The organism is Pseudoalteromonas sp. XMcav11-Q, from assembly GCF_040104525.1.
Taxonomy (GTDB): Bacteria; Pseudomonadota; Gammaproteobacteria; order Enterobacterales; family Alteromonadaceae; genus Pseudoalteromonas.
The window spans coordinates 173014-230684 of record NZ_JBECOX010000006.1; the positions used below are offsets into that span (position 1 = coordinate 173014).

Consider the following 57671-nt stretch of genomic DNA (forward strand, 5'->3'; position numbering starts at 1 on the left):
GCGACAACTATCAAGTGCTGTACTATGCAACCAACAGCAAACACTCAGACGGCAAAGTAACAAAAGATGAGTGCACGCCATTGGTATTCAAAAACAACCAACTGGTTGGCTTTGGCGACAACGCACTAAAGCAAATTCAGTAAGACTTTATCGCACCAAGGATGGTGAATAATGCGGATATGCTTTAGCCCCCGCATATGGCTTTAGATATTTATAACACTTTAATAAAAACCGTACTTTGCTGTTTTTGTGCAACGGCAAGTGCGCTATCGGCCATTTTTATCAGCTCACTAAGCTCACTACTACAGTGATTTTCAATATGAACTGCACCAATGCTAACGCTCACATGCGCACATATCGGTGAAGCAATATGGGGGATTTTTAACGCATTAACCGAGTCGTGCAGCGCTTCTGCTATCTCATTAATTACGTCGATATTATGCTGAGTTAGTACCAACGCAAAACGAGTACCATCAAAACGGCCAATAAATAAAGAACGTCGGGTAGCGCCTTCTTCTAGCGCTTTGGCGACCTTAAATAAACAATCATCACCGTGCATGTAGCCATAATGCTCATTAAACGTTTTAAAATAGTCCACCTCAACCAGCATAACGGTAAACGCACTGCCATCAGCTTTTGCGCTTTCTAATGCTGATTTCATCGCTTCATCTAGATATCTACGATTGGGCAACTCCGTTAAACCATCGATAGAGGCTAGCTTTTCTAGCAGGTCATTTTTCTTTTTTATTGCTAAATGGTTTTTGATTCTGGCTTTTACAATCAAAGGGTTAAAGGGTTTAGTAATATAATCCACAGCCCCTAACTCCAAACCTCGTGCTTCATCTTTAAAGCTCACACTACCAGAGATCACGACAACGGGAATACCGTAAGTGCTCGCATCCTTTTTTAGGCACTCTAAAACAGAAAATCCAGCGCCGTCAGCCATTAACACATCTAAAATAATAAGGTCTGGTTTACTTGCTTTTAGTTCATCAATACATAACTTAGTGTCTGTGCTATGGGATAACCGATGGCCGTCACCTAATGTATTGCTTAGGACCATCTTATTTATTGGGTCATCATCAATAATAAAAATGTGCTCAGCTTGCTGCATCTTATGACGCTACCTTTTTAGCTCGATAAAGCACACCACCTGTGAAAGTGCATTTGTTAACACATCCAAGTCAGTGCGATTTGTTATTGTTGTGATCGTTTTGCTTTGCGTTTCAAGGTCTTTTGCAACTTTCGCTAGTCGCTTAAAGCCCAGACCTGCAGCAGCGCCCTTAATTCCGTGTGCTAACTCAAATAATGCTGAACCTTGCTCTATTTCAGCAACCTGTTCTAGGTAATCATGGCAAAGTTTAGCAAATTTATCTAACATTGTTTGCAAAAACGTTTCATTTTGCATCATTTGTGATAAAGCAAACTCATAATCAAAAAAGGCTTCTTCTGTTTTATCTGACTGGAAAATATTACTTGCCAATGCCTTGCACGCCTGTGTGCTATTGATCGGCTTTACCAAATAATCATTCATGCCAACGGCTGTGGCTTTCGCCCGCTCTTCTTTACTTGCATTGGCGGTCAAGGCGATAACGGGCAGCTCAGTTTCAGACCATACGGCTCTGATCTGCTTGGTCGCTTGATAGCCATCAATGTTTGGCATATGGATATCCATCAGGATGATATCTGGTTGCAGTGAGCGGCAAACTTCCTCAATATGTTCCGCGCTTTGTAGCCCTACGGTAGAAATACCATTCTGCTTCAACATATTTTCAGTAATATCCAAATTTAAGTTGTTATCGTCGACCACCAAGCAAAGCGCACCAGCAACTTGCATACACACGTTGTCGACGGTTTGCGTCATATGGGCAAACTCAGCAAGCCAAGTATAAGCTGATTGGTAAAACACACTTTGATTAAGCGCAATATGGTTACTTTGCTCAGGGAATACCCCTTCACAATGTAGTAGTAATGCGGTATTTTCTGGTAGCGCATAAGTGGGGTCAAGCGAGGTTTCCGGCGGAATAACAACAATAGACTTGTCGAGCTGAGCATGCATCGCGTGCAATCGCTCAACAGATAAAGATTCCGCAAGACCAGCAAAATAGCTTGGTAAGCTATGTGCTTCGGTGGTGAGACAGTAAACTTCTTTGTGACTATCCACAACTGGACAAGCGCCTTTATCTAGCACCAATTCAAAGAAAAAGCAGCTTCCTTCGTTCGGGGTTGAGTTAACCGCAATATCGCCACCTAAGAGTGCAACTTCTTGCTTCACAATCGCAAGCCCCAAACCAATGCCTTCGTGACGACGTGTGAAGCTTTCATCACCTTGGGTAAATGCATCAAAAAGGTGTTCAATTTCTTGCGATTTGATCCCAACTCCAGTGTCCCAAACAGCAAACTTTATGGTTTGTTTTGCAGCTCTATCATTAACTAACGCCACCTTCAAACCAACCTTCCCTTGATTGGTATACTTTACCGCATTGCCAAGCAGGTTTACCAAGATTTGCTTTACCTTATCTTCATCACTGTACAGGTAAGGCCAAACTTGAGGGGCGACTTGTAACTCAAATTCCAAACCTTTTTGTATACATAAAGGCTTAATTAGTGATTCTATCGTGGTAAATACATGACAGGTTTGAAATGTCTCGTATTGAATTGTACCTTGGTGGCTTTCAACTTTGGCAAACTCTAAAATACTGTTGAGCATGGTAAGCAGCTCATTTGCAGCCCCAGAAAGCTGCTGCAGTTTTTTATTTTGAACTCGAGTCAGCGTCTCACTTTTGATCATATCCGCCAGACCTAATATGGCATTTATCGGCGTTCTAATTTCATGGCTGATATTCGCGATAAAGCGACTTTTGGCAAGCGTTGCGCGCTCAGCATCTTGCTTCGCTAACAACAAACCGGTTATATTTTGAATATGGATAACGTAATACTTAGGGCGCTTATTTTTATCCCAAACTAACGAAATACTCAATTGTAACCAGCGGTGCTTACCCGACTGTGAAATCAAGTGTTCAACGACTTTCTTTTGCTCTTTTAATAGCCCAGCTAAGACAGGCTTTAGCTCTTGCCAGTTTTGTTCGTCAAACAAGCGTTCCAGCTGCTTTTCTCCCGTATTCTTATCAAGTGACAAGTAACGTTTGGCAGCCTTGTTCATCTCCAAAATTTTACCGCTGATCGCAGCCAAAATGACGCCATTAGGTGCAAACTCAGTCGCAGCCCTAAAGTTTTCTTCAGAGTCTCTTAGGGCATTATATGCCTCTTGTGCGGCAGTAATATCTCTCGCAACCCCCAAACAACCGATGAGCTTTCCAGTTTCTGATTTTAATGGCGTGATTGTCAAAAAGTAGGTATTTGCTCCAAGGACAAAGTTCGTTGCCACTTGTTCTTGCGAGCGCTCCATCGCCACTTCTTGTTCAAGTAATATGGTTAATCCAGATGTCACTTCAGGTTGTGTTTTCGCAACCAAATCCGACTTATCAACCCCCATAAACTCTTCAAACGCGCGATTACAGCCTATGAATGAACCGTCGATATTTTTGAAATAGATAATATCGGGCACAGAGTCAAGCACTGCATTTAGCAAAGCAGCTTGACGCTCTTTTGCCTCAAAACTTTGCTTTAATGCCTGTTGTTTACGCTTAATTTCGTCGTCTAGTTCTTGATTATGTTGCTTAAGGGCATGCATTAAGCGCGATTTTTGCTCCACCACCTGTTTGATTTGTATAAACCAAGGTTGCCATTCTGAGGGGATGGGATAGTTTAAAGTGGCTTGTGGTGTATGCTCTTGCAAAGATAGATAATTCACAAAATGCTTTAGAGGTCGGACAAATATTTGTCCGCTTAACCATACAATAGTCACAAAGGTAAAAAGAATAAAAAACAGTAATAGTGCAAGTTCGAGCAAGATCTCCCGCTGTAGCGGAGCGGCAAACTGCTCATAGCTTTCATGATAGTTTAAACTAATAGGCTCTTTGGCGGGTTTTGCAATAAAGTGCAGTCCGTACTGCCAAGGTGCTGATGAGTTTACAAGCCCATCGTGGTCGTGATCATAGCGTTCCCCCGCGATAATCTCATCACTTTGGTTTTTAAATTCCATCGTACCGTCTAAGGAGCCGATGTTTAACAACCACCTATCAATAATATCGCTATCATAGATCATCAATACATGAGCGTTATCCACCGTTGATAGTTTCTTGCCGAGCGCAAACATTTGTCTATCGAAAAACTTCACGGGTGGACCAACGACTATATTGCCCAAGCTAAAGTCGGGTTCGAACTTACCTTGAACTAACCGGGTGATGAAATGGCTGCTTGACGCATCTCGACGCTTAACATACGCAAAACCATCATCTTCTATGTATGCGACCGCATACAATCCACCTTGCAATGCGAGTGCGGCATCAAAAGCGGTATTAAGCGATAATACGGTTTGCCATCGTTTAGTGGCAAAAAGCGCTTCACTGACTTGCCCACGACCAACAATCTCTCCACCATTGTTTGGTAACGCATGATAATAATGTTCAGGGTGTTGCTCTATATCTTCTAACCACTCTGGTGGCTTTTGAAAAGAAATGGGCTGCGCTAGGTTAACGGCGATACTATCAAGAACGACATGTGCAGCATAAAACTCTTGTTTCAGCTGCTGAGAAACATATTCATACTGACCAAAACGTACTTTGTACTGGCGTTCGAGTTTAATTTGATAGAGATGGTAAGCTAAGACGAGGACAAGTAGGATGGGTATTATTACCGCCACTAAAATTCCCTTTCGGTAACTTTTTAGTGGTAAAAATTCTTTTGTCGCATCCATTTACTGGCTCGTTCCCGTTTGCACACAGTGTTAGCAAAAGAGTAACGAGCCAGTCGGCTCAAGGCAAGTTATAAATTTTCTTCAGCAAAACTTGCCAAGCGGCTTCGTACTACACCGTTTAAGTTAATGGTAGCGCTACCTTCAAAGTCTTTAAAGCGCTCGACAATATAGGTTAACCCTGATGTCACAGGGGTGAGATAATTACTATCAATTTGGGCGAGGTTTCCCGTACAAATCAATTTAGTCCCTTCACCGCAGCGAGTGATGATGGTTTTTAACTGTGATGCCGTTAAGTTTTGGCTCTCATCTAAAATAACGACCGCATTTTGAATACTTCGGCCACGCATAAAATTCACCGATTTGAACTGAATGTTCGCCTTTTCCATAATATAGTTTCGGCTAGTCACTGGGCTTTCATCGTGTTTGTGAAGCACTTCTAAGGTATCTGTGATTGCCGCAAGCCAAGGGGCCATTTTCTCTTCTTCCGTGCCGGGTAAAAAGCCGATGCTTTCTGCAATTTCAGGCGTATTTCGCGTCACAATTACCTTATCGTAAATTCCTTTTTCGATGATCATTTCAAGCGCACTGGCAAGCGCCAATAAGGTTTTTCCGCACCCCGCAGGTCCTGTTAATATCACCAGCTCAATGTCAGTATCAAGTAATGCATCCAGCGCCATACCTTGGTTGATATTCTTCGGTTTCACTCCCCATGCTTGACGGTGCATCAAACGTTCAACGCCTAAGTCTTTTAATCGAATGTGCTCAGAGTCGTAACCCACAACCCGAGCCGCGAAGTGATTAGTATCGTCTATCAGATACTCATTACAGAACACATCAGGTACGAGTGATTTTGGCACATCATGAACCGTGTATCGCCCTTCCTGCTGCGTTTGACACTCACCAACATTTTGCCAAAAATCACCTTCAACCTTTTTAAAACCACTGGTTAACAGCGCAATGTCGTCAATCAGCTGGTCGGTACGATAGTCTTCAACATACTTGAGTCCAGCGCCTTTCGCTTTCAGTCTCATATTGATGTCTTTGGTAACCAGCACCACTTTTTTGTCGCTGTACTGAGTTTGCAAATGTACCGCACAATTAATAATGCGGTGATCATTTTCGTTGCCGGGTAACCCGGAGATGGAATCAGGAAACAGGTGATCGTTTACAATAATCAACTTACCTGAACAAGGCGTTCGGTGACTTTCTATCCTCAATGTTGGTAGCGCTACCCCCTCTAGCATTTGCTCTGGTGTTGCATCGCGAAGCACATCATCTAACCCACGAATGGCAACTCTTGCGTCTCGGCTCACGTCACTCTTTCGATCTTTAATGTGATCGAGCTCTTCAAGGACAGTCATGGGAATCACAACATCGTGTTCTTGGAAGGAAAGGTAAGCGAGTGGTTCATGGAGAAGTACGTTGGTATCGAGCACGTACACTTTATGGTCTTTGTCTTGTTTTACCATAGCGCATTCCTGTTGTTTACAGATTATTATGCTATACCCAATACACAACACTGCGGTTAATTATGTTCTGGGTATAGTTCAAGTTTAGTCTATTTGTCGCAAAAGTCGCTTTTATGACAGTAGAAAATCCAACTTGCATATTTATAAAAAACAACTAGTTAGCGATTGCCATGCCAACTAAATAGAAAAGGCGTCAGTGCCTGATAAATAAAGGCTTGAGTCACTGTTGTGTATTGAACAAACCGACATGAATAGGTAACATAGCCGCCTTTTTTCTGCATAGACGAGATAACCATGAATTTTTCCTTAGGTCAGCGCTGGATCAGTGATACGGAATCAGATTTGGGATTAGGTACAATAGTGGCACTTGAGGGGCGTCAAGTGACTATTTTATTTCCCGCTAGCGGAGAAAACCGTGTTTACTCAGTACAGGAAGCGCCTGTAACTCGAGTTGTATTCAACCCAGGCGATGTGATCCGCCATGTTGAAGAGTGGGAACTACGTGTTGACAGCGTGGAAGAGCAAGATGGACTATTTTGCTATCATGGTACTCGAGTTGATAATGAAGAAGAGACTTCATTCAAAGAGACCTTTCTTGATCACTTCCTCAAATTCAATAAACCTCAAGATCGTCTATTTGCAGGCCAAATCGACCGTTTTGATCGCTACACACTGCGCTATCAAACTTGGCAACACCAGTTTGATAAAGAACAATCTCACCTTAAAGGATTGATAGGTCAGCGCGCTAGCCTGATTCCACACCAGCTCTATATTGCCGATGAAGTCGGTAAGCGCTTTGCACCTCGCGTACTTCTATCTGATGAAGTGGGCCTAGGTAAAACCATTGAAGCAGGCATGATTTTACACCAGCAAATTCTCTCTGGTCGTGCCAACCGCGTGTTGATTGTGGTTCCAGAAAACTTACAACACCAATGGTTAGTTGAGATGCTACGCCGCTTTAACCTACACTTCTCTATTTTTGACGAAGAGCGTTGTAGCGAAGCTTATGCAGATGCACCGAATGTATTCGAAACAGAACAACTAGTACTGGTTAGCCTAGAGTTTATTACCAAAAAGCGCCGCTGGTTTGAACAAGCCACACTCGCTGATTGGGATCTACTGATTGTTGATGAAGCACACCATCTGACGGTCACAAAGGAAAAGCCAAGCACTGAATATCAACGTATTGCTGAGCTTTCTCAGGACATTCCTGGACTTATCTTGTTGACTGCAACACCTGACCAACTGGGTCACCGCAGTCACTTTGCGCGTTTACAGCTACTCGATCCAGACCGCTTCTACGACTACGACGTGTTCGTTGAAGAAGAAAGTCATTATAAAGAAGTCGCAGAAGCCGCGAACAACTTACTGCAAGACAAAAAGTTAGATGCAAAAGAAGAACAAACACTTTGTACACTGCTAAAAGAAACCGATATTTCTGAGCTACTTGCAGAGGCACAAAGTGGCGATAGCGACGCCAAAGCTGAAATCTTGTCTATGTTACTAGACCGTCATGGTACTGGCCGTATTCTATTTAGAAATAGCCGCAGTGGCATTGATGGCTACCCAAGTCGTTTGCTACATCAATACCCAGTACCTTTACCAAAGCAATACAAAACAGCAATGTCGGTAATGGGTAACATTGGTGGTATTCAAAGTCCTGAATTTAACGCGATGCGTGCTTTGTTCCCTGAAAAAATCTTCCAAGAGTTTGAAGGTGAAGGAAGCAGCTGGGCGCAGTTTGACCCGCGCGTCGAGTGGTTGATTGCTAAATTAAAAGAGTTAAAGCACGAAAAAGTACTGCTTATTTGTGCCAAAGCGGAAACCGCAATTAGCCTTGAACAAGTATTACGTGAGCGCGAAGCGATTAAAGCGGCGGTGTTCCACGAAGGCATGTCTATCATCGAGCGCGACCGCGCAGCAGCGTTTTTTGCTGATGAATATGATAGCGCGCAAGTTTTGCTCTGCTCTGAAATTGGCTCTGAAGGTCGTAACTTCCAGTTCTCACATCATTTGGTGCTATTTGATCTACCGCTTAACCCTGACTTACTTGAGCAACGTATTGGTCGTCTTGACCGCATTGGTCAAAAGCACGACATCAATATTCACGTGCCTTACTTTGAAAGTACCGCACAAGAAGTATTACTACGTTGGTATCACGAGGGCTTAGATGCGTTTGAAACCACCAGCACCACGGGGCAAATGCTGTATAAGTCTTTCTCTGATGATTTGTTAGCGCTGATCGCTGAGCACAACTGTGACGAAGACGAATTAGATCCTCTATTGGAGCAAGCCGCAAAAGAAAACGCACAGCTGCGCACAAAGATGGAGCAAGGTCGAGACCGCCTACTTGAGCTTCACTCAAGTGGTCAAGGTAAAACAGATAATATCGTTGCTGAACTTGAAGCTCTTGATAACGACGTAATTTTGCCTGCGTTTATGATTAATGTGTTTGATACTTTTGGTGTTAACCAAGAAGACAAAGGCGAGAATACGATTATTCTCAAACCAACCGAGCACATGCTAAATCCTTCTTTCCCTTGTTTGAAAGACGATGGCATCACAGTGACTTTTGACCGTAACACCTCACTGTCACAAGAAGACGCGCATTTCATCAGCTGGGATCACCCCATGGTCAGCGGCGTAATGGATATGATCTGTAACGATGACTTTGGTTGTGCGTCGGTAGCACTGCTTAAAAACAACAAGTTACCTGTCGGTACTTTCTTTGTTGAAATGATCTTCGTTGCAGAAGCTTCTGCGCCTAAGTCTCTCCAGGTAGGCCGCTTTTTACCGCCAACACCAATTCGTGTTCTAATGGATAAAGGTGGCAATGACTTAGCCCAAAACGTGGCGTTTGATGCATTCAATCAACAGCTTTCTGCCGTTGGCAGACAAACCGGCAGTAAGCTAGTTAATGCGCTACAAAGTGCTATTCACCCGCTTATTACTCAAGCTGGCGATATTGCACAAGCTCAACTTGAAAGCATTCAAGCCAACGCGATGGATAAAATGCAAAAGCAATTAGGTGATGAGCAAGGTCGTTTACAAGCACTTAAGGCTATCAATCCGAACATCCGTGATGAAGAAGTTCAAGTATTTGATAAACAAAGGGCTGAGCTGAGCACACACATTGAAAAAGCGCAGCTTAAGTTGGATGCGATTCGTTTAATTGTGGTTGCAAACCAGTAAACCTCCTATACCGAAAGAGAGCTGCGGCTCTCTTTCTCGCTACCGCTCACTTAGCAACTCATATATAATACCCGGCTTCGTTCTGTTCATGCTGAGGCAGCTGGTGTTACTAAATTACGCTCCCCCCCTTTCTCCCTATCTTGATATTTTGTACCAAGATGAAGATATGCTGGTGATCAACAAACCAAGCGGGTTACTCACCGTACCTGGTAAAGATCCAAAGCATTGGGACAGCGCTATCGCCAGAGTGAATTTTGTCTACCCTACGGCAAGAATTGTGCATCGCCTTGATATGGCAACATCCGGCGTGCTGTGCCTTGCTATGAATAAAGCAGCGCATCGCCATCTGAGCATTCAATTTCAAGACCGCTTAACCCGCAAACACTACATCGCCCGAGTTCATGGTAAATTACAACAGCAAACGGGTTCTGTTGATTTACCGCTGGTGTGTGATTGGCCTAACCGCCCAAAGCAAATGGTTTGTCATGAGACCGGAAAACCTTCATTAACGTATTTTGAAGTCATGGAATATGAAGCACAAGCAACACGCGTAAAGCTAACCCCCATCACAGGACGTTCTCATCAACTCAGAGTACATATGCTTTCGCTTGGGCACGTTATCCTAGGTGATAGGCTATACGCTACGGGAGAGGCGTTAGCGGCGGCTTCACGTCTACAGTTGCATGCAGAGATGCTGCAAATTTCGCATCCAACAACTGCTGAGATGATGGCCTTTACCGCACCGGTTCCTTTCTAAGTAACCTGTTTACTCTGTTAGTTAGAAACGGTCCAGAAACTGTGGCCTTCGAAAAATTAAGCAAATTTAGCGTTGCCAGCAAACGCTCAGATTAACGTTTGCTTAGTCACTAAACAAAGCGAGTAAAAAGCACGCGGTTAACACATAAATTGCATTACTATGGTTTCGTGATCGGCAGATGTTTTATATACTGTAATTGTTCCCTAGCTCGTAGGACAGCTGATTAAGTCCCTGAGCCGATAAATTTCGTTTAGGATAGCAGTTTGTTTACTATTGAGCATGCTCGGCATGTACCGAGAAGCCTACGGTAGGCTGTTGCTCTCCGCCTTGAACCTCAGGGTTCAAGGGCTGACATCGGCATCCGCGAAGCCGGGGAACAACCTTTCCCACTCTACGCATGTCATCGCCTCAAAGCTAACTCGCTTTTACATATACTCAATAAACCACATGTTCAACTTCATACTAAAAACAGCTACACGGTTAACGTCGTAAAGCAAAAGAAATTGCGAGATAACGCTAGAAAAGAGTCGCGAGATAAACTCGCTGCTACGAAAGATTATTGTAAGCTAAGCGCATATCTCAGTGTTTTTTAATTACTATGAGTTAGTACCAACTCACTACAAAACATCTTTATATGAAAGGAAAAACCATTAAAAACTTTCATTTTTATTGATAACCTTTTGTTCTATTCCATAGTCAAAGAATATTTTAGCCAAATCAACAAAACCTCTATAGTAGCGCGTTATTTTCATATATTTCGAAAGGTATTCTGATGTCTTTTGCTGTTATCGCCGCGTTTGCGGTTTTTATTGCCATACTTTTCGGTCTTTATCGCTTTCAACAGCGCTCCGAAACCCTGTCACGAACGGTATTACTAGGCTTAGTTGCGGGTAGCCTATTTGGACTCGCCTTACAATTTGTTTTCTCAGGTGATTTAACCACCAAACAGACCGTACTAGATTGGGTTGCGATTGTTGGTAGCGGCTATGTCAATCTTCTCAAAATGGTGATTATGCCATTGGTCTTAGTTTCTATGATTGCCGCGGTCGTAAAATTAGATAATCAAGGCTCTCTTGGAAAGATCTCGTTTGTCACCATCGCAATTTTAGTTTTTACCACGGCCATTGCAGCGCTCATTGGTATTTTTATCACTCAAGCATTTGGTTTAAGCGCACAAGGCTTAGTTGAAGGTGCACGCGAAACGGCCAGAATAGCGGTACTTGAAGAACGTGCAACAACCGTTGCCGATTTAACCATTCCACAAATGCTGCTTAGCTTTGTACCAACCAATCCGTTTGCTGACTTGACTGGCGAGCGCTCGACCTCGATTATCGCAGTGGTGATTTTTGGTGTGTTAACTGGTATTGCTGCTCGTAGAGCCATCATGGAAGAGTCAGATTTAAGTAGTCCAATAAAAAATGCAGTTGAAGGCGCACAGGCAGTTGTGTTGAGATTAGTACGTATGATCATCGCCCTTACACCTTATGGTGTAGCTGGTTTGATGGCCAAAGTGATCGCCACATCAAGCATGGCTGACATTATTAGCTTACTCGGTTTTATTATTGCCTCTTACGTTGCCATTTTACTGATGTTTGTGGTGCATGGCTTACTAGTTACTTTGGTTGGTGAAAACCCAAAGCATTTCTTCCAAAAAATTTGGCCTGTTTTAACTTTTGCTTTCACCTCTAGAAGCTCCGCGGCAACCATCCCATTGAATGTTGAAGCGCAGATCCACAAGCTTAATGTTCCCCCTGCGATTGCAAACCTTTCTGCATCGTTTGGTGCGACAATCGGACAAAATGGCTGCGCTGGCATTTATCCTGCAATGCTTGCTGTAATGGTTGCGCCGACTGTAGGAATTGACCCGTTCGCACTCGACTTTATTGTCTCATTAGTGGCTATGGTTGCAATTAGTTCGTTTGGTATTGCGGGTGTTGGAGGTGGTGCCACTTTCGCGGCGTTGGTGGTACTGCCTGCGATGGGACTACCAGTGACAATTGCAGCGCTGCTTATTTCTATTGAGCCACTAATTGATATGGCAAGAACGGCACTCAATGTATCGGGCTCAATGACCGCAGGTACAGTGACAAGTCGCTTGTTAAAGCAAAAGCATACCAACGAAGCTATTTAGTGCTATAACAGCTTAAGGGCCAGCTAGTTATTCTGGCCCTTCACTTCTAATCGATCACGAGCTTTGCAGTGCCAAGCCAAAAGGACAGCAAGGACTTCATTGAATCAACCAGCTCATGATATTGAGACGGTTTGGTCATATAAGAATTTGCCCCAAGCAAGTAACACTGTTTTATATCTAGCTCAGAATCCGATGTACTGAACATAATAACCGGAATATGCTTAAGGTTTGCAGCCCCGCGCATCTCAGCCAATACATCTTTACCGCTTTTTCGTGGCATATTTAAATCAAGAATAATAAGGCTAGGTAATAGCTCAGTGCTATTGAGTTTCTCAATCAACTCAACGCCATCACTTACGAATTGTAACTTAGCCTCCATCACGCCGTTGTCTTCAAATGCATCACGGATTAATTCTTGGTCGTCGAAATCATCATCCGCAACCAAGATATAGTTTACAGAGTGAAGCTGTTTAATTAAATCATGATGATGAACCATACACACTCTCCTTAAACTCGCATTAACCTCGAGTTTGTATGCTGATATCAGAACCGCATCAATGGTTCTACAGCTAAGTTAACTCTCTTGCGCCGAAATCGGCAAGCTAAAATAGAAAGTAGAGCCTCTCCCTACTTCCGTTTCGACCCATATGCGACCATGGTGTCTTTCGACGATTTTTTTACAAATAGCAAGTCCAAGTCCTGTACCGGCATATGCGCTACGACCATGTAATCTTTCAAAAAGATTGAAGATCTGCTCACTAAATTCAGGATCAAAACCAATCCCGTTATCCTTAACGGCAACGATCAGTTCATTTGCTTTACGTTCGCTGCTAATCGAGACCCGCGGCGTTCTTTCTGGCGCACTAAATTTAATCCCATTATTGATTAAGTTTAGCAGCACGCGTTGCAACTGCCTACGGTCTCCAAAAACATCACCAAGCCCTGTGGTATCCACTTGAGCGTTTGACTCTTTAATCACTAACTCAAGATCCAGTAAGGTTTCAGCTAACGCATTATCGCCATCAAATGATTTAAATGACTCACCTTTACGGTCAATCCGTGAAAAACTTAGTAGCCCTTTGATCAACTTTTGCATTCGCTCCGCAGAATCCATCATACGCTTAAGGTAGGACGCATGTCTTTCATTTAGTCCCTCTGCAGAGCATTGGATCCGATCACCGAACATTTGGATTTTTCTAAGCGGCTCTTGTAGATCATGGGATGCTAAAAAGGCAAAACGCTCCAGCTCTTGATTCGACTCATGTGCTTTTTCAAGTGCTATCGTCAGTAATTGCTCAGCAGTACGACGCGAAGTGATCTCATTTTCCAACGCCTCGGTACGCTTGGTAACTTTTTGCTCTAGAATTGCGTTAAGCTTTTTATATCGCTCAGATTTAGCCAGCACATAATTAACCAACGTATTACGAAACTTCAATGCACAACTTACTTCAGCTTCCGTCCAAGGGTGAGATTTGCACTTAACATTCTCGACCCACAACTTAAACGAACTACGCGGCATTAAACGGTGACTACCATCATCCAAAAACTCAATGGATTTTTCAGGCTTCCCTCCCCAGTTTTTGGTTTGAATAACTTCCTTTCTAAACCACATAATAAAGTGATTAGCATCCGCAGAAAGTGGCATCAATAGCACGCCACTCGCCGTTTTCGCAAATGTTTTAAATGTTTCGTTAAGTTCACCTAAGCTATGACAATAAAAAATGGAGTCATCACCAAGTTGATGCTCCGCAAGCCAGCGGTAGATACTCTCAATATCCGCCTTTGCAGGAGTTTGCCCGTAGCACTCCAAATCACTTTCAACACGCCACGCAACACCGCTGGATTTCATCATTTCTTGCAATGCCGCGGATTCATAGCGCAGGCCATCTACAAAAAAGATCTCTTTTGCCATACGCTCAGTAACAGACGAGCTCAATGTCAGGGCTTTGGCTTCTGCCATTGCTTCTAAAGACGAAATTTTAAGAGAAATTAAGTAAGATAGCATCAGCCCCATATACTGAGCGACTTCACGGATGTTAAATGGCACTACGTGCTTTTCGTAGTGGTGGCAGGCAATCAGCCCCCAAAGCTTACCAGCAACGATAATGCTGATAGACATGGTTGCCTGAACGCCCATATTGCGTAAATATTGGCAGTGAATTGGCGAAACACTACGTAAAATACAGGCACTTAAGTCAATTGGCTTATCTTGCGGATAAAGCAGTGAATTTTCACTGTCAACATCAGCAAGCAAACGAATAGGGTTTCTTAAATATAGCGCTCTTGCTTGCTTTGGAATGTCAGACTCAGGAAAATGTTGGTTTAAAAAGGAATTAAGATCATTACGCTTCGATTCTGCGACCACCTCACCATTATACTCGTGATCAAATTTATACAGCATCACCCTGTCAAATTGCGTTAACTCTCTAATTTCTTCCACAGCCATCTCGAACGAGGCTTGTAAAGATTGAGAGTCAACCATACTAGACAGTGAGTGCTTCATAAGGTGTTGCATTGAATGATTGATTTCAACGTCTTGCGCCGTGTTTTGCTCAAGCTCTAAAATGAGACCAGCTTCGTTTTGACTTGCAACTACAGAAAGTTCAACCCACTTTGCATCCTTGGTTTTTATGGTGGCCGTCATCGGATTCAAACGATGGATTTCAGAGGAGTTAGCATTACTGGCTAACAACTCAAAAAAAGGAGACTCAAAAATCGTTTCAGCATGAGTATTGACTAAAGCGCTAGGCTCAAGCCCTACAAGTTCGGCAAAATTTTCGCTAAAGTAGCGTAGTGTTAATGTGTTGGTGTCGAATAGCAATAAATAGCCATGCGGCTGAATTGAACCTGGAATATGAATTGGCTCTTTATGACAATTGTCTAGTGTTGCTTCGAACTTCTCCACCTTTTATACATCCTCTCCTTTTACCTAGCTTTACCATCCTATCACGGATCCCCACCTAGCATGCAAGCTGTTCAGAGTAGATATGCGTTCAGTTCACAAAGCGATAAAATGCGATTAGACTTACACAATCACGAAGTAAAAAGTAAGTGTATTATGACAACCACAGTAAAGTGTCCAACCTGCCAACAGGCTGTTGAATGGTCGGATAAAAGTCCATTTCGTCCGTTCTGCTCAAAACGCTGTCAATTAATTGATTTAGGTGATTGGTCTGACGAATCAAATACGATTTCTACACCGATGAAAAGTGGTGAACTTACGCCTCAAGATGCGGAAAGTTTGATTGAAGATATAGAAGCGATGCTGGCAAAAAACAACGAAAACTTTTTTAAAGAATAAATCTATAGGCCGAGTATCTCGGCCTTTACTCACTCATAACTACTTGCTTAGAAAAGCAAAAACCAAGCACAGTAAAATCACTAGTCACCTTGTTCTACTTGCTCTTCTTCCGTCTTTGACTCTGAACTTCTCACTTCATTTTGGTAAGTTTTAGCAATATGCCCTGCTCCTTCCAAAATATCACTTAATTGGATCCGACAAATTTCCGACAATTTAATTAAGGTACCTAAGCGAAATGAGCTTGTTCCGTTAAGATAGTCGTCTAGTGTGGTGAGACCTATTCCGAGCTTCTGGCTAATGGTTTTTTTAGTATAGCCTTTACGCTTTTTGAGTTCTTTTAGCAGTTCTCGGATCCTAAGTGTCACCTCGTATTCTTCAGGTGTCTGCATGTCTCCCTCAGTGATACCTAGTAACAAACAGCCAACAACAAAGAATACCCTTAGTTACTCAGAAGAAAGCAAAAGTTATTGGAAAGTTTGTGCGCGTAAATTAAGAATTTTTCAATTCGACACTATTTCAAAGAGTTGTCCGCAGACTTGCTAGATGTACTCTTAATCGAAAAATATCACAACGCAAACATGTTATCAACATGTAACTTAAACCAGTACAAACCGTTGTAATATTTTATACACTGATTCCAAGGAGTCAGTTCTCTACATCAATCTGGAATACAAGCTCTCATTTTATAGGAAGGTGACAAAGGCTTGAAAATGATAAGGTCCTTACTGGGAAGGTAAGGACTAAGTTAGAAAGACTTAATTTGCTTTTTTATGGCCTTTGTGGCTACGACGTGACTTAAGTGCTTGGAGCTTATCGCGCTGCTCTTCATTCAATACATGGAATACTTTGTGACGAGTTTCCATTGAAAGTAGCGCCCACGCTTGTTTTTTATCTTGGCCTTTTTCCAGTAAAAGTTGCGCTTGAACCTTATCAAAGGCTGGGGCTGCCATAAGTGCTTTCATTTCTTCACGATAAGTTGAATGTGCTTCTTTCCCGCTTTCTTTTAGCGCTTTTTTTGCAGTTTTGTAATCCGCATAAATTGTCTTTAGTTGGTCTTGCTGCGCTTCTGTTAGCTCTAATAACTTCTGGCCTTTATCAGATAGTAGCAACCTTGCTGAGTGCTCAAGCTGCCCGCCCATAGGTCCCGCGTTTGCAGTGAAGCTAAAAGTCGATACACCAAGTGCTGTAACTAATGCTAAAGTAGATAGTAATTTCATGGTATTGGCTCCTTGTTCGCCATTGCTTTGTCACTTCCAAATTTAGCAAGCACAAAGAAAAGGAACGTCAGACAGAGGTAAAGTTTTGTCAGTGCTTTGCAAAAAAAAGCAAAGGCAATTTACATAAGGCGTTGAAGTAAGATGTAATATGCTAGAGCCGAACTATTCAGGCCAACGCCAATCAACAATGCTGGACTAAGTATGACAATGAAACATTCCATTTTACTTATTGATGACGACCAAGAACTTTGCAGCCTGTTAAAAGAATACTTTACTGCAGAAGGCTTTGAAGTGGCGATGGCCCACACAGGAACAGAAGGTCTACAGCTGGCATTAAAGCAAAATTTCGACCTGATATTGTTAGACGTAATGCTTCCCGAAATGGATGGTTTTGAAGTACTAAAGGCGTTACGTGTCCAGAAGATGACACCTGTTATTATGCTAACGGCAAAAGGCGATGACTTTGACCGCATCTTTGGTTTGGAGCTAGGTGCTGACGATTATATTCCAAAACCGTTTAACCACCGCGAACTACTCGCACGCGTTAAAGCTATTACCCGACGCGTCGATCATTATAAACAACACAGTCCGGACGATACCTTTACTATCCACCAGCTGCGTTTAGATGTGGCTTCGAGAAGTGCTACTGTTAATGGCGAGGTGCTGTCGCTGACGGGCACCGAATACGAGGTGTTACACTTGCTAGTCAGAACTGCAGGAGAAGTGGTCGACAAGCAGACAATTTCACGACAAGTATTAGGCCGGCCACTCGTGCCTTATGATCGCTCTATCGATATGCATGTCTCTAACGTTCGCAAGAAAATTGCCGCATTAAGTGAACACACTTATATCAAAACGATCCGCGGCGCTGGCTATATTTTTCTAAAGGCGTAATGAATGAAGCGGTACTTACTTGTTAAGGTTTTTGCCTGGTTTTGGCTCACTATCATTGCCACTATGTTGTTGTTGCTTGGGATCAGCATGCTACAACCTGATGTTGTAGAAACTCACCGCATCTCAAAACCCATGCTGCAAAATCTAAAACAATTAGAACAAGCGTTAATACGCGCAAGCGAGCGCCCCAACTTTGAGTTGAATAAGGTTGCCAAACTGCGTAAAAGGAAGGCGCGCAATATCTATTTAAGCCATCGCGATGCCGAAAAAAGCGTTGTCGCCGATCCCAATATAAAAACGCTGAATTTAGATTTACTCAGCTTTACCGAAGATGCCAAACCGGTCGCTATTTTTACCCCAGAGTACAAGGCTTTTGGCCCCCTAGAACTTACACTTCAAGGTGAAAGTTATCGTCTTTATTTAATTTTTGAAAACCATACCCCAAGTGCACTCATCAAATTAAGAACCCTACCGCTTTGGGTAAAAATCGCGGTCGTGCTAGGCGCAAGCTTATTACTGTGTTTTTGGTTTACTCGAGATCTATTGTCGCCAATTAAAGAGCTACAAAAAGCCGCTGCAAAACTTTCCCGTGGAGAATTGTCGAGCAGAGCCGATATAAATACCAAGCGCCAAGACGAGCTCGGTCAACTGGGTCATGATTTTAACTTAATGGCTGATAAATTAGAGTCTTTAGTTAACAATCAAAAACGCTTGCTTGCTGATATATCCCATGAACTACGCTCACCGCTCACCCGCTTACAAATGGCCACAGGCCTCGCTGCAGGCCATGCCACAGCGCAAAGCCAAAGTTATATCGAGCGCATTGAACGTGAAGCTCAGTTAGTTGAAAATATGCTCAGCGATATTTTGCATTTATCTAAGCTCGAAGCGGATCAAGTGCCAATCGATAAGCAGATAATTAAGTTCAATGAGCTGCTCGACCCGATATTGGAAGATGCACTGTTTGAGGCACAACAATTAGGGAAGGACCTTGTCGTCACAGCACTACCCGAGGCAACACTTTATGGCGACCCAATGCTACTTAACCGCGCATTCGAAAACATTATTCGTAACGCAATTAAGTATGCGACTAGCCTTATTAATGTCGATATTGAGAGTGACGGTAATCAGTTGCTATGCACTATCAGTGATGATGGTAAAGGCGTAAGTGAAGACATGCTCGACAAGCTTTGCATTCCATTTTTCAGAGTGTCGAGCGCACGTACGCCAAGCAAAAATCAAATGGGCGGGTTTGGGCTGGGTCTTGCCATTGCGCAGCACGCGTTAAAAGTACATGATGCCCATATCGAATTTAGTAATAATGTTGGTTTGCAAGTCAGCATTCGAATTCCATTACACAGGTAGCCATGTTTTATAGCCAAAGTCAGCAACTTGAATCACACCTTCCGGAAATTGATGAGCACTGGCAAGGCTGCCAAAAAGGCTTTTTTGATACCCCTCATGGTAGGCTATTTTACGCCTACCACATTCCAGAAAGGGCAACGTTCAGCCTGGTGTTGGTTAATGGCCGTATTGAGTCTGCTCATAAATACAGAGAATTGCTGTGGGAGTTTGCGCAAAACAACATAGCGGTATTTACCTATGACCATCCAGGACAAGGCTACTCGCCGCGATTACTTAAAGATAAGCAAATCGGCTATGTTAGACGCTTTGAAGATTATGCTGCAACGCTGCACTGCTTTATGGATCAAATCGTTGCCAAGCAGAACACCTTGCCACTTTTTATATTGGCACATTCAATGGGCGGTGCCATTACCTGCGATTATTTAACATTATTTGCGCCTCATAACATAGAGGGAGTCTATTTATCAGCCCCGATGCTTGGGATCAATACGACTCCCTACCCGACTTGGTTTGCCGAGGGACTTGCGGGCTCAGCTTGTTTATTTGGACTAGGTAAGCATTATGCATTGGGACAGGTGCACTACCACAACAAACCTTTTCAAGATAATGACCTTACTGATTGTCCAATTAGATATGCGCTATTTAGAGGTTTGTACGATCAATTTCCCGAGCTACAACTCGGTGGTGTTAGCTTTGCTTGGTTATACACGGCTCTACATAAATGCCGCTCGTTTCAAGATATTAAGCTAGATCTGCCAATCCGTATCGCGACAGCCAGTGAAGACAGCATTGTTGATAATCAGGCGCAAAGTCAATTTGCCGCGCACAGAGACAATGTGACAGTTACAGAGTTTATCGGGAAACACGAACTACTTTGCGAGCAAGATAATACCCGCAAAGCCGTGCTAGATGATTTTTATGCGTTTACAGCCGAGCTACTTAGCGCTAAAGAAACTGGGTCTTGATGGATAAGCACGTCCATCTCACAATCAAACTCTTCTTTAATGCTAGCAACCACCTCATCCGCAACCTGATGCGCTCGCATTAGCGGCATATCATCATCAAGCTCTAGATGCAGTTGAATAAATTTGATTTTGCCACCTTGTCTGGTACGCAAATCATGTACTCCGTAAACATCCTCATGACTCGACGCGATAAGTATGATCTGTGCTTTTTCTTCGTCTGGCAGCTCTTTATCCATCAAGTGCGCAGCACTTTCCTTGGCAATATCCCAACTGTTATAAAGTAAATACATCGCCACCAAAATACCAAAAATCGGGTCGGCGTAACCTACACCATAAAAGTTAAGCAATACCGCTAGGAGCACCGCGAGGTTTAATAAAATATCGCCCTTATAATGTAACGAGTCGGCCTTAATGGCGATGGACTGCGTGCGTTTAACGACTTGATACTGCACCGCAACCACCAACAAAGTACACACTATCGCAAATAAACTCACCCACACACCAAACAATGAATGTGGAATGTGGGTTGGATTGATAATGCGCTCTACACCATGAAAAGCCAATAAACTCGCAGAGCCCGCGATAAAGGCTGCTTGTCCAAGCCCAGCTAATGCTTCAGCCTTTCCATGACCAAATCGATGATCATCATCCGCAGGACGCAGTGCGTAGCTCAGTACAAAAAAATTCATTAAAGAGGCGCTAATATCAAGCAGTGAATCAGTTAAAGAGCCGAGCATAGCGGCACTACCTGAAGACAGCCAAGCCCAACACTTAGCTGCGATCATCAATCCCACCATTATGATGGTAAAGACACTCGAAAACCTAACCCAAAATTCATAGCTGCGATCCACTGGCACCTCATTTTTTCATGTTATTTAATCTGACGGAAAGCCTAAACCTCTAACTAGTCGTCAAACCACTCGCAAAATGCCACGGCATCGCGATGCTGTTATATTACAGGGTAATGCTTTGAAATGAAAAACAGATTACGGTTGTATAGTTTTTCACAACAGTCGTACTTTAAAAACTGGGTAATACCTTTCACTCTATCAAGCGCAGCACATATAAATATCGACAAGTATCAGCTATACTGCCGGGCAAAATTTAATTGAGGCCTATCATGTTAGATATCGTTTTATACCAACCCGAGATCCCGCCTAATACAGGCAATATTATTCGTTTGTGTGCCAATACAGGATATTCACTACACCTGATAGAGCCGCTAGGATTTGAATGGGATGATAAACGAGTAAGACGTGCTGGCCTTGATTATCATGAATTTAGCGAAGTAGAGCGCCACCCAAACTTTGAAGCATACTTAGCCAAACGAAGTCCAAAGCGAGTGTTTGCCTGCACGACAAAAGGTACCAAGTACCATCATGAAGTAGCCTATGAAGCAGGTGACTGCCTATTGTTTGGCCCTGAAACTCGAGGTTTGCCAGAAGACATTATTTTTTCACTGCCTGAGCCTCAGCGAGTCCGTATTCCAATGCGCCCCGATAGTCGCAGTATGAACCTATCTAATGCTGTTTCCGTTTTTGTCTATGAGTCTTGGCGACAACTTGGGTTTGCTGGCGCAAAGTAAAAATAGCGCCTAGCCTCTGCTGCATAGGAGCAAACTTGAGGCACAAAAAAGGCGCCTTACGACGCCTTGCTAACTTTAATTTACATTAACTATAGGGATTCTTTTAAATTTCTGCGTGGTGCAAAATCGTACCAACAATATCACTGAATTTATTTGCTGGTTTCATTGAATTTACTGCACGTCCACAGGCTTTCATCATATCGATTAGGTCAAAATAACCGACTGGATGCTGAGTCACTTCATCAATAACAAGTAAAAACTCGAAGCCACCTTCTTCCATTGTTTTTAGCACATTGCCAACCACAGTTTGGCTAGTTTGTTTTAAGGTGATTTGACGAAGATCTGATAGTGGGATCATGACATCATTGACGTTTAAATCACGTCTTGTACAACCGCGTCTTTCTGCAATACTCAACACGTAGCGACTGCCAATTCTTGCATTAGAGATCATACCAATAAGCTTTTCTTTACTATCAACGACAAAGCTTGCTCTGCGGTGCGTTTTATCCAGCACTAACGTAGCTTCATCTATGCTACTGTTTTCATCAATATGCTGCATAGGTGCTAAATGTAGATTGTGCATTAGGCAATGTGCTGGCGCTTGCTCTAGGTTGTCAGTGTTACAAGCTGGGAAGTTATTTTCAGCAAGTTCATAATTTGCAACAGGTTGAGTTTTCAATACTGTGTAAGTGTTCATAGATCACCTCTATCTTTAAAATTAATTAAGCACGGAAAAGGACTAAATTAATTTGCGACAGGTGGTGCTCTAATAGACTCACATACTGAGTTTGAATAAGAATAGGTGGGTTGCGATTGCGCTATGATAAAGCTACTAGCAACCACGAAACGATGGGTTGTTGATACAACGCAATCATCTAAATCAGGGCTGGAGTTCGAATTGTCTAGGTCAACAACGATAGGCGCGATTGAAAGCGTGGTATCACATTTAGCAGCATCGGCCGTTGACACTGTCAACAGACTCAACATACAAAATGTAATCATCCAACGAATTAACCGCATAGTATTCTCACTTCTACTGCCCTACTTTGAGTTTATGGGCAGTTTCTTGCGTTTACAAGTATTATTTCTAATCTATTTACTAAGCTTCTAAATATACTAAGGTTAATTTTCATACGCACACTCAGGCACTGTGTGAGCTGAGATGAATTGTTACTAATCTCCTGTTTGTGGCGCGCTGTTTAGCGTTATACTAACGCTGACATTTTTGATATGAGCCTTAAATCAAAAGAATTAAATCATACCAATTTGCTTAATTAAGTGAGCTATTTTGGGGCGAGAAAACCTTGTCGATAACCAGGCGAAAACTTTACTATTTATTTGTTTTAAATGAGAAATTTTTAACGCAGTTAGCGTCAGATTTGCTCCTTCAAATTGAGCAAGTATTAAGACAAGTTGGTATTACAACACGAGGTGTACAGTGCAACTATCACGCGGTATCGAGTACTTTATTGCTGGTTTTTCTTTAATCACCCAAAAAGGATTAAAACGCTTTGTATTTATTCCTTTAACAATCAATGTACTGCTATTTGGTGCATCACTCTTTTTTCTTTATGACTGGCTGACTCAAGGATTTACTTATCTCAACGGATTATTACCAGATTGGCTCAGTTGGCTGGAATGGCTAATGTGGCCAATTGCTATCTTAGTGATACTTTTCAGTTATAGTATGATTTTCACGGTGATAACCAACTTTATTGCTGCGCCTTTCAATGGCTTACTCTCCGAAAAAGTAGAACTTTACCTGACCAACCAACACATCAATGATGATAAGTTAATTGATACCATAAAAGATGTGCCGCGAATGTTGGGTCGAGAATGGACCAAACTCTGCTACTACCTTCCACGTGCACTCGGCTTTTTCATCTTACTTTGGATGCTGCCTATCGTTGGGCAAATTTTATGGATTATGTTTACGTGTTGGATGTACAGCGTGCAATATAATGATTATCCGTTTGATAACCATAAAATTCATTTCAAGCAAATGAAAGATGATTTGAAAAGTAAACAAGGGCTGTCTTATGGCTTTGGCTTTGCGGTGTTTGTATTGACCTCAATCCCATTTGTTAACCTCATCGTGATGCCTGTTGCCGTTTGTGGCGCCACTAAGTTGTGGGTAGAGAACTATCGTCAGCAATATCGTTAAACAAATTGAGGTATGACATCGGACTGTAAAAATTCCATGATTTACTTACGCCTTTTACGCTTTGTTAGAATGAGGCAGGTATGCGCCAAATAATATGGATGATATGGTTGGTGGTTACGCTAACGGGATGCCAGACAACAAAGCAGTTTGATGTCGGTACACGGCCTCAATTTTTAGTCTCGCAACTTCCAGATGGTGAGCTTAAGGAAAAGCTTGCAAGCTGTTTAGATAAACCAATCAAGCGCACACGTTTTTCCATTGGACATCGCGGTGCACCACTTTTCTACCCTGAGCACACCAAAGAATCATACATTGCCGCCGCAAAAATGGGAGCTGGCACGCTCGAATGTGATGTTACTTTTACGAAAGACAAGACTCTCGTTTGCCGCCATGCACAATGTGACCTTCATGCGACAACCGATATCTTGCTACAACCTAAGCTTGCTTGCAAGTGCAGACAACCCTTCACACCAGCGGATCCAGACTCTGGTAAACTTGCGTCTGCTCAATGCTGCACCTCAGACATTACCTTAGCAGAATTCAAGCAACTAAAAGGAAAAATGGATGGTGTGAATACTCAAGCAACCACAGTAGCAGAGTTTGTCAAAGGCACTCCCAATTGGCGTACAGATCTTTATGCCAGTTCTGGAACCTTAATGACCCACAGTGAAAGCATTGCTTTATTTAAGCAACTTGGTGTAAATATGACTCCTGAGTTAAAAACACCAGAAGTGCCAATGCCATTTAATGGGTTAAGCCAAAACCAGCTCGCACAAAAAATGTTAGACGAATATACTGAGCACAATGTCCCCCCATCTCAAGTTTTTCCACAATCCTTTTCTTACCAAGATATTCAGTACTGGATAAAGCATGCACCAGAGTTTGCAAACCATGCCGTATTTCTTGATAGTAGAGAAGCTGGCGAACATTTTGATATTAACAAACCAAGTACTTGGCAACCGTCAATGGAAGACTTAGCCAAAAATAAGGTAAAAATTATCGCCCCACCAATTTGGATGTTAATTAGCGAAGATAAAAACGGCGATATCATTCCGTCGCAGTACGCCCTAGCCGCTAAACGTGCAGGATTAAAGATAGTTGCTTGGTCTTTAGAGCGCTCAGGCCCTTTAACGAGCGGCGGCGGTTGGTATTATCAATCTGTAAAAAACGCAGTTAAGCATGATGGCGATATACTTAGGGTGTTGGACATATTGGCAAAACAAGTTGGCGTAGTTGCTGTATTTAGTGACTGGCCTGCCACCACCAGCTTTTACGCCAGCTGCATGGAAATTGAGTAAATCAGTTGCATTAGACTAAGGCCCATTAGAAAGTCATTAGCACCTATTTAAAAAACTGAAAAATTTAGGTTTGTAAGTCCACAACAAAACCACCAAAATTGATGTAAGTGTTGCTGTGGCGAACCAATAAACTAGCCCTAAAGAGACACCCCACATCGCTGTAACAAAAGCCACCGTAATGAATAAAAGTAAGTATCCGAGTATCCTAAATCGTCGTTGTTGACCCACACCGAGTGCTCCGGCTCTGTTAGAGAGCTTCACCCTATGTCGTGACAAGGATAAATTCAACAATGCAAAGGCTAAGAAAAGTAACACAAACAAAACAACAATTAACTTCATTAGGCCGCCTTAACACTGATGCCTTCTTGTCGGCAACGTACAACCCAAAAAGCTGCTACAAAGCATATAGAGATAAATAACACCGTTAAATCAAATCCAACCATCAGCCAATCACTATTTATCCAACTAAGCCATATATTATGCTCCGTTGTTAGTGCGTTAAGTATAGGTAGTAGCCCATATACCAAAGCAGCACAGCATAACATTCGCTGCCAAAGCCATTTTTTTGAGGCTAATCCACAATAGAGTGTGCATAGACCTAACGTTATAAAAAGTATATGCATTTCCCAAGCTGCTCGGCTTGGAAAGTCTATTGGCAATAACCGATTACCAGCAAAGTAAGACGCTATCGCTATAGGAACCCCAAGGATCATCGCAATATTTATACGCTCTATAATACTCGTCAGGATCTTATTAGTACTAGTCACTGCCTTGCGCTTTTTCAACCATATCATAAGACCAGTAGCAACCATCGCTGCGCCAAATAAACCTGATAAAAAGTAAATCCATCTAAGGTAAATATCAGCAAATAGCCCCTCATGTAAATGCTCTAAGAAATCATAAACACTTGCAGCTCCCCCTGCTTTTCCGAGGGAGGTTTCGAGCATAACTTTATCTTCAATAGCACGATACTCAAGCAACGAGGCGAATTCGACTCCACTTTTCGATTCAAACCAGATCTCAATGTGTTCTTTTTCTGTATTTCTTTCAACGACGCCAACATAACTAACTTTATGTGATTTGAAGCGACGTTTAGCATCAGCCAAAGCAGATTGAACGCTTAACTCTGTGGGGAGCATCTCGATTATTTGCTGTGACTTTTGCTCTATCTGTGATTGCGCATAAAATTGGCGATGATTTTGCTGACCTTCTCCATAGCGCAGGTCAATAACTGGAGACATAGTGATCCCCATCAGCAGCAATAACCCGCTATAGGTGATCATCAAGTGGAACGGTAGTGGTAGCACACTAAAAATATTGTGAATATCTAGCCAAGAACGCAACCCTTTTTGAGCTCGAAACGTAAAGAACTCAGCAAAAATTTTCTTGTGAATAATTAGACCAGTAACTAACCCTATAAGCATTAGCATTGCAGCAATACTGGTTAATATATAGCCTACAAGTTGCGGTACATAATGTAGATTGTAATGCAAACGGTAAAGCGCCTCACCTCCGCTAGTTTGTCTATTACGGATAATCGTTCCCATCACTGGATCGAGGCTGCTTTCGTGCCATTGTTTGGGTGTTTTGCTTTCGGTGTTATCAGGTTCTAACCAAGAGATTTCAATAAATGGATCTCTTGATGTGGGAAAGCTTATGTACCACTGAGATGCATTATCACCATGTATGCTGAGTTGTCTGGTCGCGATATTCGTTATTGCGCTATCCTCAAGTCCTTTCGAAACCATGATTTCAGGTTTCATCCAGCGATCAATTTCGTTTTCAAAATATCCGACACTGCCAGTCACAAAAATGAAGTACAACATCCACGCAAAAACAACGCCGGTCCACGTATGTAGCCAGCTCATAGACTGTCGAAATCTCGCTTTCATTCTCAAATAGCCTTTTCTAGATACATGACTAAAACGCTTAGCAAAACAACTAAAAGCGCAATAAAAAATATTGCTCTAGTAGTGCTTTTAACAGCAAACACAACGATCACAATCAAAGTGTAAATAATAAAACTGGACATCATTCCCGCGACAATACCATCGACTTTATTGTCTGATGGTAAGTACGAAATAAGCATGGCACTCAAGTTAGCGATAACATAACCACCAATCACGCTAAGTAAAACTCGGCAAGTAATATGCGCAGCTGGCGTTGGCTTAAATACAGGTTTCATTAGCATAATAACCAAATGAAAAGAGCTAACTCTTTAAGTTAGCTCTTTTGACAATAACACTAGAACTGATAGGCAACTGTCAGCCTAATATCGCGGCCTGCTTCTTTGATCCCGACAACACCTTCATAACCAGGAATATGACCGTAATCGGCAACACTACCATGGCTGCGGTAAGACTCATCTAATAGATTTTGTATTGAAAGGTCGACTCTCAAAGAGTCGAATGGCTCGTAGCTAACATAAGCATCGACTAACTGGTAGCTTGGTTTGTCAATTGTCTCAAGCTTTTCAACCCAACCTAGCTCAATTGAACGGTGAAATACTTCAATATCATTTAAGCTCGCCACATACTTGTAATTCCAGCCAAGTTTAATCTGATCGTTTAAGTGATAGTTAAAGTTTACGTTCAATGAGTCTCCAACCGCATTACCTAGACCACCGTATTCGTAGGCAGCCAAGTCAATGTTGTCAACTTCGATGCGGTTTGTGGATGTCGCGTCTGTGGGATCTGGCCAATTAAATATCACATTATCCAATTCAACGTTATTATGGTTAAAGCTGACAATTACATCAAAATTGTCCGCTTGATAACCACCAACTAGTTCAAAACCTTCACTCCCCAAATCACCGATATTTTCGTAGAAAACCCCTTCACGCCCTTTAAACTTGTCGAAGACAACACCATTAATTGTGCTAGAGTATACAGATGCTTCAAACATCCAAGCGCCATCATTATATTGAATACCGAGTTCAACATTTTCTACTTCTTCAGGAACCAAGTTTGCATTCGGCGTTAGCTCACCGACTGTGAACGCATCTGCGATTTGTCTGCCTCGCAGCGCTTCCGCATAGCCAAGTGACAACGTCAAGTTATCAGCAAGGTTGTATAGCAATCCAACATTTTTACTAAAACCATCCTGTTTTTTGGCTGAGAACTCACTGGTTGATGTAACTGGTGCACCAGCTGCATCAGTCTCAACAACCCAAACACCATCAACCTTTACCCAGTTTGCTTCTATACCTTGATGATCCAACTCATAGGAATCAAAACGTAGACCGAAACTTAAACGCAGATCAGGAAAAACTTGCCAATGATCTTGGACATAAGCTCCTAACACAGTACCATCTTCGTCAAAAATCCCACCAAAGTCTTCATAGGACTGCGAATGTACCTTATCGTTTTTGTGCTCAATTCCATAAGTAATAGAGTGAGTACCGATATCACTGGTATTGCGAATATCAAAACCTATCGTTTCAATTGACGCATCCCAGGTATATAACTCACGCTTGAATGATGATTTTGTTTGATACACTGTTGTCTCTAAATTCACCTGAGAATTTAAAAACCAGTTGTGGTTAAGCACTAAAGTCTCGCGCTCACCCCAAGATGCAAACAGTGGGTCGCTTTCCAGAGGTGCCCAGTTTGTTTGCTTGCCAAACTCACCGTCCTCTTTTCTTTGCTCGTAGCTAACTGTAATATCTTGAAATTCTGTCAGCTTGGCATTCAGCTTAATAAATCCTAATGTTTGATCTGCTGCGGTTCCTGGAAGCGTATTACCGTCACCATCTTCCATATTTTTGCGGCTAACTGTTACATACGAAGCTAAAATGCCGATTGAATCAGTTGCCTTACCATACAAAGATAGACTCTCTTTATGCCCGTCATTGGTAAAATAACTTACTTTGGCAGTTCCACCGAACCTGTCATTTTCATCCAATAGATCCGCCGCACTTTTCGTTTTAAAACGTATTGCGCCACCAACTGCACCGCTTCCTGCTGTTGCTTCACCAGCACCTGCTTGTACCTCTACACTTTTCAATAACTCAGGTTCAATGGCAACACGACCTATGTGATGAAATAGTGTACTAGTTTGTGGAGCACCATCTACCGTGACATTCACCATTGAGTCTTCCACTCCACGAACAAAGATTTTTTGTGCAATCCCCAGCGATCCACCTACAGTAACAGAGGGGGTATGGCGGAAAATATCTTCTAGGTCATTTGCTTGGTAGTTAGCTAATACTGCAGGTGTAATTTCGGAGTTTGTTGTTGCCCCGACAACGGTAATTCTCTCGACTTTTTTTAGTTCATTTTCTGTATCGGATTGCTCTGCGAGTACGCCAAAGCTAAGGCTAAAGCAAGTAAGAGAAACGGCTGACGCTATAGTAGTTTTTCTAAAGAAATGACTTTTTTGGGATAAAAATGGCATGATTCATGTCTCAAACAACAGTTAAAAGGCTGAATCAGAATTATTACCATTTAGCTTTCTCAAGCAATCACTTTTACAATTGTTACATTTTACGAAACCGGAATTATTACTTGTACAACCAACCCTCCACTGGCTAAATTACGTGCTGACACGCGCGCTCTAACACTTCTCAAGTGTCGCTTAGCAAGTGCTAAACCAAGACCAAAACTATCACTTTGTGCGAGACGAGCATTGTCCACACGGAAAAATGGCTCAAATACTTTCTCAATAAACTCTTCGGGGATCCCAGGCCCCTGATCAAGCACTTCAACTAAATAATCGTTGCTTATTCGCTGTAGTTTTATCTCGACTTTTTTACCTTCAGGCGTAAAGCGTAAGGCATTACGAATGATATTCTCGATTGCTGGACACAGTGCTCTATGGCAACTATTTACAACAACGGCACTTTTTGGCGACTCAAATAACAGCGTTCGATCTGGAAACTCAAACTTGGCGTCATCGATCAACACATCCAAAAGGTCTACTAAATCTACGCTTTCCTTCTGTAACATTGGGTTTTCATTATCTAACCAAGCCAAAGTGAGTGAATCTTCGACCAACTTTCTAATCTGTTGAGATTCACGTGCAATACGTTCTAAGTGTCGTTGGCTATCATTCTCTTCAAAGTTACTAACCGCAATATCTAGTCGAGTTAGCGGAGTTCTAAGTTCATGTGACAGATCAGCGATTAGCTGACGTTGACTTACAATTAGCTCCCCGATCCTTGATGCCATCTGATCGAACGTTGAGGCTAAATGTGAAAACTCGTCATTGCGCTTGCCAAGATACTTTCCAAGTCTTACTTTAAAATTGCCTTTACTAAAAGCATTTGTTGCACTATCCAGCTGTCGCAATGGAATAATGATATGTCGATAAAGAAAGATGGATAATACGGCCAACACTGCCATAGGAATGAGTACCTGAAGCATAAATTTAGTCGTATTCCAGTAGATCCCAGGCCGCATTCGCTCTGGTAACTTTATTAGTAAGCTTGCATTAGAAGACTCGAATGGAAGCTCCATTATTGGATTTGATTCAAAATATAAATGTATTTTCCATTCAATGCTCCGACCAAAGTGATAGCTGCCAACGATATTCTGATCTATTGACTCTCCGGCTAAATGAATAGCGTCAAAACTCGCGATTGATACCCATGTAGATTCTTCTTTCATTAGGTTTTTTATCCAAGCCTCTAGCGCTTCTTGGTTGTTAGCCAAATAGAGTTTTTCAGCTTCAGATTTCCAATTCTTCATTTGGATTCTATCGCTTACTGCTATCATACTCATACTTTCTTCTGTTTTAAGTGTTAATGCATGCAGTAAATAGAAAAAAGCGACCAAACCAGCAGCTAAGATTAAGCTCAATTTCCACAAAATATTTCGTTTCATTTAAAACAATAACCTTTTCCATGCACAGTTTGTAAACGCTCACCATGCCAGTTTGCTTCATTAAGCTTTCTGCGTACTCGACTTAAGTGCATATCTAAACTCCTATCATATGCTCCTAGTTTTTTATTAAGCACAGACAGATATAAATCAGGTTTAGTTATGATTGTATGTGGCCGTGAAGCAAGCTCCCAAAGCAACTTGAACTGGATTGGTGTGAACTCTAATATTTCACCATGGACATAAACGGATTGAGTCTGTGAGTTTAGTGTTAAGCCATCAATGGAAATCTCTGACGGTATAGAGAGTTGAATTATATTTTGGCTTCGCCTAAGGATACTCTCCATTCTCAAGAGCAACTCAGTGGAGTTAAAAGGTTTAGCAATATAGTCATCAGCCCCATGCGCTAAACCTATAATGCGTTCCTCCTCGGCCCCTTTTGCAGACACCATTACAACAGGGATCTGACTCGTTGCTCGCAGCTTTCTCAACAAGGATACGCCATCTAATTTTGGCAACATATTATCCAGAAGGATCAAATCATGCTGCTGCAACTGAGCAACTTGTAGTCCCGACTCACCATCAAAGCACTGCTCAACTTGATATCCTGACTTTTGCAACAAATCTACTAAGTAGGTACCTAAAGTACAGTCATCTTCAATTAGCAAGACCTTGATCTCTCTCACGTCAAACCTTTTAAAATGCAAATGATAACTAGTTTCATTTTTGCATATTAAGCACTGTATTTTGAAAAGTAAATCTCAGTTGTAACCAGATGAATCTATTTTTTGCAAAAAAAAGAAATATAAAGTATCAGAAAGCAAAAAACCTCGCGATTGCGAGGTTTTTTAAAGGATGGTGCCCAGAGGCGGAATCGAACCACCGACACGAGGATTTTCAATCCTCTGCTCTACCGACTGAGCTATCTGGGCAAATTTTTTCTAGTATCTAAGTCCTTAAAAGGATTTTCAATACAACTCCAAACGGCTCTACCGACTGAGCTATCTGGGCAAATCTTTTTTAGTATCTAAATAACTTAATACCTAAGCTATCTAAAAATACAGGCTTTCGCCTAAATAAAGTGGTGCCGACTATCCGAGTCGAACGGATGACCTACTGATTACAAGTCAGTTGCTCTACCAACTGAGCTAAGTCGGCACACTAAATTATTGGTGCCCAGAGGCGGAATCGAACCACCGACACGAGGATTTTCAATCCTCTGCTCTACCGACTGAGCTATCTGGGCAAATCTTTTTTAGTATCTAAATCCTAAAAAACTCAATCAACTGAGCGTTCTAGAAAATACAGGCTGACGCCTAAATTAAATGGTGCCGACTATCCGAGTCGAACGGATGACCTACTGATTACAAGTCAGTTGCTCTACCAACTGAGCTAAGTCGGCACACTAATTCGTGTACCATGCAATTTCTGCATGCACCACATTGCTAATGCAATGATTTTAATTTGGTGCCCAGAGGCGGAATCGAACCACCGACACGAGGATTTTCAATCCTCTGCTCTACCGACTGAGCTATCTGGGCGTGCGGCGTATTAAACGGGTTTTGCGGTTCTAAGTCAACCCTTTTTTTAAATACATTTATCGTTTGCACAGTTTTCAGACAAAGCGGTTAAAATACCGCTTTTTCGATGGAAAAACACTCGACTAGCTATGTTTTACGGTATTTAACGACTTTTATCTTTGAGTAAGGCAAATGACTCTAGACCTATAATAAAGAGAAAGCCAGCTCTTGAGGCTTATATACCTATAAAGGAGTGAAACAAACAAGAAGGTATGTGCTTTTGCTGTTCTGATACCACAGTTAGACGACACTTATTCACTCTTTTTGATTCTCGTCTTTATAGCACGTCTCCTGTTTCACGCCGCGCTTCGTTTTAATGTCGCGAAAGTTTCATTACGAACACCTTATTCATACCAAATTTGAAGCAACCAACGAGACTGTCTTTCAAGAAAACCGAAGCTACAGAGACTTATCTTATCAATCCCCCAAGGACTACCCCCTGATTGTAAAACGAATTTACACGGCAATATAGCAAGGTAACATGTAAGCCATTCGTTTACCGCAGCTCTAGTTCACCTAAATTACCTATACCTCACTTGGCGAGCAATATTGTCTCTGAACTAAAGTTGATATTAGCCTGCGTAATTACCGTCATGGACACTTATCATTTAACAAAAGCATTAAGTAGAATTTAATTTTTATTAAAGCTTACTGCTTTGCACATCGCAGGCGTAGTGAAAATTATCGAGATAACAACCTGATTATTTTAAGATTTAAAACAATCAGATAATCTTAGGCTATTGCCACTATTGATTGAAAAACGAGAGGTAAAAACTTGCCGAAGGTGATAGGATTGCTACAACTAATAAGTATAAATAATTCTTTCGGGATTAAGCATGCCAAATAGCGCGAACACCAATGCAAATGGACGGATACTTTTTTTATTTATCGCAATATTGATTGTTGGACTATGCAGCGCCGTAGGTGCTTACCTACTGCCAAAGCAGGCTGACGTCCCTACCGCACCAACCGTGAATCTGCAGCAGCAAGCAACAACAGTTGCAACTCCCCTTGCTAAGGTGGTCACACAACACGGTTTTGACAGTGCCAAGCAAATTGTATCCGCATTATTAGCTTCTAACGAGCATTTGGGCGCCTATTTGTATGTCAATACAGGGATGGGGCAACCAAACCTGGTATTTCAACAAAGTGCAAGTGAGCAAATCACTGCATTGAATCGTGAAGAGTCTTATAACAAAGACACAATGCAGGTTTATCACATGCCACTGCTACTAGATGAGCAAAACGTCGGTGAACTCATTTTGACCTATACGCCACCCGTTGCAGCTGCGCCATCAAGCGACCCATTCATTGCTTATGTATTACTCGCTGCTGCTATTATTAGTGCCTTGATGATCGTTGTGATTGCAGCACGTCGGCTTTCTGGCGCATCAAGCAACGATACTGAAGAACTCATCGCAGAAATCAATCACCTAACGATGGATAAAAACTACAAGTCGACGGTTGGTACTTATTATAGTGGCGGTCTGGCTGAGGTTGCTGAAGCAATAAATGCACTGTTAAAGCAAGTACAGTCATCCATAGAGTCCGATCAAGCAACGCAAAACGAGTTAAAACAGCTTCAAGAAAGTCTCGAAACCGAAGTTCAAGCCCGCACGCTGGCGCTGGAAAAAGCGATTTTAAATGCGGAGCGTGCAAGTGATGCCAAAACCACTTTCTTAGCCACTATGAGCCATGAGATCCGCACACCAATGAACGGCGTCATTGGTACCATTGATTTACTGCGCCAAACCGATCTTGACGGTGCTCAACACCGCCTCACCACGATTATTCGCGACTCGGCATTTTCTTTACTTGGTATTCTTGATGATATTCTCGACTTTTCTAAAATTGAGGCAGGTAAATTACGTATAGACAATAGTGCTTTCTCGGTGGCTGAAACCACAGAGGAAGTCGCACGTGTGCTTTCATCAGTAGCGAAAAAGCGTAAATTAGACTTACAGCTGTTTGTTGCTCCTGACATTCCAACAAATTTAGTTGGTGACACAGTTCGCGTTAGACAAGTACTTTATAACCTTTGCAGTAATGCCATTAAATTCACGACTACAGACGACTCAACCCAAGGTTATGTAAAAATCTCCGTTGAAGTTGCACAAAACACCTCGGAGCATTACACCCTACGCTTTACCGTCACTGACAATGGTAAAGGCATGACAAAAGCTCAGTTGAGAGAAATTTTTAATCCGTTTATTCAAGCAGAAGGCTCTATCACCCGAGAATTTGGCGGTACAGGACTTGGCCTTTCTATTTGTAAAAGTTTAATCGAACTCATGCTAGGTAGTATCCATGTTAACTCAGATATTGGCATGGGAAGCGAGTTTGTTGTGGAATTACCATTTAGTGTGGATGGCAAAGTTAATTACGTAAACAAACAAATGTTAAACGGTCGCACTGTTGCTCTGCTCACCCCAAATAATGAGAGACGCACCATTTTAAATCGCTACCTTTCATTTATGGGTGCGAACGTGATTACTATTGATGAAAGCGAGATAGCCGAACACCAACACGAGGACAAATTGATTTGGGTGTTAGACGGTTTAGACGGCATGGATAAAGTCAATGAAGAGCTAAGAACCGTAGTCTACTCGCTTGAGAAAAACGAACAGCAAGTTGTTGTCTTAAGTAAAATGGACGAAGCAGCGCTTAATCACAAAAATATTTTCTATCTCAATGCATCACCGTTGTGTAAGTCTAGCTTTATGACGGCTATCTTGGTCGCTGCCGGTTTGCATAAACCAAAGGAAATTAAACCTTCTCGCACCATCAACGACTTTTTAAGCGTTGATGAAGCCAGAGCAACCAACAAGCTGGTGTTGTTAGTTGAAGATAACGTATTAAATCAGCAAGTGCTGACCGACCAATTACACCTGTTAGGCTATGGTGTCGAGGTTGCAGAAAATGGTGAGGAAGGCTTAGAACTTTGGAAAAAAGAGCACTTCCCAATCGTACTAACTGATTTACATATGCCTAAGATGTCAGGCTACGACATGGTAAAACATATTAGAGACTATGTAGAAACCGCAACCGATACCATTGAGCAACCATACATCATTGCCGTGACAGCTAATGCACTAAAAGGTGAACGAGAACGTTGTGAGGCGGGTGGTATGAATGACTATATCACCAAACCAGTAGAGTTAAATGTACTAGAAGCAACGCTCAATAAATGTATTGAAAGCTTACCAAAAACACAGCAACCACGACAAAGTACTGAGCCATCAACTGTCGCACCAGTAGCCGTTAGCCAAGTACCAGTAGGATCAGAGCAAGCGGCTGAGTTAGAGCCAGTTGTTGATGAGGCTATAGTTGTAGAGTCTGAAATTATTGAAGCTGAGGCCAGCGAACCAGCTCCCGCTATCAATATGGATATGCTCAACAAGTATGTGAACCATGATGAAGCGAAACGAAATCGCTTTTTCCGAATGTACTTAGAACAAAGTAGCCAGTTAACACGAGATGTAAATGGTGCGGTGATCACGATGAGCCAAGAGGAAATCATTGAAGCTTGTCATCAACTTAAGTCCATCTCCAAAACTATCGGTGCCGAAAAAGTAGCAGAAACTGCCATAGAGTTTGAGACTTTATGTAAGGAAAGCACGCTGACCACCGATCAGCTGATCCAAATGCGTGATAAATTGGAGCAGGACTTTTTAGCTGCAACCGAGTTTATTCAACAATATTTGAGTCAAGAAGCGTAATGATATGGGGGTGGGTAGCACTGCCCCCACAAATCTTATCGCTAATTGGTTGGAAGCGTTTTTCTCGACTAGGTAAAGACAAATGGATCGCAGGGACAACCTGCTCCCACACCTGCAATAAATGGTAAATATCAGCGATAAAAAGATACATAACCTTAATGGTTACGCCATTCATTGAGATATAACCGCCACCTAAAAGAATGATCCTTCCCTGAATCACTGACCGCATTTTATGCGCTTTCTGACTCCAAACACTTCCCCTATTAATTCTCACTGAGTATACTGACGCACTTTTTTAAATTAGTTAGTCGTTACATACAACAAACGCTAGTTGAAATAGGTACTGGTCACCCGTTCAAAAAAAGTACAGGCATGCCTGAGTTCATACAAGCAAATATCTGATTAAGATTTTTACTCGGTGACTCGATGAGCAATGCTAATCTGCATTGAAAAGTGTTCTATTTACCGCGCATCGCTTCAAACGTTGCATGTTAAGTACATGGCTCATTATTCAGTGTTGATTGAAAAACATTAGATGCAATAACGCATCCTTTATAAAAATGGCCAGATACAACACATTGATTAGATTAGGAAGTACATATGAATTCAGTTCCGAAGGCCGGAGAATTTCTGGGTCACCCTAAAGGCCTCTTCTTATTATTTGGTACCGAAATGTGGGAGCGCTTTGGCTACTACGGTATGCGTGCCATCTTAGTTCTTTATCTTGTAGCACAAGTTCAAAATGGTGGCTTCGGTTGGAGCAATGCCGACGCACTAAGCCTTTACGGCACATTTACGATGGCCGTTTATCTCACCCCACTGTTTGGTGGTTGGCTTGCAGATAACGTATTAGGTCAGCGCAAAGCCATCATTATTGGTGGTATTTTAATGGCTACAGGCCATTTTATTATGGGTATTCCTCACAGCGTTGTGGCAGGACAAGAAGTAAGTGTCTTCTACCTTGGTTTAGCACTGCTTTGTTTAGGTAATGGCTTATTCAAGCCAAACATCTCAACAATGGTTGGTGATCTATATCAAGAAGGTGATAAGCGCCGTGACGGTGCATTTACTATCTTCTATATGGGTATCAACTTAGGTGGTGCATTAGGTCCACTTGTTGCGGGTTATGTAGCAGCAGTCGTTAACTGGCAGGCAGGCTTTATCGCAGCCGGTGTTGGTATGATCATTTCTGTGGTTATGCAGCTTATCTTAAGCCAGAAATACCTTGGCGATATCGGTAAAGTACCTTCAGCTAAACTTTCTCAACAGATGTCTGACTCACAGACTAAAGAACCGCTTACGAAGAAAGAAAAAGATCGTATCCGTGTTATTTTCACCATGAGTGTTTTCTCAATTATCTTCTGGATGGGTTTCGAGCAGGCTGGTGGTCTGATGAACCTATTCGCAAACGACTATACCAACCGTATGTTTATGGGCTTTGAGATCCCGGCTTCTTGGTTCCAGTCGCTTAACTCTATCTTCATCATTGTATTTGCGCCATTAGTAGCGATGATCTGGTTAAAACTAGATAACAAAGAACCGAACTCTCCAGTGAAATTCGCAATTGGTCTGGTGTTCTTAGCACTTGGTTTCTTAACCATGATGCTTGCGCTTGCAACAGAAGGTGGTGAAGCGGGTGGCACACTTCAAATCAGCATGATTTGGTTAGTGTTGTTCTACATGTTCCACACACTTGGTGAACTATGTTTATCACCAATCGGTCTTTCTATGGTAAGTAAACTAGCACCGCTACGTTTAGCATCACTGCTAATGGGTATTTGGTTCCTATGTACGGCTGTTGCAAACAAGCTTGCTGGCCTTGTTGGCTCTTTCATCGGTGAAGGCCAAGAAGCAATGGAAAACGCGATGAGCATCTTCATTGGTTTAGGCGGCGTAGCCTTGCTGTCTGCTGTGTTAATGTATCTATTAAGCAACAAGCTTGTAGATTGGATGCACGGCGCTGAGGGCAAGCACGAGCCTCATACGCAAGAGCATTACCTAGCGGAAGAACTAGAAGTATCCGCTGAGAAGCAATAATATTTGCTGTAAACCACGCTGATTTAGCGTGGTTTACCTCTCCCCCAACAGCCAAATGTAAAGCTTTGAATACACTTAGCATCATTTCCCCTCTCAATTTAGTCGTGTGATAAAAATCCTCCCTCTCATATAACTCACCAATCAAAAACATAAAAAGCAAATAAAATCAAAATAATACAAAAACAAAGTTACAAAATACCCCACAAAACTCCTTGCTGTTTTTAGTCAAAATTCAAGCAAAAATAATTATCGTCACGCCTGTGTCAATTTTGTGTCTTTTACATGGCAATTGTGCAACTAAATTTACAAAGTCTCATACTGCTATTTACTGCCTCTAGCTTCCCCTTTGCAGTAATTTGATTAATCATCCAGTCATAAATACTAACAAGTCACCCAGTGCTTAATACGGGAGTAAAACAATGAGTGAAGTAAATAATCCACTAGGCCTAGTCGGCATCGAGTTTACAGAATATGCAACACCAGACGCTGATTACATGGATAAGGTATTCACTGACTTTGGATTCTCAAAACTAAAGAAATTTAAAGATAAAGATATCGTTTACTACAACCAGCACGATATTCACTTTTTGTTGAATAACGAGCGTGAAGGCTTCTCAGCACAGTTTGCTAAAAGTCACGGCCCGGCTATTTGTTCTATGGGCTGGCGTGTAGAAAATGCGCAAAAAGCGTTTGAAACCGCAGTTGAGCGTGGTGCAAAACCTGCGACTGATTCAACACACAAAGACTTACCATACCCAGCGATTTACGGTATCGGCGATAGCCTTATCTATTTCATCGAAAACTTTGGCGATAAAGGGTCAATCTACGAGCAAGACTTCGTTGACCTAGACGAGCAAAAGGTTGTTGAAGACAAAGGCTTTAAGCGCATCGATCACCTAACAAACAATGTTTACAAAGGGACGATGGAAACTTGGGCTAACTTCTATAAAGACGTATTTGGCTTTACTGAAGTTCGTTACTTTGACATCAAAGGTCAAAAAACGGCGCTGCTTTCTTATGCACTTAAGTCACCATGTGGCACCTTCTCTATTCCAATCAACGAAGGTAAAGACGACAACAACAACCAAATCGATGAGTACTTAGATGAGTACAATGGTCCAGGTGTTCAGCATTTAGCATTTTTGACTGACGACTTGGTTAGTTCACTAGATAAACTAGACAAGAGCACTATTGCTACCTTAGATATCGTAGATCACTACTACGACACTATCTTTGACCGTGTGCCTTGGGTTAAAGAAGATAAAGAAAAGATCAAGCAGCACCAAATCCTAGTAGATAGCCAAAGCGAAGACTGTTACCTACTACAGATCTTCACTAAAAACCTGTTTGGCCCAATCTTCATCGAAATGATCCAACGTGTTGACGATGGCGGCTTTGGTGAAGGTAACTTCCAAGCGTTATTCGAGTCAATTGAACGCGACCAAGAGCGCCGTGGTGTAATCTAAACACACACATCAAATTAATAAAAAAGCAGCTAGCGATAGCTGCCTTTTGTGGTTTATCAAATTGCTATTACGACTTGAGTTTTTCACTTTTGACCATAACTCAAGTTGAAAGCCAAAATTAAAGGAAAGGCAATGTCTCAAATTAATGAAACACACGACATCCAATTAACAAGTTGGGTAGCTAGTGCGAATGCGACTGGAACTGATTTCCCTATTCAAAACTTACCTTTTGCAGTATTTCGTCGTAAGAACAGTAATGAAGAGTTTCGCGGCGGTGTTGCGATTGGCGATCAAGTACTAGACCTTGCCGCTGTTGTTGACGCTAACCTATTTACAGGTGACGCTGCTGAGGCCGCCGAAGCTGCAAATGCCCCAGCATTAAATGAATTTATGGGTATGGGCCAGCAGTACTGGTCAGCACTTCGACTTGCCCTGTCTCGCGCATTACGTGAAGGTTCTGAACTGCAATCAAGCCTTGAAGGTGCATTGGTTGCACAGGATGACGTAGAATACGCTCTACCTTGCCACATTGGCGATTACACTGACTTTTATACCTCAATCTACCATGCAACAGCGGTAGGTAGCCTGTTCCGTCCTGATAACCCACTGCTACCAAACTACAAGTGGGTTCCAATCGGTTATCATGGCCGAGCATCGTCTATTGGTGTTTCAGGTCAAACGTTCCCTCGCCCTAAAGGCCAGACCAAAGCACCAGATGCAGATACGCCGTCATTCGGCCCTTGTAAGCGTCTAGACTACGAATTAGAGCTAGGTATTTACCTAGGTAAAGGTAATGAACTTGGCGACTCTATCGCAATTAAAGACGCTGAAGATCACGTTTTTGGTTTTTGTTTATTCAATGACTGGTCTGCACGTGACTTGCAAGCTTGGGAATATCAACCATTAGGTCCATTCCTTGCGAAAAACTTTGCGTCAACGGTTTCTCCTTGGGTTGTAACCACAGAAGCACTCGCACCATACCGTACTCAATGGCACCGTGATGAAAACGATCCACAACCGCTAGAATACTTAGAATCAACGCAAAACCGCGAGTCTGGTGCTATTGATATTCGCATGGATGTCTTACTAGAGACTGAAAAAATGCGTAGTGAAGGCGCTAAACCAAGCAAACTGTCTGAATCCAGCTTCAAGCACAGCTATTGGACGGTTGCGCAAATGGTTACACACCACACAGTGAACGGCTGTAACTTCCTACCAGGCGATATGTTAGGCTCAGGCACGCAGTCTGGTCCTGAGCATGTAGAAGCGGGTTCATTACTCGAACTATCACGCGGCGGCAAAGAAACTATCACGCTTGCAAACGGCGAAGAGCGTAAGTTCCTAGAAGATGGCGATAAAGTGATTATGCGCGGTTGGTGTGAAGCCCAAGGCTATAACCGTATCGGTTTTGGCTGTGTTGAAGGCACTGTACTTCCAGCAAAATAATCGCAATTATTCGTGAGTTAATCGCAATTTTATTTACTTTTAAATCAAAGGCATGATGATTTCATGCCTTTTTTTAGTTCTAAAAACTGGAAATTTGACTAAAAATTGTTAGAGTGTAGCGCTGATTTAAATCTGAGGTTGAATGTTGCAAGTACTCAAGCGCCTATATCTAAAGCTGTTTAAGCCGACTCAATTAATTGTTCGTCAAGACGCAACTGTCAAGATGTTAAAATTACCATCTTGGGTTCAAGCTTGCTCGATTTTGATTTTGCTCGCTGTCGCTATGTGGATAGCCAATGCCTCACTCAAATTACAAGAAAACGGTGACAAGCTTACTAAAGAGCAACAAAACTTAGCGCAGCTGCAAGCCAAGTGGCAAACAGAAAAATCACAGCTTCAAGCGCAATTAGCACAGCAAAAAGGCATGCTTGACCAACTGTCACAGCAGCACAGTGTGCTTGAGTCATTGGTTGACTCGACTCAAACAACTGATAACAGCGCGGTGGAAGGCGAGTTAGAAGAAACACCGACAGACCTTGGTAGCTCACAACCAAGCACCACAACCGAATTTGCTCCACAAGCCAGTCTCCTACTCATTCAACAACGTCAGCTCAGCGAACAACTTGGGCAATCGTTCGGCGCTGACATTGCAGCGATGCAAGAGTCCATCGACAGTGCGGGATTACAACTATCATCTGACTTCTCAGAAGCGCAAGGTGGCCCCTACTTCCAAGCCGACTTAGAATTGGTAGAAGCCAGCTTTATTAATGCCATTGACCAATACGCAGTTTATGCGCAGTTATCGACTATGATTGGCCAACTGCCAGATACATTGCCTGTCGCTCAGGAAAAATATTATGTCTCTAGTGCTTTTGGTTTTCGTAAAGACCCAATCACTGGCCGCCGTGCCTATCATAAAGGTATCGATCTCGCAGGTTGGCACAAAACACAGATAGTAGCCCCCGCTTCTGGTACTGTTAAACGAGCTGGGAAAAATGGCGGCTATGGCAACTTTATTGAAATTGAGCACGCCAATGACATCACCACACGCTACGGCCACCTTCACACCATCAAGGTAAAAAAAGGCCAGCAAATCAATAAAGGTGACGTAATTGCACTAATGGGTAGCACAGGAAGAAGTACAGCGACGCACTTGCACTATGAAGTGATTCAAGGTAAAAAACACCTAAACCCAATTAAAATCGCTCGTGCATTCAATAAGTAACATCTAATTGCAATTACGCTGCGATAGTGAGGCATTCGTGTTTAATTCTTTTAAAAACCAACGAAACGACGTCCCAGCCATTATTGCTCAAAGCACTAAAGTCACGGGCGATATTGTCTGTGAAGGTGAGCTGCAATTAGATGGTACCGTCCATGGTAACCTCGACATCGAAAAACTAATCATCGGCAATAAAGGTTTAGTACAAGGTAATATCCAAGCCAATGAACTGACGATATTAGGCAAAGTGGAAGGTGATATTCATGCCAAACAAGTCACGCTGCTTCCTAGCGCTCAAGTGTTTGGCAATATCGAACACGAGACCTTAACGATTGAAGCTGGTGCGCATGTCGATGGTAAACTGACGCACCGTAACGAGCGAACCAATAACGTCACGGCAATTGACTCTACCGGTGATCAAACCATAAACAATTAAGATCTTTTCGCGCTGATATACATGTTAATGTCGGCGTGAAACACTTTCTCTCCCGCAGTATTAAAAACTTCCACCGGTACAACTAACTCTTCTTTATCTTGCCATGCTCGCGGGTATTCTATTTGCGCCACGGCATGCAGATCGGTCTCAGCTTTAGCTAAATATTGCACTGACATCCCCTTTGGGATCCAGCGATGGGTTTTATGGTCGATGGTTGCGTCTGTCATGACTCCAGCACATAACTCCGCAAGATTACACTGAGCAATAGCGTGAACCGTACCTATGTGGTTATGAATGGCTTTACGGTTACGAATTGTGGCCCTACAAACGCCGGGCTTCAATTGTGTGATTTTAGGCTTAATGGTGCCAAAGTAAGGTGCCTTACGACATACCGCCTTACTGAACATCCATTTACCAAATGGCAACCAACTCATCCTTTTATAAATTTTTAAAAGTGGTGCAGACATAAGATTTTTCTAAAATGATTTTGCTTAAAATTAACACATCTGACCAGTTAATCAACCGTCTGCAATTCTCAGCGAATAAAATATCTTAAAAATTTGCTAAATCGGCGCTTTGTCCTGTCTTTTCTCATTCTCCACAATACAATAACGACCAAAAGGAGACGCCATGACCCAATCAAATTCAAAAGCACTGATTTTTATTCTCGCTTTACTTGTTATCTTTTGCCCTTTAGGTATCGATCTCTATCTACCTGCGTTTGTGGACATGCAGTCCAGCCTTCAAGTATCAGAAAGTCAAATTCAGCAAACCGTGAGTATTTATATGTTAGCTGTGGGTCTTGGACAATTGATAGCAGGTCCGCTTGCGGATAAATATGGCCGTAAGCCGGTTGCACTGGTTGGAATAATTTTATTTGCGCTTGGCGCAGTGATGGCAAGCACAGTCTCCACTTGGCCACTCATGATGGTAGCTCGAGTGTTACAAGGCCTAGGCGCTTGTGCCACATTCGTCAGCGCTTTTGCTATCGTTCGTGATAGCTTTGGACACAAAGGCAGTGGCCAAATGATCACTTACCTCAACGGTATTGTATGTTTTATCCCAGCGTTAGCGCCTCTTTTAGGTGCGTGGCTCACTGTCGAATTTGGCTGGCAGAGTAATTTTAGCTTTTTGTTTGGTTTTGCTATTGTTGGTCTCATCTTGGTTTCTCTTATCTATAAAGAGACTCGCCCCGAAGATACACATTACAGCGGTCATATCCTAGATTTGAGACGTTTTAAGCCGATGCTCAGTAGCACGACTTTCATTTACAATGCCGCCTTAGCGATGCTTGGTATGGCTGCCATGCTGGTATTTGTGATTTCAGCTCCGGGGTGGATCATGGCAAAAATGGGTGGCAGTGTTTCCGACTTCACGTTTTGGTTTACTGGCAATGCAGCGCTGAGTATTGTCGCAAGTTTCATTGCGCCCCACTTCATCAAGCGCAATAGCCAGAAGTCGCTCACCTTTGGCCTCGCCGTTTTTAGCTTTAGTGGCCTGTTGTTACTGGCTTTGCCACAAACTAAAATAGCGCATTTTGTACTGCCTATGTATATGGCGTCAGTCGGCTTTGCATTTACGATTGGAGCAGCGGCAGGTAAAGCGTTATCTGGGTTTGCGAAACAAGCTGGGACGGCTTCAGCGTTGATTGGGGTATTACAGATGAGTGGCGCGGGGGTACTTGCAACCATGACGCAACCACTGGCATTGGATGCCCCGATGCAACTCGCGTTGCACTTACTACTCGCATTACCTTTCTTACTGCTGCTGGCTACGAAGCATCGCCACCAGCTTCACAGTGCAGCTTAAGCATTATTTATCGTAACGGTAGTAAAATTGTCACAACTAGCAATGATAATAGTCATACAGACAGCATCAGCGTTAAAGGCGGCGGTACATACGGCTACCAAGTGTGCGAACAAGGTAGCACTGCGGCCTGTTCAGCAACACAAACTGTTGTGTTTTAACTCCCAACCAATTCAAGAATGCCGGTCTTTTGATCGGCATTTTTTATTCTACTACTCTCCCCCATCTTTTGTTGATAACTTGTTCGGATCCCTCTCTTAAGATCTGGATAAAACGGGTAAACCTGTGACCACAGAAATTTGTTCATTTCCATTTCACTTCTACACTCTATAATGGATTTGGACAGTCACAGAAGGAGTTCATGAAATGAGTACATCGGGTTATACACCACCTAAAGTTTGGCAGTGGCCATGGCAAAGTGGCGATGGTAGTAAATTCGCGAATATCAACCGCCCTACTGCAGGCGCAAGATTCGAAAAGTCCCTACCGCAAGGCAAACACCCGTTACAACTCTACTCCCTCGCGACCCCAAACGGCGTGAAAGTGACTATCTTGCTAGAAGAGCTTTTAGCTGCCGGGGTAAAAGAAGCAGAATATGATGCCTTTTTAATTAATATCATGGAAGGTGAACAATTTAGCTCAGGGTTTGTTGCACTTAATCCAAATTCTAAGATCCCCGCGTTATTAGATACCAGCACCAAGGAACCTACCAAAATCTTTGAATCTGGCTCAATTTTGCTTTATTTAGCTGAAAAGTTTCAAAAGTTCATTCCTCAAGATCCTACAAAACGCACAGAGTGCCTCAACTGGTTATTTTGGCAAATGGGGGCTGCGCCACTACTTGGTGGTGGATTTGGTCACTTCTATGCCTACGCACCCGAGCACTACGAGTATCCAATCAACCGCTACACGATGGAGGTGAAGCGCCAACTGGACTTACTAAATCAACATTTAGCCACAAGAGAATATATTTGTGGCGATGAATACACTATCGCTGATATGGCAATCTGGCCGTGGTATGGCGTGCTAGCCCAAGGGCACCTATACGATGCGGCAGAGTTTTTAGACGTCAATGGCTATGAACACGTGATCCGCTGGGCTGGACTCATCGCCTCAAGAGAAGCGGTCAAACGTGGAAAAATGGTAAATAAAACATGGGGAGAACCTCATGAGCAGCTTCATGAAAGGCACGACGCCAGCGACTTTGATACCAGCACCCAAGACAAACTAGCACCATAACCTTGCCTTGGTTTAATTCTTGGTTTAACAGGGGTTAGCTTTATCTTCCGGGTTTGATTAATCAGATTTAATCAAACCCGGTTGTCTGTGTATCAGAAAAGAATCGTGTTAGTTTATTTTATGCTTAAGAACAAAACGGTATTCGACGATGAACGTTTTTTAAAAAGCTAAGTCGTACAATGGGGTGAGCTCTACACCTAACTAGAGAAGCACGAAAAACCATGCATTATTTGTGTTTGTGTCAGTAATAGCTGAATTTTACAGGTAAGTGTTGTCGAAGTAATAAGCTCTTTGGCCTTGATTAGACACCCCACTGGTGCGCATTTATTTAGCAATGAATTGAATCGTTTACACCTTAGCTGAGCCTTTAACTAAACTGGACGAATAAGCCATCCCCTTGAGTAGTGCAAGATTAAGGTTAACCGATGAATGTCTAGTGGCCCTAAACGATAAGTTGTATCGACTGATTTAGGCAGCGATGAGATCGCAATAAGAGATTACGGCGTAACGCCCCTATATGTGTTTGTTATGCGCCTTTCCAGACTTTCGCCGACTGGATCGCTTTTTCTAACACTGGCCAACTCAACATGCTCGCTTGATACTCTCCCGCCTTACCGTTAAATGTAATTCCGTAACTTTTCAACCTAAACGCTAGGATTGAATAAAATGCATCTACAGCACTGGCAGATTCAAACATAAACGGAAGTTTGGCTGAACCAAAAATCTCTTCGACTCTTCCTAACTCGCGATTGAAAGCATCACCAATATTTTGCAGGGGAGCCACTGAAACTAAAGTGAAAGGACAGGCATTTCTGAGGTTAACAAACCCAGAATGTAGCTCTGAGCAGAGACTCCTTGCAACAGCCCTTTCAGTACGAGCTTTGGGGTATAGTGTACCTTCTGACAGTTCATTAAAATACTCAGCAATAGCAAGCGAGTCATGAACCTTCAAGTCTTCGTCGATTAGTAGAGGAACTAATCCCGTATCAGAAACCTTACCCAACGAATCACAATAGTCTGTCTTGGCTAAGTCAATCACATTTACGTCAAAATCGACATTTGCGATTTGACCACATATCCAGGCTCTCAAAGACCATGTCGAATCAGTACCAACGATTAACTGCATTAACTTGAACCTCCATTGCGCAAATTTTAAGTCGAATAACATTTTAGTATTTATGCGACACACAGTTTGTGTTGCATAATCGCTTGTTGGACTGAGTGCTACCCGCTCGATGTGTCAGAGTTGGTGTTATTTATGCTATGGACTTACTTAGAAAAAATAGGCTTTTTAGAGGCTTTAGCTCACTTAGCTAGTCTACTCAGTTTAGCTATTATTGTGTTAAGCTTTCCAGGCATCGCCCAGCGTTTATTGTGTATTCATTACACCTAAATTTGGCTAGATAAGCAATTATATTTTTTACATGTACAGAGGCTGTTAGCCTGAGCAATTAAGCAGGTTAACTAATTGATTTTACACAGCAGCCCTAATCAAGCCCCCCTCCTTGGCTTATATCAAAGCGCATCCATGCGCTCCTCGTTCATTCTTTTGAAACGACGCGATCGAGCGAACCAAGAAAACGTCGCCCCAACATCACACTTAATCCTCAAATCCTAAGCCGATATAGTGCAACCGTCTTGTAAGGCACGTCCTTGTGCCTGACAAGACTTGGCCGACATCCTGTCGGCACATTGCATATCGGCTTATGCTTTTCGGGTGTGATGGAGGGGGGGAATAAGTTGCTTGTGAGATCGTCTACGATTTTTACGGTGAAGCTGTTTGCAAGGGTTACAAAAACTATCAGCATAGCCTCCTAATTAGCATTGCAGACAGCTTTGTGGGAGGTGGTTCACCCGCCGAGCTGTTATGTTTTTCGGGTGTGATGAAGGGAAAATGCTGTAGTTTGTGAGCTTGGTTCTTACTTAAGCAGCTGAACTTTTAGGCTACGTTGAGCATAATGATTCAATACCTCCCAAAACAAAATCTTAACAATTCAGTGATGTAGATTTCGCCAGAACCCTGTATTATAAGCCAGTTAAAAGCTTTGGAACGGGTGCGCCTGTAATTGAAGCGAATGGATACTAAAATCAATAACTGTGCTTATGGAACTTTTTGCGCGAATGGAATGATATTATGATCAAGAAAACCGCCATCATCATTGCTATATTGGCTGCTATTAGCGGCTGTAAATCGCTGGTTTATAAAGGTAATAAACTTTACGAAGCAGGAATGTACCGCCAAGCTGCTGAATACTATTCACAAGCACTCGCGGAAGACCCTGAGGATCTTGAAGCGAAACAAGGTTTAACACTGGCGCGAGATAAGCTTATAGATAAAGGTCTTATCGATGTCCGTATGCTGCGTTTGGCAAATAACTACACCGCAGCTGCAACTAGGCTAGAAGAAATCGTAAAAAACCAAGCTCAATGGCAAATGAAACCGAATGGCGCAATGGCAAATACTCAAAGAGAAGAGCTGGATTACGTGAGGCAATGGCTACTCGACGAAGCCCGCTCGCTATCAAACACGCCCTATCCCGACAAGTTTAAGCTGTTTGAACATAATTATCGCCATCTGATCAGCAATGCGCAATTAGCAAGCGCCATGAGCACCCACTATGACACGCTAAGAACGCAAGCGCAGAAAAAGTGTGATGAAATTGCAGGACAAGTCAGCGGACAGCGCTTCTATTTAAAAAGTTTTACGGAAAAATACTGTTTAGCGTGGCAAACTCCAAAACGTTTACGTGTAGATAACCAAGATAAAAGTCGTTATTTTGCAATGAACATAAGAGATCGTGTTGATATTGGCTTGCGCTTTGGCAACTCAATCAGAGGACAATACAGTGCATTTATCTCAAGCCTAAATACGGCATTTAATAATAGCCTCTGGTTTGATAGCGAAGGCAGTAAACAGCTTTCATTAGAACTATACGTTGATGCGGACTATTACCGCAATAGCAACCAATATATTCAGCGTAAGCATTATCAGCAGGAAGTTGAACGACCAGACCCAAATAATTCAGATAACACACACACTGTCGAAGTCACACGAGAATTTACTTATCCGGTGACCATCTATGATGAGAAATTTGATATCAATGTTAATTATGAGGCGAGTTTAGCCCATCGTTATATCAAAGGCAGTGCAAGCGATAGTAAGCATAATAAAACACGTGCACATCAGGCTGATTTTGAGCAACTTGATATCACCCCGCTGTCTCCCGACTTTCTTAATCTTTCACAGATAACAGAAAAGACCTTTGACGAATTACTCAAAAAGTTCTCTCAAGATCTTACGCTGACTTGGAAGCAAAATTACTGTGGACAGGCACTTGGCACCAATAAAGGTGAAAATATTCTACGCTGTGCCAAGCTTGAGCCCGAGCATGATTATATCAACCGTTGGTTTGACCAGCACTTTGGGATCAAGTACTCAGAAATGACGACTTTATACGGTATTTAAAGCTTAGAATGAGTTTTGAAACTCGCCAAAAAGCCGAAAAATGATTATATTGTGCCAACTTTATTTGTATTAGGAATTAAGCTATGCCAAAGGCAAGTGAAATAAAAAAACATGCCGCGATCGAGTATAACGGCCGCGTAATGATTGTTCGTGACATTGAGCGCTCAGTACCACAAGGTCGCGCTGGTGGTAGCCTATACCGTATGCGTATGTACGATGTAGTAGATAACTCTAAAGTAGATGAAACTTTTAAAGCGGAAGAGATGCTGACACTTGCAGATCTTAACCGCCGCCCTGCAATGCTTTCATATGTAGATGGTGATGAATATGTGTTTATGGATGATGAAGATTACACGCCATACCACCTAAATAAAGAGTCTATTGCTGAGCAATTGCTATTTATCGATGAATCAACTAAAGGTTTATCTATCGTCGTAGTTCAAGGCATGCCTGTTTCTATCGACTTGCCTTCCAGCGTAGAGCTTGTCATTGAAGATACCTCTCCTTCAATCAAGGGCGCATCTGCTAGCGCGAGAACAAAGCCAGCGACATTAACGACAGGCCTTGTTGTTCAAGTTCCTGAGCATATTTCAAGCGGTGACAAAATTAAGATCAACACTGCTGAATCTAAGTTCATGGGCCGTGCAGAATAACTCCATTGCACTTTTGATAGCGAGCCGTAGTGCTCGCTAGCGTCTAAAAATCCCTAAGTTTTCTTTGCAGCAGTAGTGCCATTCTATAATTTTGGCCTTACTCTTAAAAATCGCGCGAAACGCGGTTTACCAAACTTAGTATATCCTTGATATCGATAGGTAATTTGGCTACCAATCGGTGGTGGTGATGCGCGCTCTTCGTCGCTAAACCCCGACCCAACTTTAAACTCCATACCTTGTTCATCTCTCACCAATAGCGATCCCATCATCCCTTGGTACTTTCCCTTACCGGGTAAATGCTTAATCACGATGGCTTCGTCATCAAGGTACGGCTTGTATTTTAATACGTTGGTTGTTCTTCCATCTTCGTGCTTTGCATTTTTAGCATGCAAAATAACCCCTTCACCGCCTCGCTTTAAGACACCATGATAATAGTCGTTTAGCTCATCAACGGAGCCAAATGATAGCTGCTTGACGGGTTTAATGTGTGATAACTCAATATGGCTTAGTAGGCTTAAGTAACGCTCATGACGCTGAGAGAATATTTCTGTAGAATTTGGCGCATCAAATACATAATAAGTCACTTGACGCCAGTGTTCATTATTAGGCGAATGGCGTCTTGCTATCGCGCTCACAAAAGCGAAGTTATTGTACCCAGCCCACAACTCACCGTCTAACCATGTATCAGGTAGCCCTTGCGTAAACCAGTCTGGCGCCTTAATTAAGTGACCGCCACGCGTACGCAGTTTTGAGCCATCCCAAATGGCCCTAACACCATCGAATTTTTCACTAACAAGATAATTAGAAATATCTTCGTCGCCTTGATATACCGAAGCGAGCTGGATTTTTGTGTGGGTTTCATTTCCATAAAGGAGATTGGAAAAACCTAATAATAGACAGAACAAGAATGGTACATATCGCATAGCATAATCCTTTGCAGTGGATAGTTAAGACCAGTGCCCTGTACTAATACCGATTGGCATACTCTTGAGCCGTTTAGAGTCACTGATATCAAAAATTAACAAATTTCATGCTTAAAGATTGCATAAGAATCGACGTTTGTAAAATCGAATAGCTTTGACTAACAGTCCCTGTTTATACCAATTGCTATTACCTTTCAGGGCAAAGCCAGTCAAAAACCGCTTCGAGATCGATAAATGAATGATCGGCAAGACTTAAATCTTGTTTATTAGAGTGTATATTTGGTACGACAACCGCAGTTAACCCAGCTTCCTTGGCGGAGGTTAGTCCTGTGCAGGTGTCTTCTATTGCCACCGCTTCGTGTGGCGCAATGTTTAGCGCAGCGAGCGCCTTGCGATAAGGTTCTGGATGAGGCTTCGGCTGTTCGACATCGTCTTTGCACACAATGACAGAAAATAACTCTAATAACCGATAGTGTTGTAAAACAGGAAGCGCTTCCGCTTTGCTACTTCCTGTCACGAGTGCGATTGGACAACGCATTGAGGTTAATTCAACGACTTGCTTTGCAAAATGCATCAATCTAGGGAGTACTTCCGCAGCGGTTGCGACAAAGACGACATTTTTTTCATCACATAAATCGCGGGCAGAAGGCGCAAGTTGGTGTCTTTCTTTGAGTATATGCGCGGCTTTAAGCGTTGGTACACCCGAAAACTCATCACAAAAGTCATGCTCCGTATAAGTAATCTGATACGGGGCTAACACCTTCATCCAACTTTGGTAATGGAGTGCTTCTGAGTCAACTAATGTACCGTCAAAATCAAATAAAACTGCCTGAAAACGCATTTACACTCCTTAAATTGGTTGTATTAATTAACCATTGATCCCTGCTGGTGGCTCAGCTGTGGCTTCTTCACCGCTATCAACTTCAACTAATGTATAGCCTCGTGGCTGTCTAATCACTTTTAGAACTGGCTTATCGAAAGCTGACTTCAGTCTATCAGCGTCCGCTTGCAACTCTTCCATCGAACGACCAAAGGGTGCAGCCCCCGTTTCAGACCAATTCGTTACCTTACCATTTAAGTTATATTCCACTTCATGGATTTGATATAAAGCCGCTTCGTCTTTTGTTGCTTCACAATATATCACTCGATAATTCCAAAAACCTGACATATCCACTCCTAACATAAAAATTTCATTAAAAAGCCCGCTTAATGCGGGCTTTAGATACTCTATTATAATCACTGTAGCGTGAATTAGAAGAATTTCACCTTGAATTCAGCACCAATGAAGCGCGCTTCATTTAGCATACCGGTGTTGTTATTGAAATCTACACCACCGATAACCACTTGCTCGTCAAATAGATTACGAACAAAAGCAGATACTTCATATTCGTTATCGCCTTCAGACCACATATAACCAGCACGAAGACCTGTTTCAAACAACGCTTCGCCTTCAAATTCTACTGATTTGTATAAGAAGAAGTCTACTTCACTACGGTAAGACATATCACCATATACAAAGAACTCGCCATCTTCTAACTCTTTGGTGTAGCGAAGTGTTGCGTTTGCAATCCACTCAGGAGCGTGAGGTAGGCTGTTACCATCAAGTACTGCTAGGCCCTGACCGTTAACTGTGTTTGTGACGGTACATTGAGCACAAACCTGAACTGCAAGGTTTTTATCTTCAAGCTCAGTTTTGTTGTAGCTTAGGTTAAACGTTGCATTTAGCTCATCCGTTAACACCCACTCTGTATCAAGTTCGAAACCATAACCTGTTGTTTTATCAGCATTCACTAAGCGGTTGAAGTTTGAGCCGCCACCTACAGCCGTTAGCTGTTGGTCGTCCATCTGATAGTAGAATACCGTCGCGTTTACACGACCTTGGCCATCAAGTACGTCTGACTTAATACCAGCTTCAATCGAGTTGGTAGTTTCTGACTTAGCAACAGTTACTTCATCACCGAACAAAATACGGCCTTGAACACTTGGAGCACGGAAGCCGTTAGCAAGACGACCAAACAAGTTTACGTCATCAGTTAGCTTGTAAGTGGCACTTAAATCCCAGCTTACATGGCTATCGCTTGGGTTAGCGGTACCATCAAGTACATCAGGAGAGCCATTCCAAGGTGTTGGGTTTTTAGTACGTTTAGCGTAAAACTCTTTCTCATCGTCAGAATAACGCAAACCAGCTGTTACTTTTAAGTCATCAGATACGGTGTAATCAAAAGAGCCGAATACCGCCCATGCTGATGTATCTTGATCTTGGTAAGCGTAACCGTTTTGCACGCCATACTGGGCATACGCGGCATCATAGCCATTCGTATCGAAGCTATAGCTTTCAATCATGAGATCTTCTTCAAATAAGAAGAGACCTACCTGATAGTTATAGTCGCCTGAAAAGTTGCTTGATAAACGAAGTTCTTGCGTATACTGGTTGTGCTCAGGAATAACATCAGCTGTTTCAGAAGTGAAAATAATCAAGCCAGGACCTGAAACGCCAGCATTATTTGGGCCGTAACCACCGTCAACGTCTGCACGAGAATAGATTTCAGCACTTTCCCAAGCAGTAATTGACGTTACAGTATGCTCAGGTAAATCCCACTCAAGCTTTAGACTCAAACCTTGAGTTTCAACCTGTTGCGTTGAGCGAGAGGCTGCATCGTGATATACCACATCGTTGTCATACAATGGGTTAATGTTGTTTGTGCCAGCTTCAATTAAATTTGCGCGAAATGCAATTGGACGACCATCTAAATCACGGTAGTGGTAGTTAAGTAGGCCGTTAAAATCATCGCCTTCATATAGGAATTGAACACGAACGGCTTGCTCGCTGTAACCACCTAGAGAATCTTCTTTTTCGAAGCCTGGCGCTTTTACATCGATATAGTCTTCTTGTTCCTGCCACAATGCAGAAATACGCGTTGATACACGGTCAGTTACTGAGCCGCCTACTGCGCCTTCAAAGTCTACCGCACCGCGGCTACCATAAGAAACAGCAGCATAGCCATCAAACTCTTGGCTTGGTCTAACTGTGTCAAATTTAACAAGACCTGCTGGCGTATTGCGACCAAATAGCGTGCCCTGAGGACCACGTAATACTTCAATACGTGCAATATCGAATACAGGGAAGCCTTTTAGAATAGGGTTTTCTTGAACCACTTCATCAACAACCAAAGATACAGGTTGAGAAGCATTTAGATCGAAGTCTGTGTTACCTAATCCACGTACGTAAAAACGTGGGAAAGTACGACCAAACGAAGATTCTACCGATAAACTTGGGATCTTCGCATTCATAAAGCGAATGTCCATACCCGCTGAGCTGTAAGCATTCAAGTTATCACCTTGGAGCGCTGAAACAGACACAGGTACTTCTTGTGCGTTTTCAACACGTTTACGTGCGGTAATTTGAATAACTTCTAGTTGATTTTTTTTGGCTTGCTCTTCTTCAGCAAGTGCAGAAAATGAAGTACCTGCCACAGCAGAGAACAACGTAGCATTAATAAGGGTAGCTAACGTAGATCTTTTCATTGCTTTCATGTTGGTTTTCGACCTTTTAGTGCACTCTTTGTTCAACGGTTTAAAATTTGGGCGCCGTTTCACTTAGGCGTGAACGTTCAATTTTTCGCGATTTGAATATAATAACGCGGACCTTACAGTCGAGAGTGCGATACAACTTTGTAAGGCTGAACGAGACGGCGGTAATTATAGCAGGTAATTTCTACTTTGCTTTATAAACCGAACTAAAAAATCAATTTTTTTGCAACTTTCAGCGACGTTAGCTGACAGTTTACAACATTTAGCAACAAAAAACACAAAAAAGCGGACAATTGTCCTTTAAACTTAATAGTATATAAGTTCCAAAAAACCACCTTTACCGATAACAGAACCATAACACAGCGGTCGAAACTGTGCCGGTTACCTAAACAATACAAATTTGCGCCCAAACAAACGTATTGGCCATATCGGAAACCATGATTGCAATGCCAATGATATGACACCGGTGTAATGATAAAGTTCAAACAAAATTAAAAAGAGGACATTAGACCGATTAAAGGGAAGTTTTAGCCTTTCTATGCCAATTATGAATAAAAAGCTTAAGGTAACTGCATTGATGTAAATTCGGCGCGTCCAGTCTGTTCATTGTATTCAATTATAGCTACAGCAGCAGTCGAGAAGATAGGCATCGTATCAGGACACAAACGATCGACTAAATAGCTGACAATCGGCATATGTGCAACCAAAATCCAAGTTTGATATACGGGATACATAGACATAAGCGTTTCTAGATAATCGATAGCTGTGTGTGCTGAACCACTCGGCACTATGTCTGAACAGGTTTCAATAAATTTGGGAGTTTGAGGTGCAAGTACTTGCTCCGCTGTTTGTTGTGCTCTGACGAAGGGGCTTACAAGCGCAGCATCTATCTCAAAGTACTGTTTCAACCACTGACCCATATCCTTGGCTTGCTTTAGCCCCTGCTCGGTTAAGTTTCTACTCGCATCATCAGCCTGCATAGGTTCAGCCTCACCATGACGCATTATTAAGATAGTCTTCATACTGTTCAGCACCTTCTATTTATATCATCCTACATATATTTACTTAAGCGTGATGAGATCCGCATTTAAACTATTGTCGCTAATGGTCTTTCCCTTTTGTACCACTCACAACAGAGGATCTTATGCTTGCTGACTTCTCAATATATGCAGCTGGATATTATTTTCTTCTAAACCGGTAGCTATCTCACTGGTTTGTTCGCTATATTAAAACAAATGAAGGATTAACATGAAATGAAATTCTAATTACCTTCAGTTATCTTTTAACTAATTTATCGGCAGCAGCATATTGAAACTGAGTAATAATGATAGTCGGCAGTACCAATTACTAACACTGGACAATGGTCTTAGAGTCTTGTTGATCAATGACGATTCAACCGCTAAGTGCGCCGTATCATTAACCGTTAATGTTGGTCACTTTGACGATCCTGAAGATCGCCAAGGGATGGCACACTTTTTAGAACATATGCTGTTTCTTGGTACTGTTGAACACCCTGACTCTGGTGGGTTTTCTCAATTTATTAGTCAATATGGTGGTCAAAGCAACGCATGGACAGGTACTGAGCATTCAAGCTATTACTTTGACTGTGACGCCGAACGATTAGATGAAGCATTAGCGCGTTTTAGCCAATTCTTTGTATCTCCTTTATTGAGTGATAGCGACACAGAAAAAGAACGAGAGGCGATTGACGCTGAGTTTAAAATGAAAGTCAAAGATGATGGCCGTCGCATCTATCAAGTTCATAAAGAAACCATCAATCCTAAACACCCATTCGCCAAGTTTTCTGTTGGTACGCGAGACACTCTCGCGGATCGTAATGGCAATATAGCCCGTGAATTACGCACATTTTTTAATAAGTATTATAAAGCTCAGTGGATGACACTAGTTGTTGCCGGACCACAACCGTTGACAGCCTTGGAATCCTACAGTTTACCGTTTGCGAAAATAATTGGCTCCAAAGAAGAAAAACCAGCGATACAAGTTCCAATGTATCGTGAATGCGACTTGCAATTGGAGTTAAAAATCAAACCCCGAAAGCATATGCAAAAACTCATTGTCAGTTTTGCTATGCCCAACCCTACAGATTTATACCGCCATAAGAGTGTGAGCTTTTTAGCCCATTTGTTAGGGTATGAAGGTAAAGGCTCGCTGTACTCTATCCTCAAGTCACAAGGTTGGATCAATGCACTATCGGCTGGTGGTGGGATCACGGGTAGTAATTTCAGAGACTTTAACATCAGTTTTGCACTTACCGATGAAGGGATTGAATACTATGAAGACATAGTGGAAATGCTGTTCGAGTACATAGCATTAATTAAGCAAAATACCGCCGCACTACCACGCCTTTACCAAGACAAAAGTACTTTACTGGATATCGCGTTCGATAACCAAGAAGTTGGCCGCATGTTAGACTGGGTAAATTCAATCAGCGTTAATATGCACCACTATGAGGAAGAAGATTTTCTCTATGGTGATTATCGCATGGATGGCTTTTCTCAAGAGCAACACGAAAAACTACTGATGCATTTGTGCCCTACCAATATGCGCCTTGTGCTTATCCACCCTAATGTAGAGGTAAATAAAAAGGCCAAGTGGTACAACACGCCATATAGTGTCTCGCCGATAGCTACAGACTGGATTGAGTCTCTTTATAATGTGCATATGCCTTTGCCACAAATGTCGCTGCCATTAATTAATCCATACCTTAGCGCGAAAAATCCACTTCATGATGTAGAGAGCGATCAAGATACGCCGATCCGCCTTGCTGATCAGCCTGGATTTGAATTTTGGTTTAAACAAGATCTGACTTTTAGAGTTACCAAGGGGCATTTTTATCTCGAAATAGACTCCGCCCCGTCCGTCACCTGTCATAAACATATGGCACTATCTCGCCTGTTTGCCGATCTCTTTATGGATGCTGTTGCAGAGCGTTTTTATAGCGCAGAATTGGCAGGCCTTAGTTATCATATTAATTCTCATCAAGGAGGCTTAACCCTGCACACTGCAGGACTTACAGGTAATCAAATTACCTTGGTTTTAGAGCTAGTCGAGGCGCTACTGAACCAACCTATCCATGCAGCTCGCTTTGCAGAATATAAAAAGCAACTTATCCGCCACTGGAAAAATCACAATAAGAATAAACCAGTGAGC

At 42.4% G+C, this 57671-nt stretch carries 47 protein-coding genes, 5 tRNA genes and 1 other RNA gene (2 of these 53 only partly in view); 23 read left to right on the forward strand and 30 right to left on the reverse strand.

The features are described from left to right. Positions 1 to 143, forward strand: the final stretch of a protein-coding gene (locus ABMY45_RS11950; RefSeq protein WP_010606064.1) for a DUF3192 domain-containing protein. Its footprint begins 238 nt before the window's first position; 143 of the gene's 381 nt are visible here — the last part of the coding sequence; its start codon lies beyond the left edge, outside the window; it ends in the stop codon at positions 141 to 143. Positions 144 to 211: 68 nt separating this feature from the next. Here ABMY45_RS11950 and ABMY45_RS11955 read toward each other — a convergent pair whose 3' ends face one another. The 4 genes from ABMY45_RS11955 to ABMY45_RS11970 form a co-directional block, all read right to left on the reverse strand. Then, complete coding sequence (locus ABMY45_RS11955; protein ID WP_174169823.1) at positions 212 to 1114, reverse strand: diguanylate cyclase; 903 nt, start codon at positions 1112 to 1114, stop codon at positions 212 to 214. Positions 1115 to 1123: 9 nt separating this feature from the next. Further along, on the reverse strand, positions 1124 to 4765 hold the full coding sequence (locus ABMY45_RS11960; protein ID WP_349288916.1) for a response regulator: 3642 nt from the start codon (positions 4763 to 4765) through the stop codon (positions 1124 to 1126). 122 nt (positions 4766 to 4887) lie between these two features. Then, a complete protein-coding gene (locus ABMY45_RS11965) occupies positions 4888 to 6288 on the reverse strand; it encodes a PhoH family protein (protein WP_010606061.1) in 1401 nt (466 codons plus the stop codon). Positions 6289 to 6446: 158 nt separating this feature from the next. Continuing rightward, positions 6447 to 6584 (reverse strand): hypothetical protein, encoded by a 138-nt coding sequence (locus ABMY45_RS11970; protein ID WP_227386905.1) that lies wholly within the window; start codon positions 6582 to 6584, stop codon positions 6447 to 6449. Here ABMY45_RS11970 and rapA point away from each other — a divergent pair. The 4 genes from rapA to ABMY45_RS11990 all read left to right on the forward strand — a co-directional run bounded on the left by rapA (position 6583) and on the right by ABMY45_RS11990 (position 12368). Next, positions 6583 to 9480, forward strand: a complete 2898-nt coding sequence (rapA, locus tag ABMY45_RS11975; protein ID WP_174169820.1) for an RNA polymerase-associated protein RapA — start codon at positions 6583 to 6585, stop codon at positions 9478 to 9480. The two genes, ABMY45_RS11970 and rapA, sit on opposite strands and share 2 nt — an antisense overlap. A 103-nt stretch (positions 9481 to 9583) precedes the next feature. After that, the gene (rluA, locus tag ABMY45_RS11980; protein WP_174169819.1) at positions 9584 to 10237 is read left to right on the forward strand and encodes a bifunctional tRNA pseudouridine(32) synthase/23S rRNA pseudouridine(746) synthase RluA; all 654 of its coding nucleotides are present in this window, start codon (positions 9584 to 9586) and stop codon (positions 10235 to 10237) included. Between the two features lie 197 nt (positions 10238 to 10434). Then, positions 10435 to 10617: non-coding RNA, 6S RNA (gene ssrS / locus ABMY45_RS11985), on the forward strand. A 392-nt stretch (positions 10618 to 11009) separates the two neighbouring features. Continuing rightward, positions 11010 to 12368 carry an L-cystine transporter gene (locus ABMY45_RS11990; protein WP_102057395.1) on the forward strand — a complete coding sequence of 453 codons (1359 nt, stop codon included), beginning with the start codon at positions 11010 to 11012 and terminating at the stop codon, positions 12366 to 12368. Between the two features lie 46 nt (positions 12369 to 12414). Here the strand turns inward: ABMY45_RS11990 and ABMY45_RS11995 are convergent, their stop codons facing one another. After that, the gene (locus ABMY45_RS11995; protein ID WP_010372351.1) at positions 12415 to 12864 is read right to left on the reverse strand and encodes a response regulator; all 450 of its coding nucleotides are present in this window, start codon (positions 12862 to 12864) and stop codon (positions 12415 to 12417) included. Positions 12865 to 12942: 78 nt separating this feature from the next. After that, positions 12943 to 15273 (reverse strand): ATP-binding protein, encoded by a 2331-nt coding sequence (locus ABMY45_RS12000; RefSeq protein ID WP_349288917.1) that lies wholly within the window; start codon positions 15271 to 15273, stop codon positions 12943 to 12945. 153 nt (positions 15274 to 15426) lie between these two features. Between ABMY45_RS12000 and yacG the strand changes: the two genes are divergently transcribed. Then, entirely contained in the window at positions 15427 to 15669 is a 243-nt protein-coding gene (yacG, locus tag ABMY45_RS12005) for a DNA gyrase inhibitor YacG (RefSeq protein ID WP_029215840.1), read from the forward strand. Between the two features lie 80 nt (positions 15670 to 15749). Here the strand turns inward: yacG and ABMY45_RS12010 are convergent, their stop codons facing one another. Further along, the gene (locus tag ABMY45_RS12010) at positions 15750 to 16058 is read right to left on the reverse strand and encodes a helix-turn-helix transcriptional regulator (protein ID WP_010606054.1); all 309 of its coding nucleotides are present in this window, start codon (positions 16056 to 16058) and stop codon (positions 15750 to 15752) included. Between the two features lie 366 nt (positions 16059 to 16424). Further along, positions 16425 to 16886 (reverse strand): Spy/CpxP family protein refolding chaperone, encoded by a 462-nt coding sequence (locus ABMY45_RS12015; RefSeq protein ID WP_102057397.1) that lies wholly within the window; start codon positions 16884 to 16886, stop codon positions 16425 to 16427. A 207-nt stretch (positions 16887 to 17093) separates the two neighbouring features. On the opposite strand from ABMY45_RS12015, the gene ABMY45_RS12020 reads away from it, so the two are divergent. The 3 genes from ABMY45_RS12020 to ABMY45_RS12030 are packed head-to-tail and all read left to right on the forward strand — an operon-like array spanning position 17094 to position 20110. Beyond that, positions 17094 to 17780 carry a response regulator gene (locus tag ABMY45_RS12020; protein ID WP_102057398.1) on the forward strand — a complete coding sequence of 229 codons (687 nt, stop codon included), beginning with the start codon at positions 17094 to 17096 and terminating at the stop codon, positions 17778 to 17780. 3 nt (positions 17781 to 17783) lie between these two features. Continuing rightward, a complete protein-coding gene (locus ABMY45_RS12025) occupies positions 17784 to 19145 on the forward strand; it encodes an ATP-binding protein (RefSeq protein ID WP_349288918.1) in 1362 nt (453 codons plus the stop codon). 2 nt (positions 19146 to 19147) lie between these two features. Next, positions 19148 to 20110, forward strand: coding sequence for an alpha/beta hydrolase (locus ABMY45_RS12030; protein ID WP_211866902.1), 963 nt, complete (start codon positions 19148 to 19150; stop codon positions 20108 to 20110). Here ABMY45_RS12030 and ABMY45_RS12035 read toward each other — a convergent pair. Continuing rightward, complete coding sequence (locus ABMY45_RS12035) at positions 20062 to 20907, reverse strand: cation diffusion facilitator family transporter (RefSeq protein ID WP_082086207.1); 846 nt, start codon at positions 20905 to 20907, stop codon at positions 20062 to 20064. The two genes, ABMY45_RS12030 and ABMY45_RS12035, sit on opposite strands and share 49 nt — an antisense overlap. Positions 20908 to 21230: 323 nt before the next feature. Between ABMY45_RS12035 and trmL the strand changes: the two genes are divergently transcribed. Continuing rightward, positions 21231 to 21695, forward strand: coding sequence for a tRNA (uridine(34)/cytosine(34)/5-carboxymethylaminomethyluridine(34)-2'-O)-methyltransferase TrmL (gene trmL / locus ABMY45_RS12040; protein WP_088529872.1), 465 nt, complete (start codon positions 21231 to 21233; stop codon positions 21693 to 21695). A gap of 103 nt (positions 21696 to 21798) precedes the next feature. Here the strand turns inward: trmL and ABMY45_RS12045 are convergent, their stop codons facing one another. Beyond that, positions 21799 to 22392 (reverse strand): CBS domain-containing protein, encoded by a 594-nt coding sequence (locus ABMY45_RS12045; protein ID WP_211866916.1) that lies wholly within the window; start codon positions 22390 to 22392, stop codon positions 21799 to 21801. Positions 22393 to 22439: 47 nt separating this feature from the next. Next, on the reverse strand, positions 22440 to 22715 hold the full coding sequence (locus tag ABMY45_RS12050; protein ID WP_010606046.1) for a hypothetical protein: 276 nt from the start codon (positions 22713 to 22715) through the stop codon (positions 22440 to 22442). Between the two features lie 418 nt (positions 22716 to 23133). On the opposite strand from ABMY45_RS12050, the gene cysZ reads away from it, so the two are divergent. Both cysZ and ABMY45_RS12060 read left to right on the forward strand, forming a co-directional pair. Then, complete coding sequence (gene cysZ, locus ABMY45_RS12055) at positions 23134 to 23859, forward strand: sulfate transporter CysZ (protein WP_010606045.1); 726 nt, start codon at positions 23134 to 23136, stop codon at positions 23857 to 23859. A gap of 80 nt (positions 23860 to 23939) precedes the next feature. Then, a complete protein-coding gene (locus ABMY45_RS12060) occupies positions 23940 to 25157 on the forward strand; it encodes a glycerophosphodiester phosphodiesterase family protein (protein WP_206472188.1) in 1218 nt (405 codons plus the stop codon). 338 nt (positions 25158 to 25495) lie between these two features. On the opposite strand, the gene ABMY45_RS12065 is transcribed toward ABMY45_RS12060, so the two are convergent. The 10 genes from ABMY45_RS12065 to ABMY45_RS12110 form a co-directional block, all read right to left on the reverse strand. Continuing rightward, positions 25496 to 27049: a PepSY-associated TM helix domain-containing protein gene (locus ABMY45_RS12065; RefSeq protein WP_349288919.1), complete on the reverse strand. Its 1554-nt coding sequence runs from the start codon at positions 27047 to 27049 to the stop codon at positions 25496 to 25498. Positions 27050 to 27051: 2 nt separating this feature from the next. After that, the gene (locus ABMY45_RS12070) at positions 27052 to 27342 is read right to left on the reverse strand and encodes a DUF3649 domain-containing protein (RefSeq protein ID WP_174169814.1); all 291 of its coding nucleotides are present in this window, start codon (positions 27340 to 27342) and stop codon (positions 27052 to 27054) included. Between the two features lie 59 nt (positions 27343 to 27401). Continuing rightward, positions 27402 to 29552, reverse strand: coding sequence for a TonB-dependent receptor (locus tag ABMY45_RS12075; RefSeq protein ID WP_349288920.1), 2151 nt, complete (start codon positions 29550 to 29552; stop codon positions 27402 to 27404). Positions 29553 to 29641: 89 nt separating this feature from the next. Continuing rightward, positions 29642 to 30979, reverse strand: coding sequence for a histidine kinase sensor domain-containing protein (locus ABMY45_RS12080; protein ID WP_349288921.1), 1338 nt, complete (start codon positions 30977 to 30979; stop codon positions 29642 to 29644). Then, on the reverse strand, positions 30976 to 31662 hold the full coding sequence (locus ABMY45_RS12085) for a response regulator transcription factor (RefSeq protein WP_227386899.1): 687 nt from the start codon (positions 31660 to 31662) through the stop codon (positions 30976 to 30978). Before ABMY45_RS12085 ends, ABMY45_RS12080 begins: the two co-directional genes overlap by 4 nt. A 170-nt stretch (positions 31663 to 31832) precedes the next feature. Next, positions 31833 to 31908 (reverse strand) — tRNA-Phe (locus tag ABMY45_RS12090). 150 nt (positions 31909 to 32058) lie between these two features. Beyond that, positions 32059 to 32134: transfer RNA gene (locus ABMY45_RS12095), tRNA-Thr, on the reverse strand. A 12-nt stretch (positions 32135 to 32146) separates the two neighbouring features. Further along, positions 32147 to 32222, reverse strand: a tRNA-Phe gene (locus ABMY45_RS12100). A gap of 80 nt (positions 32223 to 32302) precedes the next feature. Beyond that, positions 32303 to 32378: transfer RNA gene (locus ABMY45_RS12105), tRNA-Thr, on the reverse strand. A 63-nt stretch (positions 32379 to 32441) separates the two neighbouring features. Beyond that, positions 32442 to 32517 (reverse strand) — tRNA-Phe (locus tag ABMY45_RS12110). Between the two features lie 875 nt (positions 32518 to 33392). Here ABMY45_RS12110 and ABMY45_RS12115 point away from each other — a divergent pair. After that, on the forward strand, positions 33393 to 36275 hold the full coding sequence (locus ABMY45_RS12115; RefSeq protein WP_227386898.1) for an ATP-binding protein: 2883 nt from the start codon (positions 33393 to 33395) through the stop codon (positions 36273 to 36275). Here the strand turns inward: ABMY45_RS12115 and ABMY45_RS12120 are convergent. Next, positions 36244 to 36504, reverse strand: a complete 261-nt coding sequence (locus tag ABMY45_RS12120; protein ID WP_029215839.1) for a hypothetical protein — start codon at positions 36502 to 36504, stop codon at positions 36244 to 36246. The two genes, ABMY45_RS12115 and ABMY45_RS12120, sit on opposite strands and share 32 nt — an antisense overlap. Positions 36505 to 36875: 371 nt before the next feature. Here ABMY45_RS12120 and ABMY45_RS12125 point away from each other — a divergent pair, with 371 nt between their 5' ends. From ABMY45_RS12125 to ABMY45_RS12145, 5 genes are all read left to right on the forward strand, one after another. Next, positions 36876 to 38312, forward strand: coding sequence for a peptide MFS transporter (locus tag ABMY45_RS12125; protein ID WP_349288922.1), 1437 nt, complete (start codon positions 36876 to 36878; stop codon positions 38310 to 38312). A 419-nt stretch (positions 38313 to 38731) separates the two neighbouring features. After that, positions 38732 to 39778, forward strand: coding sequence for a 4-hydroxyphenylpyruvate dioxygenase (gene hppD / locus ABMY45_RS12130; RefSeq protein WP_095726715.1), 1047 nt, complete (start codon positions 38732 to 38734; stop codon positions 39776 to 39778). A 132-nt stretch (positions 39779 to 39910) separates the two neighbouring features. Continuing rightward, positions 39911 to 41224, forward strand: coding sequence for a fumarylacetoacetase (gene fahA, locus ABMY45_RS12135; RefSeq protein ID WP_349288923.1), 1314 nt, complete (start codon positions 39911 to 39913; stop codon positions 41222 to 41224). A 142-nt stretch (positions 41225 to 41366) separates the two neighbouring features. After that, a complete protein-coding gene (locus ABMY45_RS12140; protein ID WP_349288924.1) occupies positions 41367 to 42449 on the forward strand; it encodes a M23 family metallopeptidase in 1083 nt (360 codons plus the stop codon). 37 nt (positions 42450 to 42486) lie between these two features. Continuing rightward, positions 42487 to 42882: a polymer-forming cytoskeletal protein gene (locus ABMY45_RS12145; protein ID WP_239421154.1), complete on the forward strand. Its 396-nt coding sequence runs from the start codon at positions 42487 to 42489 to the stop codon at positions 42880 to 42882. On the opposite strand, the gene ABMY45_RS12150 is transcribed toward ABMY45_RS12145, so the two are convergent. Then, entirely contained in the window at positions 42879 to 43349 is a 471-nt protein-coding gene (locus ABMY45_RS12150) for a hotdog fold domain-containing protein (protein WP_010606036.1), read from the reverse strand. The genes ABMY45_RS12145 and ABMY45_RS12150 overlap by 4 nt on opposite strands. A gap of 163 nt (positions 43350 to 43512) precedes the next feature. Here ABMY45_RS12150 and ABMY45_RS12155 point away from each other — a divergent pair, with 163 nt between their 5' ends. Next, the gene (locus tag ABMY45_RS12155) at positions 43513 to 44691 is read left to right on the forward strand and encodes a multidrug effflux MFS transporter (RefSeq protein WP_102057410.1); all 1179 of its coding nucleotides are present in this window, start codon (positions 43513 to 43515) and stop codon (positions 44689 to 44691) included. Positions 44692 to 44845: 154 nt separating this feature from the next. Here the strand turns inward: ABMY45_RS12155 and ABMY45_RS12160 are convergent, their stop codons facing one another. Next, the gene (locus ABMY45_RS12160; protein ID WP_158299128.1) at positions 44846 to 44995 is read right to left on the reverse strand and encodes a hypothetical protein; all 150 of its coding nucleotides are present in this window, start codon (positions 44993 to 44995) and stop codon (positions 44846 to 44848) included. Between the two features lie 59 nt (positions 44996 to 45054). On the opposite strand from ABMY45_RS12160, the gene yghU reads away from it, so the two are divergent. Further along, positions 45055 to 45927 carry a glutathione-dependent disulfide-bond oxidoreductase gene (yghU, locus tag ABMY45_RS12165; RefSeq protein ID WP_130163505.1) on the forward strand — a complete coding sequence of 291 codons (873 nt, stop codon included), beginning with the start codon at positions 45055 to 45057 and terminating at the stop codon, positions 45925 to 45927. A 526-nt stretch (positions 45928 to 46453) separates the two neighbouring features. Here yghU and ABMY45_RS12170 read toward each other — a convergent pair. After that, positions 46454 to 47053, reverse strand: a complete 600-nt coding sequence (locus ABMY45_RS12170; protein WP_174169795.1) for a glutathione S-transferase N-terminal domain-containing protein — start codon at positions 47051 to 47053, stop codon at positions 46454 to 46456. 1008 nt (positions 47054 to 48061) lie between these two features. On the opposite strand from ABMY45_RS12170, the gene ABMY45_RS12175 reads away from it, so the two are divergent. Both ABMY45_RS12175 and yeiP read left to right on the forward strand, forming a co-directional pair. Then, a complete protein-coding gene (locus ABMY45_RS12175; RefSeq protein ID WP_206472160.1) occupies positions 48062 to 49393 on the forward strand; it encodes a tetratricopeptide repeat protein in 1332 nt (443 codons plus the stop codon). A gap of 83 nt (positions 49394 to 49476) precedes the next feature. Further along, positions 49477 to 50046, forward strand: coding sequence for an elongation factor P-like protein YeiP (gene yeiP, locus ABMY45_RS12180; protein WP_010606026.1), 570 nt, complete (start codon positions 49477 to 49479; stop codon positions 50044 to 50046). Between the two features lie 83 nt (positions 50047 to 50129). Here the strand turns inward: yeiP and ABMY45_RS12185 are convergent, their stop codons facing one another. The 5 genes from ABMY45_RS12185 to sixA form a co-directional block, all read right to left on the reverse strand. After that, positions 50130 to 50969 carry a DNA ligase gene (locus ABMY45_RS12185; RefSeq protein ID WP_174169793.1) on the reverse strand — a complete coding sequence of 280 codons (840 nt, stop codon included), beginning with the start codon at positions 50967 to 50969 and terminating at the stop codon, positions 50130 to 50132. A gap of 187 nt (positions 50970 to 51156) precedes the next feature. Continuing rightward, complete coding sequence (locus ABMY45_RS12190) at positions 51157 to 51810, reverse strand: HAD family phosphatase (protein ID WP_010606024.1); 654 nt, start codon at positions 51808 to 51810, stop codon at positions 51157 to 51159. Between the two features lie 27 nt (positions 51811 to 51837). After that, positions 51838 to 52137 (reverse strand): hypothetical protein, encoded by a 300-nt coding sequence (locus ABMY45_RS12195; RefSeq protein WP_010606023.1) that lies wholly within the window; start codon positions 52135 to 52137, stop codon positions 51838 to 51840. Positions 52138 to 52220: 83 nt separating this feature from the next. Then, positions 52221 to 54503, reverse strand: a complete 2283-nt coding sequence (locus tag ABMY45_RS12200; protein WP_174169792.1) for a TonB-dependent receptor — start codon at positions 54501 to 54503, stop codon at positions 52221 to 52223. 557 nt (positions 54504 to 55060) lie between these two features. Continuing rightward, positions 55061 to 55522 (reverse strand): phosphohistidine phosphatase SixA, encoded by a 462-nt coding sequence (gene sixA, locus ABMY45_RS12205; RefSeq protein ID WP_010606021.1) that lies wholly within the window; start codon positions 55520 to 55522, stop codon positions 55061 to 55063. A 286-nt stretch (positions 55523 to 55808) separates the two neighbouring features. Here sixA and ABMY45_RS12210 point away from each other — a divergent pair, with 286 nt between their 5' ends. Then, positions 55809 to 57671 carry the 5' portion of an insulinase family protein gene (locus ABMY45_RS12210; protein ID WP_349288925.1) on the forward strand. Its footprint extends 807 nt past the window's final position, so the window shows 1863 of its 2670 coding nt (coding positions 1-1863); it begins with the start codon at positions 55809 to 55811; its stop codon lies beyond the right edge, outside the window.

Bases quoted from the DNA above. Each gene is read 5' to 3' on its own strand.
- ABMY45_RS11955 (WP_174169823.1), bottom strand. From the start codon at position 1,114: ATGCAGCAAGCTGAGCACATTTTTATTATTGATGATGACCCAATAAAT.
- ABMY45_RS11965 (WP_010606061.1), bottom strand. From the start codon at position 6,288: ATGGTAAAACAAGACAAAGACCATAAAGTGTACGTGCTCGATACCAAC.
- rapA (WP_174169820.1), top strand. From the start codon at position 6,583: ATGAATTTTTCCTTAGGTCAGCGCTGGATCAGTGATACGGAATCAGAT.
- ABMY45_RS11970 (WP_227386905.1), bottom strand. From the start codon at position 6,584: ATGGTTATCTCGTCTATGCAGAAAAAAGGCGGCTATGTTACCTATTCA.
- ABMY45_RS11990 (WP_102057395.1), top strand. From the start codon at position 11,010: ATGTCTTTTGCTGTTATCGCCGCGTTTGCGGTTTTTATTGCCATACTT.
- ABMY45_RS11995 (WP_010372351.1), bottom strand. From the start codon at position 12,864: ATGGTTCATCATCATGATTTAATTAAACAGCTTCACTCTGTAAACTAT.
- yacG (WP_029215840.1), top strand. From the start codon at position 15,427: ATGACAACCACAGTAAAGTGTCCAACCTGCCAACAGGCTGTTGAATGG.
- ABMY45_RS12010 (WP_010606054.1), bottom strand. From the start codon at position 16,058: ATGCAGACACCTGAAGAATACGAGGTGACACTTAGGATCCGAGAACTG.
- ABMY45_RS12015 (WP_102057397.1), bottom strand. From the start codon at position 16,886: ATGAAATTACTATCTACTTTAGCATTAGTTACAGCACTTGGTGTATCG.
- ABMY45_RS12020 (WP_102057398.1), top strand. From the start codon at position 17,094: ATGAAACATTCCATTTTACTTATTGATGACGACCAAGAACTTTGCAGC.
- ABMY45_RS12025 (WP_349288918.1), top strand. From the start codon at position 17,784: ATGAAGCGGTACTTACTTGTTAAGGTTTTTGCCTGGTTTTGGCTCACT.
- ABMY45_RS12030 (WP_211866902.1), top strand. From the start codon at position 19,148: ATGTTTTATAGCCAAAGTCAGCAACTTGAATCACACCTTCCGGAAATT.
- ABMY45_RS12035 (WP_082086207.1), bottom strand. From the start codon at position 20,907: ATGGTGGGATTGATGATCGCAGCTAAGTGTTGGGCTTGGCTGTCTTCA.
- trmL (WP_088529872.1), top strand. From the start codon at position 21,231: ATGTTAGATATCGTTTTATACCAACCCGAGATCCCGCCTAATACAGGC.
- ABMY45_RS12045 (WP_211866916.1), bottom strand. From the start codon at position 22,392: ATGAACACTTACACAGTATTGAAAACTCAACCTGTTGCAAATTATGAA.
- ABMY45_RS12050 (WP_010606046.1), bottom strand. From the start codon at position 22,715: ATGCGGTTAATTCGTTGGATGATTACATTTTGTATGTTGAGTCTGTTG.
- ABMY45_RS12060 (WP_206472188.1), top strand. From the start codon at position 23,940: ATGCGCCAAATAATATGGATGATATGGTTGGTGGTTACGCTAACGGGA.
- ABMY45_RS12065 (WP_349288919.1), bottom strand. From the start codon at position 27,049: ATGAAAGCGAGATTTCGACAGTCTATGAGCTGGCTACATACGTGGACC.
- ABMY45_RS12070 (WP_174169814.1), bottom strand. From the start codon at position 27,342: ATGAAACCTGTATTTAAGCCAACGCCAGCTGCGCATATTACTTGCCGA.
- ABMY45_RS12075 (WP_349288920.1), bottom strand. From the start codon at position 29,552: ATGCCATTTTTATCCCAAAAAAGTCATTTCTTTAGAAAAACTACTATA.
- ABMY45_RS12080 (WP_349288921.1), bottom strand. From the start codon at position 30,979: ATGAAACGAAATATTTTGTGGAAATTGAGCTTAATCTTAGCTGCTGGT.
- ABMY45_RS12115 (WP_227386898.1), top strand. From the start codon at position 33,393: ATGCCAAATAGCGCGAACACCAATGCAAATGGACGGATACTTTTTTTA.
- ABMY45_RS12120 (WP_029215839.1), bottom strand. From the start codon at position 36,504: ATGCGGTCAGTGATTCAGGGAAGGATCATTCTTTTAGGTGGCGGTTAT.
- ABMY45_RS12125 (WP_349288922.1), top strand. From the start codon at position 36,876: ATGAATTCAGTTCCGAAGGCCGGAGAATTTCTGGGTCACCCTAAAGGC.
- hppD (WP_095726715.1), top strand. From the start codon at position 38,732: ATGAGTGAAGTAAATAATCCACTAGGCCTAGTCGGCATCGAGTTTACA.
- fahA (WP_349288923.1), top strand. From the start codon at position 39,911: ATGTCTCAAATTAATGAAACACACGACATCCAATTAACAAGTTGGGTA.
- ABMY45_RS12140 (WP_349288924.1), top strand. From the start codon at position 41,367: ATGTTGCAAGTACTCAAGCGCCTATATCTAAAGCTGTTTAAGCCGACT.
- ABMY45_RS12150 (WP_010606036.1), bottom strand. From the start codon at position 43,349: ATGTCTGCACCACTTTTAAAAATTTATAAAAGGATGAGTTGGTTGCCA.
- ABMY45_RS12155 (WP_102057410.1), top strand. From the start codon at position 43,513: ATGACCCAATCAAATTCAAAAGCACTGATTTTTATTCTCGCTTTACTT.
- ABMY45_RS12160 (WP_158299128.1), bottom strand. From the start codon at position 44,995: ATGAACAAATTTCTGTGGTCACAGGTTTACCCGTTTTATCCAGATCTT.
- yghU (WP_130163505.1), top strand. From the start codon at position 45,055: ATGAGTACATCGGGTTATACACCACCTAAAGTTTGGCAGTGGCCATGG.
- ABMY45_RS12170 (WP_174169795.1), bottom strand. From the start codon at position 47,053: ATGCAGTTAATCGTTGGTACTGATTCGACATGGTCTTTGAGAGCCTGG.
- ABMY45_RS12175 (WP_206472160.1), top strand. From the start codon at position 48,062: ATGATCAAGAAAACCGCCATCATCATTGCTATATTGGCTGCTATTAGC.
- yeiP (WP_010606026.1), top strand. From the start codon at position 49,477: ATGCCAAAGGCAAGTGAAATAAAAAAACATGCCGCGATCGAGTATAAC.
- ABMY45_RS12185 (WP_174169793.1), bottom strand. From the start codon at position 50,969: ATGCGATATGTACCATTCTTGTTCTGTCTATTATTAGGTTTTTCCAAT.
- ABMY45_RS12190 (WP_010606024.1), bottom strand. From the start codon at position 51,810: ATGCGTTTTCAGGCAGTTTTATTTGATTTTGACGGTACATTAGTTGAC.
- ABMY45_RS12195 (WP_010606023.1), bottom strand. From the start codon at position 52,137: ATGTCAGGTTTTTGGAATTATCGAGTGATATATTGTGAAGCAACAAAA.
- ABMY45_RS12200 (WP_174169792.1), bottom strand. From the start codon at position 54,503: ATGAAAGCAATGAAAAGATCTACGTTAGCTACCCTTATTAATGCTACG.
- sixA (WP_010606021.1), bottom strand. From the start codon at position 55,522: ATGAAGACTATCTTAATAATGCGTCATGGTGAGGCTGAACCTATGCAG.